Origin of the sequence: Alicyclobacillus sp. SP_1, from assembly GCF_024706985.1 — a bacterium.
Lineage (GTDB): Bacteria > Bacillota > Bacilli > Alicyclobacillales > Alicyclobacillaceae > Alicyclobacillus_I.
The window spans coordinates 1-43,133 of sequence record NZ_JAMCCX010000024.1 but is presented as its reverse complement, the minus strand read 5'-3'; the positions used below and the strand labels follow the sequence as shown (position 1 = coordinate 43,133).

General features: G+C 54.0%; 42 protein-coding genes, 1 tRNA gene and 2 riboswitches. Of the genes, 9 read left to right on the top strand and 34 right to left on the bottom strand.

What is annotated here, in order from left to right; genetic code table 11:
* The first annotated feature begins 277 nt into the window (after positions 1-277).
* Entirely contained in the window at positions 278-616 is a 339-nt protein-coding gene (locus tag M4I36_RS07785) for a winged helix-turn-helix domain-containing protein (RefSeq protein ID WP_258111167.1), read from the top strand.
* 202 nt (positions 617-818) lie between these two features.
* Here the strand turns inward: M4I36_RS07785 and purD are convergent, their stop codons facing one another.
* The 21 genes from purD to M4I36_RS07680 all read right to left on the bottom strand — a co-directional run bounded on the left by purD (position 819) and on the right by M4I36_RS07680 (position 25,082).
* Entirely contained in the window at positions 819-2,132 is a 1,314-nt protein-coding gene (purD, locus tag M4I36_RS07780; protein ID WP_258111166.1) for a phosphoribosylamine--glycine ligase, read from the bottom strand.
* A gap of 10 nt (positions 2,133-2,142) precedes the next feature.
* On the bottom strand, positions 2,143-3,687 hold the full coding sequence (gene purH, locus M4I36_RS07775; protein ID WP_258111165.1) for a bifunctional phosphoribosylaminoimidazolecarboxamide formyltransferase/IMP cyclohydrolase: 1,545 nt from the start codon (positions 3,685-3,687) through the stop codon (positions 2,143-2,145).
* Between the two features lie 24 nt (positions 3,688-3,711).
* Positions 3,712-4,764, bottom strand: coding sequence for a phosphoribosylformylglycinamidine cyclo-ligase (purM, locus tag M4I36_RS07770; protein ID WP_258111172.1), 1,053 nt, complete (start codon positions 4,762-4,764; stop codon positions 3,712-3,714).
* A 152-nt stretch (positions 4,765-4,916) separates the two neighbouring features.
* Positions 4,917-6,419 (bottom strand): amidophosphoribosyltransferase, encoded by a 1,503-nt coding sequence (purF, locus tag M4I36_RS07765; RefSeq protein ID WP_374985754.1) that lies wholly within the window; start codon positions 6,417-6,419, stop codon positions 4,917-4,919.
* Between the two features lie 47 nt (positions 6,420-6,466).
* Complete coding sequence (gene purL, locus M4I36_RS07760; protein ID WP_258111164.1) at positions 6,467-8,692, bottom strand: phosphoribosylformylglycinamidine synthase subunit PurL; 2,226 nt, start codon at positions 8,690-8,692, stop codon at positions 6,467-6,469.
* Complete coding sequence (gene purQ / locus M4I36_RS07755; RefSeq protein ID WP_258111163.1) at positions 8,682-9,368, bottom strand: phosphoribosylformylglycinamidine synthase subunit PurQ; 687 nt, start codon at positions 9,366-9,368, stop codon at positions 8,682-8,684. Before purQ ends, purL begins: the two co-directional genes overlap by 11 nt.
* Positions 9,365-9,628, bottom strand: a complete 264-nt coding sequence (gene purS, locus M4I36_RS07750; protein WP_258111162.1) for a phosphoribosylformylglycinamidine synthase subunit PurS — start codon at positions 9,626-9,628, stop codon at positions 9,365-9,367. Before purS ends, purQ begins: the two co-directional genes overlap by 4 nt.
* The gene (gene purC, locus M4I36_RS07745; protein ID WP_258111170.1) at positions 9,625-10,344 is read right to left on the bottom strand and encodes a phosphoribosylaminoimidazolesuccinocarboxamide synthase; all 720 of its coding nucleotides are present in this window, start codon (positions 10,342-10,344) and stop codon (positions 9,625-9,627) included. Before purC ends, purS begins: the two co-directional genes overlap by 4 nt.
* A 35-nt stretch (positions 10,345-10,379) precedes the next feature.
* Positions 10,380-11,672, bottom strand: coding sequence for an adenylosuccinate lyase (gene purB / locus M4I36_RS07740; RefSeq protein ID WP_258111161.1), 1,293 nt, complete (start codon positions 11,670-11,672; stop codon positions 10,380-10,382).
* 308 nt (positions 11,673-11,980) lie between these two features.
* Positions 11,981-13,519 carry a glutamine-hydrolyzing GMP synthase gene (guaA, locus tag M4I36_RS07735; protein WP_258111160.1) on the bottom strand — a complete coding sequence of 513 codons (1,539 nt, stop codon included), beginning with the start codon at positions 13,517-13,519 and terminating at the stop codon, positions 11,981-11,983.
* A 72-nt stretch (positions 13,520-13,591) separates the two neighbouring features.
* On the bottom strand, positions 13,592-15,856 hold the full coding sequence (locus M4I36_RS07730) for a transglutaminase-like domain-containing protein (RefSeq protein WP_258111159.1): 2,265 nt from the start codon (positions 15,854-15,856) through the stop codon (positions 13,592-13,594).
* Positions 15,840-17,066: a DUF58 domain-containing protein gene (locus M4I36_RS07725; protein WP_258111158.1), complete on the bottom strand. Its 1,227-nt coding sequence runs from the start codon at positions 17,064-17,066 to the stop codon at positions 15,840-15,842. The genes M4I36_RS07730 and M4I36_RS07725 overlap by 17 nt, the downstream gene beginning before the upstream one ends.
* The gene (locus tag M4I36_RS07720; RefSeq protein ID WP_258111169.1) at positions 17,066-18,040 is read right to left on the bottom strand and encodes an AAA family ATPase; all 975 of its coding nucleotides are present in this window, start codon (positions 18,038-18,040) and stop codon (positions 17,066-17,068) included. Before M4I36_RS07720 ends, M4I36_RS07725 begins: the two co-directional genes overlap by 1 nt.
* A 612-nt stretch (positions 18,041-18,652) precedes the next feature.
* Positions 18,653-18,736, bottom strand: a riboswitch (cyclic di-GMP riboswitch).
* A 12-nt stretch (positions 18,737-18,748) separates the two neighbouring features.
* Entirely contained in the window at positions 18,749-18,931 is a 183-nt protein-coding gene (locus tag M4I36_RS07715) for a hypothetical protein (RefSeq protein ID WP_258111157.1), read from the bottom strand.
* A gap of 268 nt (positions 18,932-19,199) precedes the next feature.
* Entirely contained in the window at positions 19,200-20,828 is a 1,629-nt protein-coding gene (gene groL / locus M4I36_RS07710) for a chaperonin GroEL (protein ID WP_258111156.1), read from the bottom strand.
* Positions 20,829-20,855: 27 nt separating this feature from the next.
* On the bottom strand, positions 20,856-21,140 hold the full coding sequence (gene groES / locus M4I36_RS07705; protein ID WP_258111155.1) for a co-chaperone GroES: 285 nt from the start codon (positions 21,138-21,140) through the stop codon (positions 20,856-20,858).
* Between the two features lie 141 nt (positions 21,141-21,281).
* A complete protein-coding gene (locus M4I36_RS07700) occupies positions 21,282-21,920 on the bottom strand; it encodes a molybdopterin-guanine dinucleotide biosynthesis protein B (RefSeq protein WP_258111154.1) in 639 nt (212 codons plus the stop codon).
* Positions 21,913-22,908, bottom strand: a complete 996-nt coding sequence (locus tag M4I36_RS07695; protein ID WP_258111153.1) for a molybdopterin-binding protein — start codon at positions 22,906-22,908, stop codon at positions 21,913-21,915. Before M4I36_RS07695 ends, M4I36_RS07700 begins: the two co-directional genes overlap by 8 nt.
* A complete protein-coding gene (locus M4I36_RS07690) occupies positions 22,905-23,561 on the bottom strand; it encodes a molybdenum cofactor guanylyltransferase (RefSeq protein ID WP_258111152.1) in 657 nt (218 codons plus the stop codon). Before M4I36_RS07690 ends, M4I36_RS07695 begins: the two co-directional genes overlap by 4 nt.
* Positions 23,543-24,178, bottom strand: a complete 636-nt coding sequence (locus M4I36_RS07685; protein WP_258111151.1) for a 5-formyltetrahydrofolate cyclo-ligase — start codon at positions 24,176-24,178, stop codon at positions 23,543-23,545. The genes M4I36_RS07690 and M4I36_RS07685 overlap by 19 nt, the downstream gene beginning before the upstream one ends.
* A complete protein-coding gene (locus M4I36_RS07680; protein ID WP_258111150.1) occupies positions 24,165-25,082 on the bottom strand; it encodes a phosphatase PAP2 family protein in 918 nt (305 codons plus the stop codon). Before M4I36_RS07680 ends, M4I36_RS07685 begins: the two co-directional genes overlap by 14 nt.
* A 150-nt stretch (positions 25,083-25,232) precedes the next feature.
* Between M4I36_RS07680 and M4I36_RS07675 the strand changes: the two genes are divergently transcribed.
* Complete coding sequence (locus M4I36_RS07675) at positions 25,233-27,224, top strand: ABC-F family ATP-binding cassette domain-containing protein (RefSeq protein ID WP_258111149.1); 1,992 nt, start codon at positions 25,233-25,235, stop codon at positions 27,222-27,224.
* Positions 27,225-27,361: 137 nt separating this feature from the next.
* On the opposite strand, the gene tsaD is transcribed toward M4I36_RS07675, so the two are convergent.
* From tsaD to thiL, 5 genes are read right to left on the bottom strand one after another with little or no spacing between them, the layout of a single operon-like run.
* Entirely contained in the window at positions 27,362-28,399 is a 1,038-nt protein-coding gene (gene tsaD, locus M4I36_RS07670; protein ID WP_258111148.1) for a tRNA (adenosine(37)-N6)-threonylcarbamoyltransferase complex transferase subunit TsaD, read from the bottom strand.
* A complete protein-coding gene (gene rimI, locus M4I36_RS07665; RefSeq protein ID WP_258111147.1) occupies positions 28,396-28,890 on the bottom strand; it encodes a ribosomal protein S18-alanine N-acetyltransferase in 495 nt (164 codons plus the stop codon). Before rimI ends, tsaD begins: the two co-directional genes overlap by 4 nt.
* Positions 28,880-29,626 (bottom strand): tRNA (adenosine(37)-N6)-threonylcarbamoyltransferase complex dimerization subunit type 1 TsaB, encoded by a 747-nt coding sequence (tsaB, locus tag M4I36_RS07660; protein WP_258111146.1) that lies wholly within the window; start codon positions 29,624-29,626, stop codon positions 28,880-28,882. The genes rimI and tsaB overlap by 11 nt, the downstream gene beginning before the upstream one ends.
* Positions 29,611-30,126: a tRNA (adenosine(37)-N6)-threonylcarbamoyltransferase complex ATPase subunit type 1 TsaE gene (gene tsaE / locus M4I36_RS07655; RefSeq protein ID WP_258111145.1), complete on the bottom strand. Its 516-nt coding sequence runs from the start codon at positions 30,124-30,126 to the stop codon at positions 29,611-29,613. Before tsaE ends, tsaB begins: the two co-directional genes overlap by 16 nt.
* Positions 30,123-31,151 carry a thiamine-phosphate kinase gene (thiL, locus tag M4I36_RS07650; protein WP_258111144.1) on the bottom strand — a complete coding sequence of 343 codons (1,029 nt, stop codon included), beginning with the start codon at positions 31,149-31,151 and terminating at the stop codon, positions 30,123-30,125. The genes tsaE and thiL overlap by 4 nt, the downstream gene beginning before the upstream one ends.
* Before the next feature lie 186 nt (positions 31,152-31,337).
* Between thiL and M4I36_RS07645 the strand changes: the two genes are divergently transcribed.
* Both M4I36_RS07645 and M4I36_RS16845 read left to right on the top strand, forming a co-directional pair.
* A complete protein-coding gene (locus M4I36_RS07645; RefSeq protein ID WP_258111143.1) occupies positions 31,338-31,961 on the top strand; it encodes a DedA family protein in 624 nt (207 codons plus the stop codon).
* Positions 31,962-31,981: 20 nt separating this feature from the next.
* Complete coding sequence (locus tag M4I36_RS16845) at positions 31,982-32,263, top strand: DUF1450 domain-containing protein (protein ID WP_374985742.1); 282 nt, start codon at positions 31,982-31,984, stop codon at positions 32,261-32,263.
* A 117-nt stretch (positions 32,264-32,380) separates the two neighbouring features.
* Here the strand turns inward: M4I36_RS16845 and M4I36_RS07640 are convergent, their stop codons facing one another.
* Together M4I36_RS07640 and M4I36_RS07635 are read right to left on the bottom strand one after the other, a co-directional pair.
* Complete coding sequence (locus tag M4I36_RS07640; RefSeq protein WP_258111142.1) at positions 32,381-32,599, bottom strand: DUF2922 domain-containing protein; 219 nt, start codon at positions 32,597-32,599, stop codon at positions 32,381-32,383.
* Positions 32,600-32,669: 70 nt separating this feature from the next.
* On the bottom strand, positions 32,670-32,978 hold the full coding sequence (locus tag M4I36_RS07635; RefSeq protein ID WP_258111141.1) for a DUF1659 domain-containing protein: 309 nt from the start codon (positions 32,976-32,978) through the stop codon (positions 32,670-32,672).
* 100 nt (positions 32,979-33,078) lie between these two features.
* Positions 33,079-33,181: riboswitch (purine riboswitch) on the top strand.
* Positions 33,182-33,241: 60 nt separating this feature from the next.
* Here M4I36_RS07635 and M4I36_RS07630 point away from each other — a divergent pair.
* The 4 genes from M4I36_RS07630 (at position 33,242) to M4I36_RS07615 (ending at position 37,192) form a co-directional block, all read left to right on the top strand.
* Positions 33,242-34,729, top strand: coding sequence for a purine-cytosine permease family protein (locus M4I36_RS07630; protein WP_258111140.1), 1,488 nt, complete (start codon positions 33,242-33,244; stop codon positions 34,727-34,729).
* A gap of 71 nt (positions 34,730-34,800) precedes the next feature.
* Positions 34,801-35,562 (top strand): M48 family metallopeptidase, encoded by a 762-nt coding sequence (locus M4I36_RS07625; protein ID WP_258111139.1) that lies wholly within the window; start codon positions 34,801-34,803, stop codon positions 35,560-35,562.
* Between the two features lie 90 nt (positions 35,563-35,652).
* A complete protein-coding gene (gene trmB / locus M4I36_RS07620) occupies positions 35,653-36,300 on the top strand; it encodes a tRNA (guanosine(46)-N7)-methyltransferase TrmB (RefSeq protein ID WP_258111138.1) in 648 nt (215 codons plus the stop codon).
* A gap of 52 nt (positions 36,301-36,352) precedes the next feature.
* Entirely contained in the window at positions 36,353-37,192 is an 840-nt protein-coding gene (locus M4I36_RS07615; RefSeq protein WP_258111137.1) for a Crp/Fnr family transcriptional regulator, read from the top strand.
* A gap of 146 nt (positions 37,193-37,338) precedes the next feature.
* Here the strand turns inward: M4I36_RS07615 and M4I36_RS07610 are convergent, their stop codons facing one another.
* The 6 genes from M4I36_RS07610 to M4I36_RS07585 all read right to left on the bottom strand — a co-directional run bounded on the left by M4I36_RS07610 (position 37,339) and on the right by M4I36_RS07585 (position 42,448).
* Positions 37,339-37,764, bottom strand: a complete 426-nt coding sequence (locus M4I36_RS07610; protein ID WP_258111136.1) for a hypothetical protein — start codon at positions 37,762-37,764, stop codon at positions 37,339-37,341.
* Between the two features lie 150 nt (positions 37,765-37,914).
* Positions 37,915-40,011 carry a S53 family peptidase gene (locus M4I36_RS07605; RefSeq protein ID WP_258111135.1) on the bottom strand — a complete coding sequence of 699 codons (2,097 nt, stop codon included), beginning with the start codon at positions 40,009-40,011 and terminating at the stop codon, positions 37,915-37,917.
* Between the two features lie 306 nt (positions 40,012-40,317).
* A complete protein-coding gene (locus M4I36_RS07600) occupies positions 40,318-41,259 on the bottom strand; it encodes a manganese-dependent inorganic pyrophosphatase (RefSeq protein ID WP_258111168.1) in 942 nt (313 codons plus the stop codon).
* 138 nt (positions 41,260-41,397) lie between these two features.
* Positions 41,398-41,471, bottom strand: a tRNA-Gly gene (locus tag M4I36_RS07595).
* Positions 41,472-41,746: 275 nt separating this feature from the next.
* Positions 41,747-41,926, bottom strand: coding sequence for a cold-shock protein (locus M4I36_RS07590; protein WP_258111134.1), 180 nt, complete (start codon positions 41,924-41,926; stop codon positions 41,747-41,749).
* 327 nt (positions 41,927-42,253) lie between these two features.
* Positions 42,254-42,448: a cold-shock protein gene (locus M4I36_RS07585; RefSeq protein ID WP_258111133.1), complete on the bottom strand. Its 195-nt coding sequence runs from the start codon at positions 42,446-42,448 to the stop codon at positions 42,254-42,256.
* A gap of 395 nt (positions 42,449-42,843) precedes the next feature.
* Between M4I36_RS07585 and M4I36_RS07580 the strand changes: the two genes are divergently transcribed.
* Entirely contained in the window at positions 42,844-43,032 is a 189-nt protein-coding gene (locus tag M4I36_RS07580; protein WP_258111132.1) for a hypothetical protein, read from the top strand.
* The last annotated feature ends 101 nt before the right edge of the window (positions 43,033-43,133 follow it).

Here is a 43,133-nt window from a genome sequence, read left to right as displayed (position 1 = left end):
GGTGAAGCGACAGCGACTATCTTACCTCGCCCTCGCTCCTTTTGCAAGTCTTTCTCCCGACTTTTCTTCGCTTTTTTTCAAACCAATTTATGCCACAGGTCCAAAAACGGACCAGACTGCTTTCCGACACAAAGGCGGATACTATGTTTACACAAGCTCTACCGAGAACCACCCTTCATCTGTTATTATCGGATAGAGAACAGATAGACACTGAGGACATAGAGCAAGAGGAGCGGGATGACATACCTCCCACGACCCATGGAAGGAGCACTTCAGGTTGAACGGTTCAGATTCGCAGATCCACCTAGGACCTGGTCTCTATATCGATGTCAAGCTGGAGGCGGTCGTACGGGATGGCATGGTGTACAGTTTGTCGAGACTACAATTTCGACTCCTACACTACCTAGCAAAGCACCTGAATATTCCGGTCTCCACCGACGATTTAATTCACGAGGTCTGGGGTCATCACCTGGTGAGTCGCGACGAACTTTACGTCTATGTGAGTCGTGTTAAGCGTATCGTTGAGAAAAACCCCGCCACACCAGATTATCTTTTGACCGTACGAGGTTATGGGTATATTTTACGCGCGGATATGCAATCGAGCGAGAATATGTAACAGGAAATTTGAAGGGTATAACCTTAACAACTTGTAAGGTCCATAAAGCGTTTGAGTGTGCTAGTCTTGTAGCATCCTGTTGAGGATCCTGTATCCCAGTATCACCCCTATTGGCGCCTATAATAGGCGCCAACTTTTTGTCCAATCGAATGAGCGGATCGACAGGCGGGGACAGAAAACAGCTACTTGTTCGGATACGCGGTTACTCATGCAAGTCGTGAAGCAGGTCCCTGCGCATGTATTTGCCAGCAAAGTCGCATTCATCGGCGAGTCGATAGGCTTTCTCGGCAGCCTCATCCGGCGTTCGACCAACCCCAACCGCAGCCAACACTCGACCTCCCGCGACCACCAAATTCCCCTTGGCATCCAGCGCGGTGCCGGCGTGGTAAAGATGTTCGCCTTGACCGCAGGTGCAAAGTTTAATTCTTGCACCCGTTCGTGGCTCTACCGGATACCCTTCGGATGCGAGAATCACGCACACAGAGGACTCATCGCGCCATACAACGTCAAGTCCGGACAGCGTGTCGGTGGCGACGGCAAAGCAAATATCGAGTAAATCAGAGGCAAGCATAGGCAATACAGCTTCCGTCTCCGGATCGCCAAAACGCGCGTTAAACTCCACGACCTTCGGTCCATCGTCTGTCATCATCAACCCAACATACAAGACACCGCGATAAATCACCCCACGATGACGTAGCGCAGCAAGCGTCGGCCGCACAATCGTGTCTGTCACGCGTTGCACCATTGCTGGAGACAACGATGGAACTGGCGCAAAAACGCCCATGCCACCTGTGTTTGGCCCAGTATCCCCTTCTCCGATCCGTTTGTGGTCGCGCGCACCGGGCATCGGTATGACGGTCTGGCTGTCCACAAAGTACATCAAAGACACCTCGTGTCCTTGCAAACAATCTTCAATGACCACGTGTGGGCCGCCCTTCAACTCACCGTCTGCTTGACTCGGCCACAGAGCAGACAGTGCAGCTTTCGCCTCCTCGCGCGTAGGCGCAACGACAACGCCCTTGCCCGCGGCCAATCCGTCGGCTTTAATGACCACCGGGATGTCACAATTCTGCACATAATCCAGTGCATCTTGATACTCTGAAAAAGACGCGAATGCCGCTGTCGGAACTTCAGCTTCTCGCATCAGGTCTTTTGCAAACGCCTTGGACCATTCCAACTGCGCCGCTTCACGGGTAGGACCAAACGCCAAAATGCCTCGTTCCTCGAGAACATTCACCAGACCCAGTGCAAGCGGAGCTTCTGGACCGACGATCACTAAGTGGATTCTGGATTCTAATACAAAGTCCAATAATTCTTTCACCTGAACGACGCCAATGTTGACGACAGTTGCCATTTCCTGAATCCCTGGGTTTCCCGGGGCCGCATAGATTCGCGGCTGTCGTGGACTAGCCGCCAACGCACGTACCAGAGCATGTTCACGCGCTCCCGATCCGACCACTAAAATACGCAACTCTGCTTCTTCCGAGATAGCCTCTAAGATTGACTTCCTATTCATGCCATCCTCCTCAATGCAGAAAATGTCGTTGTCCGGTGAAGACCATAGCAATTCCATGTTCGTTCGCGGCCGCAATACTCTCCGCATCTTTAATGGAACCTCCCGGCTGCACAATGGCGGCGATGCCCGCTTCTGCCGCTGCATCTACCGTGTCACGCATAGGGAAAAACGCGTCAGAAGCCAGCACGGCTCCCCGTGCTGACGCGCCGGCAGCGGCAAGCGCAATCCTAGCTGCACCTACGCGGTTGGTTTGACCAGGGCCAATCCCGATGGTCTGCATGTCGCGCGCGATGACAATCGCGTTGGACTTGACGTACTTGACCGCTCGCCAAGCAAATTGAAGTGCTCGGCTCTCTTCTTCAGAAGGTTGACGCATGGTTACAACCGTCCACTCCGATTGCACTGCATCGTCTACGGCTTGCACCAAGAGGCCGCCCGTCACGCGTCGAAATTGCTTCTGTAATGGGTTCCAAAGAGGAGCCTTCATATCCACTTCGAGAAGCCGAACATTTTTCTTTTTCGAAAAAATTTCGCGCGCTTGCGAATTAAAATGAGGACTGATGACAATTTCCAAAAACAATTGGCAGAGTAATGTAGCCAACTCTCCGTCTACTTCCCGATTGACGGCCACTATTCCACCAAAAATAGAAATTTCGTCGGCTTCATAAGCCCTCTGGTAAGCTTCCAGAAGGGTGTCCCCGAGTCCAATACCGCACGGATTCATGTGTTTAACAGCGACCGCAGTTGGTGTCTCAAAATCATCAAAGCCGCGCAAAATTTGCAAGGCAGCGTCTGCGTCCTGGATGTTATTGTACGAGAGTTCTTTCCCCTGAAGTTGCTTCGCGCCGGCGATCGTTGCCGCGGAAGCGTCTGCATCTGCGTAAAAGTGAGCAACTTGATGTGGATTTTCACCATAGCGAAGTGGTTGGCGACTCACGCCGTAATATTGAAAAGAGGCGGGGAACTCCATGTCATCCGCGGGTCCTTGCAGGTAATTGGCAATAGCCGCATCATACGCGGCGGTCTCTGCAAAGACTTTGGCAGCCAGCTTTTTGCGGTGCTCCATCGACAAACCGTCCGCGCGAAGCGCTGTGATAACTTCAGCGTAGTCAGCGGGATCGACCAACGGAATGACAAAACGATGATTTTTTGCGGCAGAGCGCAACATTGATGGTCCACCAATATCAATCATCTCCACGCATTCTTCATACGTTGCCTCAGGCCTTGCAACCGTCGCAGAAAACGGATAGAGATTGACGACGACCATCTCCAAGGACTCGATACCATGCTTGTCCATGCTTTCCACGTGGGAAGGGTTATCCCGCAAGGCCAACAGTCCACCGTGAATTCTTGGATGCAAGGTTTTGACCCGCCCATCCATCATCTCCGGAAATTCCGTGTACGACTCGACATCCGTGACAGGTAACCCCGCCTCGCGCAAGTGCCGCGCCGTACCTCCCGTAGACAGCAGAGAATACCCCAAATCCGACAAATCCCGGCACAATTCAACGACGCCAGTTTTGTCGAAGACACTGACCAATGCCCACTTTTTCAAATCCTCTACTTCCTTTCCGTGCCACTAGTTTGCCTCGGATGTCTCGAAACTTCCAGTCCACTGTATGCTCTCACCAGAAACCACCTGACCGATACAGTAAGCCGTCTCCCCAAGTTCCTGCAAGCGCTGCAAGATGTCTTGCTCGGCTCCTTTGCGAACGACTAAGACAAAGCCGATACCTAAATTCCAGATGCGCGCGCCTGCTTCGAACGACAACCCAGCCGCATTCAGCAACCATTGAAAGACCGGCTGAAGTGTCCATGTACCCAATTGGATTTGTGCGGTGAGCCCAGGCGGCAAAGAACGCGGAACATTTTCCACCAAACCGCCACCCGTGATGTGCGCCATTCCTCGAACCGGAAGTCCCTCATCACAAATTTTCAATACGGAAGTTACATAAATGCGCGTAGGTCTCAGCAACTCGTCATAGACCGTACCACGCCAGCCAGGAATGTAAGTTGACCCGTCCACGCCATGATCGGACAACAACTTGCGGACTAAGGAATATCCGTTCGAGTGAACGCCGTTACTTTCCAACCCAATCAATACGTCGCCTGCTTCAATGGCGCTCCCGTCGACGATGTGCGACTTGGTGGCCACCCCAACGGCGAAACCCGCAATGTCGTATTCTCCGGCAGCGTACATCCCTGGCATTTCCGCGGTTTCACCACCGACCAGTGCACAACCAGCTTGCCGACAACCTTCGGCCACTCCGGCCACCACTTGTTCCGCAACATCCACATTCAACTGTCCCGTGGCCAAATAATCCAAAAAGAACAACGGTTTGGCTCCAGAGGTTAAAATGTCATTGACGCACATCGCAACGCAGTCGATGCCAATCGTGTCATGACGATTGGAAAGAAAGGCCAATTTCAATTTGGTACCGACGCCATCCGTGCCCGAAAAGAGAACGGGTTCCGGATATTTTTCTAAGTCGAGAGCAAATCCACCGGCAAACCCTCCGATTCTTCCAAGCAACCCCGGTACAGCCGTGTTTTCCGCCAGCTTGGCATAACGCTTTGCAGCTTCATTGCCAGCGTCAATGTGAACGCCCGCAGCTTCGTACGCATCAACCATCACCCTATTCCCCCTTTTCCAAACCTTACTGGGTGGTCCATTCCATCTGTTCTCAGAAGGATGTTCGGATGGCACCCTTCGCATTGGCACGCCCCCGACTGCAGACGAAGAACTACAATCCGTCTCCTGTCGCCACTACGGACGCGAAACGATCACAAGGATACAAACGTGCCAGTCTCGCCTGTCCCGGCGCGGTCTGCTTCAGCATCTGGCAACAGCGTGGGATAATCGCCCGTGAAGCAGGCATTACAAAACGGAACCGCATCAAGTTCGGGGCCATCGTATCCAAAGCCTTGCATCAGTTCCTCAACGGTGAGGAATTCGAGTGAATCCGCCTCGACCTCCCGACAAATTTCATCAATCGTGTGAGTGCCCGCAATCAATTGTTTCTTCGAGGCGGTGTCAATGCCATAGTGACATGGATTGCGATAAGGTGGCGACGAAATGCGCAGGTGAACTTCTGTCGCGCCAGCATCGCGCAATAGTTGCACAATGCGCCGGCTCGTCGTTCCGCGCACGATTGAGTCGTCGATGAGTACCACGCGTCGACCGTCCACTACGCTTCGCACGGCGTTCAGCTTCATGCGCACGCCAGAGTCGCGCAGTTCCTGGGAAGGTTGAATGAACGTGCGCGCAATGTACTTATTCTTCACCAACCCCATCTCAAATGGTACACCGCTCCTTTCGGCATACCCCGACGCAGCGGAGATACTCGAATCCGGCACACCAATGACGATGTCGCCAAGAGCGGGATGGTTTTCTGCGAGGAGAGCACCTAGTCGCTTGCGCAGCGAATGCACGTTCCACCCATCAATATCGCTGTCTGGCCGAGCAAAGTAGATGTGTTCAAAGGTACACATACGCTTTCGTTGCACATTGGCATAGGCATAGCTGGCTAAACCATCCCGGTCGATGCTGAGCATTTCCCCCGGTCGAACATCCCGCACAAACTGAGCTCCCACCGTCTCAAACGCACAAGTCTCCGAGGCAACACAATAACTCTCACCAACGCGACCCACGACGAGTGGGCGGAGGCCAAGCGGATCGCGCACCGCAATCAGGCGGTCATCGGTCAAGATAACCAAGGCAAATCCTCCTTGGATGCGCGTCACTGCGTCGCGAACTGCGTCGAGAATGTCTTGCTCAGCCGACTTAGCAATGAGATGGGCTATCACCTCGGTGTCACTGGTCGATTGAAAGAGACTGCCTCGCTCCTCGAGCATAATGCGCAAGCGCCGCGCATTGACAAGGTTGCCATTGTGGGCGATGGCTAAGTGCCGGCGATGCGTAGAGACCGTGATGGGCTGAGCATTCTGTACCGTGTTCTCGCCTGCTGTGGAGTAGCGAACGTGCCCCGCCGCCGCCGACCCCATCAACTCTTCCACACGGCCGCGCGAGAACACGTCCGCCACGAGGCCCAGTGCTTTGTGACTGTGCATACCAGTCTCCGAAATGCTAGCAATGCCAGCCGCCTCTTGACCTCGGTGCTGCAGTGCGATGAGCGCATAGTACGTCAACTCAGCAGCTCTCAGATGCCCGAAAATGCCGAATACCCCGCACTCTTCCTTCGGCCGATCCGCTTCCCACTCACTGGCTTCGCCCTCGGCGACGCCTCTCGCACACACTTGCTCCATGCTATCCAGCCTCGATTCCATCGCCTGTATCCTCATCTCCATCTCATTCCCATACCCCATGTCCGGCTTCACGGCGCAATCGGTTCGTTCATCCGCTCAGGCAACGTGGCGTTATAAACGCTCGCCAAGCGCGCGACGGCGACATTCATCGCATCGGTTGAGCCGACGGTCATCGAGACCATCGCTCCGCCAGTGCGCCCGATGCGCTGGCAAGGGACTTCTTTCGCGGCCGCCAATGCCTGCAATGTCTCCAACTGGCCATCCGCGACTTCGAGCAGAATGCGCCCCTGCGCTTCGCCGAAGAATGCACCTGCGGGCGATCCCGCTATTAGCTGCGCCTGCACTCCAACCCCGCGACCCACGGCCATCTCGGCGAGCGCGACCGCCAAGCCTCCTTCACTCACGTCGTGAGCCGCGAGCACATATCCAGCAGCAATTGCGGCTTGAACGAGCTTCTGCACCCGAACTTCTTCTTCAATCCGAAAATACGGCGCATCTCCTGCCGGCTTGCCGGCTTGAAGCTGCCAATAGAGGCTTCCATCCAACCCCCGCTCATCCACACCAACCAAGACGACTTCGTGCCCATCTCCTTGAAACGAAGACGGCGTAGCTCGATTGAGAGCGTCCAAGACACCCACGACACCCACCACAGGAGTGGGGAAAATATCCGTCCCACCCGTCTCGTTATAAAACGAAACATTGCCCGATACGACGGGCACATCCAACGCGCGGCTGGCCTCTCCCATACCCTCGACAGCATCCGCAAACTGGCGCATGATGGCCGGTTTCTCTGGGTTCCCGAAATTCAAGCAATTCGTCAAAGCGAGCGGCCGCGCTCCCGAGCAAACCACATTGCGCGCCGCTTCCGCGACCGCAATGGCACCCCCGACGCGCGGATTCAAGTAGACATACCGACCGTTCCCGTCCGTCGCCATGGCCACCGCCTTCTGTGTTCCCGGAACGAGCACCAGCGCCGCATCCGAACCGGGGCCAACCAACGTGGACGCTCGAACACTCGTATCGTATTGCTGATAAATCCAACGTTTGTCGGCAATCGTGGGATGCGCGAGCAATTCCAACCAAGCAGCTTCCCAATTCGACGATGGAACAGGCAAGGAGACATCCAATCCGGGCTGATGGTAGCGGTCGACCACGCAGCGCTGATAGACTGGCGCTTCGTCCACTAATAACGACACCGGCACGTCCGCTACGACGTCCCCATGAAACAAAAGACGCAACCGACCATCGTCCGTAACTTTTCCGATTTCCTCGACCTGCAAGTCCCACTTGTGCAAAATGTCGAACGCCAAGCTCTCTTGGCCCTTTTCCATCACCACGAGCATACGCTCCTGGGACTCGGAAAGCATCATTTCATACGGACTCATCCCAGACTCCCGACAAGGCACCAAGTCCAAATACAGTTCCACGCCACCACCTGCGCGGCTCGCCATCTCTGCCGAAGACGAGGTGAGGCCCGCCGCACCCATGTCCTGAATGCCAACGACCGCACCCGTCGAAATCAATTCCAGACAAGCTTCCATAAGGAGCTTGCCAAGAAACGGATCGCCCACTTGAACGGCCGACCGCTCTTTCTCCTTCGGGTTGTCTGTGGAAGCAAAGGTCGCCCCGTGAATGCCGTCCCGCCCGGTTCTGCTTCCGACCACGAAGACGGGATTGCCCACTCCTTTGGCCGCACCCGTGGCAATCGCGTCCGCCGGGAGCATACCGACGCACATGGCGTTGACCAGTGGATTGTGCGTATAGGCGGGATCAAACACAGCCTCACCGCCGACCGTAGGGATACCGACACAATTTCCATAACCGCCAATACCCGCCACCACATTCGCGAACAAGTAGCGTGTATGCCCGTCCTCAAGTGGACCAAATCGAAGGGAATTGAGGAATGCAATCGGCCGTGCGCCCATGGTGAAGACGTCACGCAGAATCCCACCCACGCCGGTGGCAGCGCCTTGATACGGTTCGACCGCGGAAGGATGATTGTGACTCTCCATTTTGAAGGCGATACCGATTCCATCTCCAATATCGACCACGCCCGCATTCTCTCCTGGACCTTGCAAGACCTGAGGCCCTGAGGTGGGGAATTTCTTCAGATACGCTCGTGAACTTTTGTACGAGCAATGTTCCGACCACAACACGCCGAACAGCCCCGTCTCCACATAGTTGGGACGGCGTCCGAGGCGTTCGACGACCCTTCGATATTCGTCGTCTGTCAGTCCCATCGCTCGATACAGCGAATTCTCTTCAATGGCCTCTGGCGTCGGTTCAGTGCGCATGAGAAACCTCCTTCGCCAACACGTAGTCGTGCACCGACTGAAATAAGCGAGCGCCATCTTCCGACTGCATGAACTCTGCCACGGCCCGCTCCGGATGCGGCATCATACCGAGCACATTGCCGCGCTCGTTGACAATTCCGGCAATCCCCATGGCCGAACCGTTTGGATTCTCGACATACTGAAACGCCACGGCGTCTCCTTCTTTGAGCCCGGTCAGCGTCTCTTCATCTGCGTGGTAGCGCCCTTCTCCATGTGCGATGGGAACTCGGATAATTTCCCCCAGTTGATAAGCCGAAGTAAACGGCGTGCGATTATTCAACACTTCCAACTCCACCATCTTGCAATGAAAGTGTAGATCCGCGTTGCGAAGCAGTCCGCCCGGCAACAGCCCCGCCTCGGTCAGAACTTGAAATCCATTACAGATGCCGAGAATCGGAACGCCGCGCTGCGCCTGCTCGTGCACCGCTGTCATAATAGGAGCGAAGCGAGCGATTGCGCCGCTGCGCAGGTAGTCTCCATACGAAAAACCACCCGGCAAGACGATGGCGTCATATCCCTCTAAGGAAGTCTGTTGATGCCAAACCAACACCGCAGAATCGCCTGTAACTCGCACAATGGCGTTCGCCGCGTCTTCGTCGCAGTTAGAACCAGGAAAGACAATCACGGCCCACTTCATTCGCCATCCCTCGCCGTGAGCACGTATCGATAAGTTTCCATCACAGGATTGCAAAGAACCCGGTCGCACACGGTCTCCACCATCTTGGAAGCCGCTTCCTTGCTGTCTGCTTCGACGGTGAATTCCATCGACTTGCCAACGCGCATACCGCGAATCCCCGTATGTCCAAGTCCCGCAACCGCCTTTTCGACAGCATTGCCCTGCGGGTCAAAAACGCTCGGCTTGAGCCACACGTGGACCTCTGCCCGATATTCTTTCACTGTGCGAGTCCCCCTTCTGTCAGTCGGCGCAACATTTCTGCATACGCCTCTTCTACTCCACCCAAATCTCTGCGAAAGCGATCTTTGTCGAGTTTTTCGAGTGTCTCCATATCCCACAGCCGACACGTGTCCGGCGAAATTTCGTCAGCCAACAAGAGTTCGCCATCGCGGTCTCTGCCAAACTCCAATTTGAAATCCACGAGCAGAACTCCCACTTCTGCGAACTTCTCCTGAAGCAGCGCATTGACGGCAAGCGCCATCGCCCGCATGGCCGTAACATCTCCTTCGGTCGCCACACGGAGAATGCGAATGTGGTCTTCCGTCACCAGCGGGTCTCCCAGCGCATCGTCTTTGTAGTAAAATTCAACAATTGGTTGTTCCAAAGAAGTTCCTTCAACCAGACCCAGGCGTTTGGCCATACTTCCCGCTACGACATTTCGCACCACAACTTCTAACGGCACAATTTCTACCGCGTGAACGATGGTTTCGCGGTCGGATACCTGTTCCACGAAATGCGTGGAAATTCCATTATTCTCTAAATGGCGGAAGAGCATATTGCTCATGCGGTTGTTGACACTACCTTTCCCCGCAATAGTCCCCCGCTTCTCTCCGTTAAATGCCGTCGCATCGTCTTTGTACTCGACCCAATACAGTCGGTCCGAGTCCGTGCGAAAGACTTTCTTCGCTTTGCCTTCATAAAATTGATCCGCTTTGATGGTCACGGCTCATCTCTCCTCACGCTACTCGCGATTTATATCCCCAGACGCTGCAGAATCAAATCCACGTGTTTCGTATGCCAGTCTGGATTGAAGCACTCGTCGAGTTCTTGTTGTGTCAGACGCTCTTGAACTTCTTCGACACTCCCAATCAAGTCTCGAAACGACCGCCCTTCCTCCCACGCCTGCATCGCTCGTGGCTGCACTGTGTCATAGGCCTCTTCACGAGACATCCCCTTGTCAATGAGGGCGGTCAGCACGCGCTGTGAGAACGGCAAACCAAAGGTGCGCTCCATGTTGCGGCGCATATTTTCTGGATAAATGTGCAAATCCGTCAGAATTCTGTTCATGCGGTGAAGCATGTAATCGAGCAGTATTGTCGCATCTGGAAAGACGATGCGCTCCACCGACGAATGGCTGATGTCGCGCTCATGCCAAAGTGGCACATCTTCCAAACCCGGCACGACAAACCCGCGCAATACGCGCGCCAAGCCGGATACTTGTTCACAAGAAACTGGGTTGCGCTTATGCGGCATGGCAGACGAACCTTTCTGACCTTTATAGAAAGGCTCCTCCACTTCGCGAATTTCTGATTTTTGTAAGCCTCGAATTTCCGTGGCAATTTTGTCCAATGTGGTTCCAATCAGCGCCAGTACGAAGATAAATTCCGCGTGTCGATCCCGCTGCAGGGTCTGTGTGGAAATGGGGGCTGGTTTGAGTCCGAGCCTGGCGCAAACATGTTCCTCTACGAAGGGATCGACATTGGCATACGTCCCCACGGCACCAGAAATCTTGCCATAGCGCATGCGCTCACTCGCACCGTCGAAACGCTCCAAGTTGCGCACCATTTCGGCGTACCAGAGTGCCACTTTAAGCCCAAAAGTCGTGGGTTCCGCATGAACGCCATGGGTTCGACCCATCATCACTGTGTAGCGATGTGCATTCGCCAATTGGCGCAATGTCTCAAGAAATTGCTGAATATCTTCTCGCAGCACTTCGATGACGCCCTGCAATTGAGCGGATAAAGCGGTATCCACCACATCGGTCGACGTCAATCCGTAGTGCACCCACTTCCGCTCCGGTCCGAGAGACTCAGAGACGGCACGCGTGAAGGCCACGACATCGTGACGTGTCTCTTGCTCAATTTCGAGCACTCGCTCCACATCAAACCGAGCATTGTGGCGAATGCTCTCTGCGTCTTCCGGCGGGACTACGCCGAGCTTGGACCATGCTTCAGTCGCAAGAATCTCCACTTGGAGCCACCAGTGCATTCGCGCTTCGAGCGTCCAGAGATTCGCCATTTCTGCCCGGGAATATCGTTCTATCAATATAGCTTCCTCCTCTTTCGGAGAACACAGACGTCCTCTTCCCATCCGAATCTACATCCATGTTACCACGTTCCGAGCCAAGCACGAACATTAAATCTAAAATGATATATATTGTTCGTTTTTGAAGAAAATCGACCTTTTATTCCGACATTTCAATTTTGTCGACACGAGCATCGCAACAAGAGCAGGGCCGCCGAAGGGATATGCCCTCTGACGACCCACAACCTCTGACGACCCACAACCTCTGTCGACCCGCTTCACTCCCATGGACCGGGCCAAAGTTTGCGCCGATCTCCGTCACAAGGGAGTTACTCCCACTCAATAGTGGCCGGTGGTTTCGAGGTAATGTCGTATACCACGCGATTCACGTCGTCGACTTCATTGACGATGCGAGTAGAGACTCGCTCGAGGACGTCAAACGGAATACGCGCCCAATCTGCCGTCATGCCGTCTTGCGAGACCACGCCACGCAAAGCCACCGTATACGCGTAAGTCCGCTCATCACCCATCACCCCGACCGATTTATTGCCAGTTAGGACGGTGAAATACTGCCACACTTCTCGGTCCAATCCAGCTTTCGCAATCTCCTCGCGAAAGATGGCATCCGTCTCACGAACCAAAACCAGTTTTTCTTCCGTAATCTCACCGACGATGCGTATGGCCAGTCCCGGCCCAGGAAACGGTTGACGGTGAACCAAAGCCTCGGGCAAACCGAGCTTCTCTCCGACCGCGCGAACTTCGTCTTTGAAGAGTTGATTGAGCGGCTCAATCAATTCAAATTGCAAATCCTCCGGAAGACCGCCCACATTGTGGTGCGACTTAATGGTCGCAGCAGTCGCCGTGCCCGACTCCACGATATCCGTATAGAGCGTGCCCTGCACAAGAAATTGAAACGGACCGAGACATGCAGATTCGTGTTCAAACACACGAATGAATTCCGCACCAATCCGCTTTCGTTTCTCTTCCGGGTCAGCCACGCCCGCCAGTCGGTCCAAAAATCGTGTGCGCGCATCCACGCGCTCCACGTGAATGCCGAGGTCTCCCGCCAGCGTACCCATCACCGCATCCGACTCACCTTTGCGAAGAAGACCGTGATCGACAAAAACGGCGGTCAATTGCGATCCGATGGCACGATGAACCAATGCAGCCGCGACCGCCGAGTCGACTCCTCCGGAAATCGCACAGAGGGCTCTGCCGCTGCCCACTCTGGAGCGAATCGCGGCAATGCTGTCGTCGATCAGCGTGTCCATCGTCCAGTCCCCGCGACAGTCACAGATTCCATAGAGAAAATTGTGCAACAACTTCTGCCCGTACTCGCTATGCCGCACCTCAGGATGGTACTGAACGGCATAGAGCTGAGCTTCGCGGTGACTCATAGCGGCAATCGTGCCGGACTCCGTCAGCGCGTCTTGAACGAATCCTGCGGGCACGTCCAGCACTGCGTCGGTATGGCTCATCCACACCTGTTGTTGGGCTGGTTGATTGGCGTACAGAGGGCTGTCGGCAGCCGCAACATGCAACATGGCCCGTCCGTATTCTCTTGTTTGCCCGCGTTCCACTCGGGCCTGAAAATGTTTTGCCATCAACTGCATGCCGTAGCAAATCCCTAAAATGGGGACACCTAATTCAAAAATGGAGCGGTCGACCTGTGGTGCACCTTCAGCAAAGACACTGTTGGGCCCACCACTGAAGACAATGCCTTTGACGTTTCGGCCGGCCAATTCCGAAGCGGTCACCGTGTGTGGAAGCAGTTCCGAAAACACATTCAAATCGCGAATTCGACGGGCAATCAACTGATTGTATTGACCGCCGAAATCGAGGACGACGACGACCTCATGCTGGGACACGCAAAAACCCTCTCCTGTTGCGGCATGATTGCCCAAAGTTAGACCCCATTCTACAGACGCCGACTCGCGAGGTCAACGGTCCAAGCCGGATTCCTTGCGCTCACGGCGGGACCGACGAGGTTTCCCGATACCTGCCAAAAACACCAACCACGTGTTCACTAAAAAGTTCCTATCCGCCGAAGTTACTTCACGCCCGCCATACCAATGGGCTTCCAAAATGGTCACCATTTTTCGGACGGAAGACAAAGACACCCGTGTGCGCTCCGCCGGTCGCACCAAATCACGCAAACTCACAACCCCATCTGGCACCCAACCAACGGCTTGCAGCCGGGAGATAAGGTACAGGAGTGGGCGCGCTGACAGTTTCCGCCCGCGTGCCCGCCGCGGCGTCCGTTCCCACTCGCGCACCCGAGCTGCGGGCCGCAAGCGGCGCTTGTAGAGAAGCATGGCACCACCCGTGGCGGCTGCCACCGCCAAACCTAGCCACACCCACCAAGCTAAGGTAAATCCCGAGGACGTGCCAACCTCTCCGGCACTACCCTCATTTTTCGGCGGTTGAACGACGTGATGCTTCACGGGCGTGACGGGCGGCGTCTTGTCCGGTGCAACGGGCGGGGTTGGCTTGGCCGCAGCCGCAGATTTCGCACTCGCCGTGCCTGGCGCAAAAGGCATGCTGTAGGTGGGCGTTGGGTCAAACGGAACCCAGCCATCACCCGGGAAGTATACCTCTACCCACGAATGGGCATCCGCTTCAGTAATGGTATACTCCTGACCTGGTCCAGCATAATTGGTATTTTCCGTTCCCGCAGCAAACCCTGTCGCCCAGCGGGTGGGAACGCCGATAGTCCGAAGCAGGACCGCCATCGAAGAAGAAAAATTGTTACAGTAACCCCGCTTCGATTGAAATAGAAACTGCGCGACGTAGTCCTGATTCTTCGAAGGGACTGGAACGCCTTGACTATGGTACGTATAGTGTGACTTCAAATAAGATTCAATCCGCACGGCTGCCCCGTATTCGGTCTTCGCATGAGCCGTGATTTTTTTCGCCAGTTGGCGCACGTCCTCCGGCAAACTGGTGGGCAGTTGCAAGTCGTACCGGACGACCATCCGTGGCAATTGCGCCCGCAAACCAGCTAAAGCAGGCGATGACTGAGCCAGATATCGATACGGTTCCACGAGCTGCGTACTCGTCAATACATAAGTCGAGCCTTTTGAGAGTTGAGGGCCGATGAGATTGCCTTGGATGTCGTCGTAGACCAGATTATTGCCGAGAACATCCGGAAGCGAGTCGACCTCGTTGACCGCATAGGCTCCGAGCAGTATGTGCGTATCCACTCGATTGGTCAAAACAGTGATGGTCTGTTTCAAGGGTTTAGTCGGCAAATGATGAATGGCATCATCCGTCGTCGCAAGAAACGGTTTGCCAATAGGAACATTTTGAACGGACGATCCCGTCAGACCTGCAGAAACCCACCCTTTCCCAGTATAGGTGCTTAGCGTTTGACCGCCAATGTACGTGGGGCGGCTCTCAATAACGGAGAGGACCGGGGCATTGTCTTCAATAAACGGACCGCCCAAATGGCTGTCATTCAACTGATAGCCGACATAATGATCTCCTGCACCAGACCGCGGGGGTCCACTGCCCGTCCCAAGATGGTCGAAAGGGTCGGGCCAACTCGCCGCGGGCTTCGGCAGTGCGAAGGCAACCCCTGAAGACAGGCAGAGGAGGAGAGCCAGCGGAAACGTGAACCGGGCCCACAGCGTACGCCGCTGAAACGGCGTGGTGGCCAACCGACTGAATTCCGTCGCGCCAAGAACGGCGATGGCCAAAAAGACCATGGTCACCAATTCCACGTTCGGGTGGACTTTGGTATTGCCATCCATGATGCCGAGCACGAGAAGTCCGATACCATTATAGAAAATCCAGAGGCGGCGACGGTGCACCGCATACGTCACCAACCAAAAAAGGAAGCAGAGAAAGAAGAGAAACAGCTGAGTCTGTAGCGGATCGACCAACTGATGTTGCCGAAGAAGGAGACTCATTTCCGTCCATTCCCGATGGACGAGCGCTTTGCTAGAGGGAAGATACGGTAAAGCAAGTCGATAATAGTGAAATATATAACCAAAAGACGCTCCCACTCCGACCACCAGCCGAACAATTTTCCAAGGAAACGCCTGTGCCACAGCCAATGGGACCAACAGCCAGAGCATCGTGACCGGCTGGTGGAGCAAGCCGAGAGCACCAATCGGCGGCATGAACAGGTAGAGCCAGAGAGCGGCGGCAAACCCGAGCAGCAGGCGCAGAGCCAGAGAAGACGGATTAGGCGCGTTGGACAACGTTCATCCCTTCCTTTCGCAGCGTGCCGAGCTGCGCCACGTCCCCGATGAGATGGACGCGGACGCCCATCTCCTGAAGGCGCTGCACCACGACCCGCGATTCAGTCGTCAGCCCTGCTGGAGCAACGGGTGCAAACCATTCCATCGGATGCTGTCGGCGCAGAGCCCAAACCGACTGCAGCATGGCGGCGTCGAAACGGGGTGAGACCAGCACCAACGACGATCCTCTTGGCGCATCGGCAGCCAGCCTGGCAACCGTGTCCGCAAAAGGCATCGATTCGCTCGGTGTGAGCTCGGCCAAGATATCCATCGCGCGCACAAAGAGCGCCTCCTGACTACCTGGCGGCAACATGTGGACATGCCCCCGGTAGACCATCAGAGTGAAGCGGCGGCGAAGTTGCTGGGCGTGCCGCATCAGACTGGCTGTCATCACCATCGAGCGTTCAAATTCTTCCGGCGTAAACGGCGCATACGAAGTTGCCGAAGCATCGACTAAAAACGCTACGTCCGCCGATATTTGGCGCTCAAATTCTTTCGCCTGAAGCATGCCGCGCCGCGCCGTGGCTGGCCAATGAACCCGACTGAGGCGATCTCCTTCAACATAGTCCCGCACACCGACCACGCTCGAGGACTCCTCGGAACGCTGGCGCACACTCTGCCGAAGACCGCCCTCTTCCGTCGATTTCAACAGCCATCCGCGTACTTCGACCGTAGCTGGCACGACGGTAATGTGATGCGAACTTTCATGTTGGCCGTGAGAGTGCACGATACCCAGCCAATCTCCCGTTTCTAAAGAGGTCGACCCAATATGAAACACTCCCCGCGGCAAACGATCCAACTGATAGGCATACTGAAATTTTTTCGAGAATAAGGGAATGAGCATGACACTCTGCGGAACCGCCTGCAGTCCAATGCGCTCTGGAACGTCTTCCGCCAGACGCAACCAAGACAGTGGCCACCAACCGGATCGCTCAAAGTCTAGCATGATGCGCAACGACTGACCGGCTGTCAACCGCTCCGCCGACACTTGCTTGTCAACGGCCAACCCGCTTAAGCCCGTCCAGGCCGTACCCCATTCGTAAACGCTCAAACACAGCGTGAAATAAAAGAGAAACCATGAAAAGAAGCCGCCATTGACGCGACCGAAGATGTACAGCCCAACAAGGAGAGCCATTTGAAGGACAAAAAACAACAGTCGTCTGGCGGTCATCAGTAACTAACTCCGTGCAAACTCGGAATGCGCGTCTTCGACAAAATGTCGCCAATCGTGCCCTCCATTGAATGGCCGGACAACCTCGCCTCTGCCGACAGCATCATGCGATGGACGAGGACGTACGGAGTCAAGTGGCGAACGTCGTCCGGAACTACGTAGTTCCGCCCTGCGGTAAACGCAAATGCTTGGGCACTTCGGTACAGTGCCAGTGAGGCCCGCGGTGACGCACCCAAAACAAGGTTAGCGTGCTTTCTGGTGGCCTGGACGATGTGCACAATATAACGAGCAATCTCGTCTTCCACGTGAACTTCACGGGTCACTTTGCGCCATCGGACGACGTCAGCGGGACTCGCGACAGCCGTCATCGACTCCAGCGGCGTTTTGGTCCCGTGATGGCGAAGAATTTCGAGTTCATCGTCTACGGACGGGTATCCCATCCCGAATTTGAGCAAAAATCGGTCCAACTGTGCCTCTGGCAAAGGAAACGTTCCCTCGAATTCAATCGGGTTTTCCGTCGCAAGAACGAAAAAGGGTGAGGGCAAAAGGTAGGTGTGTCCGTCTGCTGTGACAGACTGCTCTTCGAGAGCTTCCAACAAGGCCGCTTGCGTCTTCGGCGAAGTTCGGTTGATTTCGTCCGCCAGCACTATTTGTCCAAAAATCGGACCGGGACGAAATTCAAACTCTTGGCTTTTCTGATTGTAGATGGATAACCCAGTGACATCTGAGGGTAATAAATCCGGAGTGAATTGAATTCTCTTAAATTCGCAACCGAGCGACTTGGCTATAGCTTTGACCAACAACGTCTTTCCAACTCCAGGAACGTCTTCAATGAGGCAATGGCCGTTTGCCAAAAGGGCCGTCAAGACCAGACGAACAACTTCTTCTTTCCCCACGACCACATTGCGAAGGTTGGAACGGATGGATTCCAATTCCGAATTCCACTCGTCCAGCGGGACAGATTTGACGCGCATCTCCACTCTTCATATCTCCTTCGCCCCGAGTTTTTCAGGATGTTCTCTATTTAGTGTCTTAATGTCGATAAACAAAGATTTCGAGCCACAAACAAACTTCTTGCAGAACCTCTATTTTCGGAGAGTAAAATGCCCATGCGATGGCGTGAGTCCATTATACAACAAGGCAGGAGTAAGAATTAGGATATGTATGACTATTTCATATTCCAAATTTTCCTGAATTAAAATAAAACAGCTGTCTCATCGTACATACCATCTTTAATAACTGTCGTTTCCTTGGTCTTCGAGTGCATTTCTGAAGCTTCTGCAAGCCTCCAACCATGCGAAACAGTAGTTTCGTCTCAGCAGAATCTGAGATCTCCCCTCAGTGTGCAATTGAACCGGGAAAAGTGTACGCTGGAATGAGTGGCTGTACCGTGTCGAAGGGGAGGCGGAATCACTGGGAATGCCTATTGTCTTACTTGTCGCGTTTTTGCTCGCAGTCCTTGCTATCCTCATCACCGTGCGCAATCGTCCGAAGTGACGGGTCGTGACTGCCAAGCAATGATTACCGCACATATTCCGTCAAGCGGTCACCGTTACTATGCCGAAAAGAAAAGCCAGGCCGCAGGACTCTGCAACCTGGCAACCATTGCATTACGCATTAGGCCCATGGCTTTGCGTCCCCGGCTTTCGCCGAGTTTGCCAACTTTCCAAATGAAAACACCGTTACGCGTACGCATCGACAATTTGACCGGCAGCAGAGGTGCCAGTCGTCCCCGCAATGTGCGTGACACCAGCAACTTTCGGCTGTGCACTGAGTCTCTGAACGGTTTGTTGCTCAGTTTGTAGTTTTTGGTGCAATAAGTCAATTTGCACTGCAGTATGCAATGCGCCCAATCCTTGAACCATTCTCCCCACCTCCTTACGGAAATTCCCGAGCCTCGCCGTCTGTTCTAAAGTAGGACTGGCTGCAGGAGCGCTGATGTTGTCGAAATCAGCTTATAGTTACCTTCGCCAACGACTCTGATAATCCTTCCCAGCAGACCTTCGAGATGCCGGAAGAGCGAGATTTAGAACTCACAAAATGGCTTTCACGAAAAAAGAGGGACCCTACCGGGGTCCCTCACGTTCTGCTCCACACTCGTAACCATATTCATGGCCACAGGGGTGAAGAAAATTACATCATGTCCATACCGCCCATGCCGCCGCCAGGCATACCAGCAGGAGCTTTGTCCTTCTCTGGTTTGTCCGCGACCACCGACTCTGTGGTCAAGAATAGAGCTGCGACCGAAGCAGCATTCTGAACTGCTGAACGCGTTACTTTCGCTGGGTCCACAATACCAGCCTTAATCATGTCAACCCACTCGCCAGTCGCTGCATTGTACCCAAAACCGACAGCCTCACGCTTCAGACGTTCCACGATAATGGAACCTTCTACTCCAGCATTGTCAGCAATCTGGCGCACAGGAGCTTCCAAAGCCTTGCGTACCAAATTCAAACCGGTGGCTTCGTCACCCGTAGCTTCAACTTTCTCAATCGCGGCAATGGCGTTCACAAGAGCAGTACCGCCACCCGCTACAATACCTTCTTCGACCGCAGCACGAGTTGCGTTCAACGCATCTTCAATGCGCAATTTCTTCTCTTTCAACTCGGTCTCCGTAGCGGCGCCGACTTTGATGACGGCGACACCACCCGCCAATTTGGCCAAACGCTCTTGCAGTTTTTCACGGTCAAAATCAGAAGTCGTCTCATCAATTTGCGTCTTAATCTGCTTGATGCGAGCTTCGATTTCCGTCTTGTCTCCGTTGCCATCGACAATGATGGTGTTCTCCTTGGAGACACGAATTTGACGCGCGCGACCGAGCATGTCAATCGATGTGTTTTTCAACTCCAAACCAAGTTCTTCGGAGATGACTTGGCCACCCGTCAAAATTCCGATGTCCTGAAGCATCGCTTTGCGGCGGTCGCCAAAACCAGGAGCTTTGACCGCGACCGCTGTGAAAGTACCGCGCAGTTTGTTGACCACCAAGGTCGCCAACGCTTCGCCTTCCACATCTTCAGCAATCAACAACAGCGGACGACCAGACTGAACCACCCGCTCTAGGACTGGCAAAATCTCTTGGATGTTGCCGATTTTCTTGTCCGTGACTAGAATGTATGGTTCATCCAAAACCGCTTCCATCTTATCGGTATCGGTGACCATGTACGGCGAGATGTAACCGCGGTCAAACTGCATGCCTTCCACGACTTCAAGCTCCGTGGTGAAACCTTTCGACTCTTCGACCGTGATAACGCCGTCCTTGCCAACCTTCTCCATAGCATCGGCAATCAACACGCCGACTTCGTCAGAGCCAGCTGAAATGGCAGCGACTTGCGCAATATTTTCACGGCCTTCGACTTGCTTGGAAATGCGTTGGATTTCCGAAACAGCCGCATTCACAGCTTTCTCAATGCCTTTACGCAGAACCATTGGATTGGCTCCAGCAGCCACATTCTTGAGGCCTTCGCGAATCATCGCTTGCGCCAACACGGTAGCTGTGGTTGTTCCATCACCAGCAACGTCGTTGGTCTTCGTAGCGACTTCTTTCACTAACTGCGCACCCATGTTTTCGAACGTGTCTTCCAGTTCAATTTCCTTTGCGATGGTCACACCATCATTCGTGATGAGCGGAGAACCGAATTTCTTCTCCAACACGACGTTGCGGCCCTTCGGACCGAGTGTGACTTTCACCGCGTCCGCAAGTGCGTCTACGCCGCGCAACATTGCGCGCCGAGCGTCTTCACCAAACTTAATCTCTTTCGCCATGGGTCAAACCTCCCTGTCCTATGTAGATTACTTCTCAACAATTGCGAGAATGTCGCTCTCGCGCAGAATCAGCACTTCTTCATTGTCCACTTTGATTTCCGTACCAGCGTACTTAGAGTAAATGACGCGGTCGCCGACTTTGACATCGAGTGCAATTCTTTTGCCATCTTCATAACGACCAGCACCAACAGCCATAATTTCGCCTTCTTGCGGTTTTTCTTTCGCATTGTCCGGCAGGAAAATCCCGCTCGCGGTCTTCTCCTCACGTTCTACCGGTCGGACCACAACGCGGTCTGCGAGTGGCTTCAGCATAGGAACACCCTCCTCGTCATCATAAAACCCGACTTTGTTAGCACTCATCTCGTTTGAGTGCTAACACCAGCCCTAATGATACTCACTTAGTCTTCGCTTTGCAAGCATGTTGAAGAACTTTTTTTTTGAGATTTGGGATGTCTAACGACAGTTGCCCGAGGATGACGGTCCGAAGTCTAAGCACGTCTGTTGGTCTAAGAAGTCCACAAATTGCTCCCATCGATCCGATGCGAACACTCTGACCCCACGCACGTCGCTGGCGCCGTCGAGACGATCTCCGGTCCAAACCAATCCAGCGACGACCGTACCCGATGCTAACTGGGAGAGCAACTCCTCGAGCTTTGCAACCGTCGCTGCCACCGCGATTTTTGGAAACGCCCCATGTTTAAAGCCCTCCATGACAATCACGTCGACCGCCGGAGCCCACTCCCGCACGGATTCCAACGCCCAGTCGGGTGGGTTGACCGTCTCCGGATGAGGCGCCGACCATAGTACTCGGCCACCTCCTATGACCATGGTAGCCAGGGCACCTGCTCTTTCAAACCTGTCCGTATCGCTGTCGGGTTTTTGCCACGTTGAACGGGTCGGCAACTCCTTGTTCCGCAAAGTCTCCCGCAGAGTCTCATGGGTCGCGAGCACGGATGTGTCGGCGTGTCCGTCGTGCTTCACGATGGCCACAGATTTCCCTTTGCTCTGAAAGTGGCGAATCAACTTCAGAACCACCGTTGTCTTTCCAGCGCCAGAGTATCCAACCACGCCGACCACACACGGCTCAGACATTCAGCCATCCCCCCACGCCGAGCGGAGCAATGTCCTGTTTCGTCACGGCGATTCCCGCCAAAACTCGTGGCAACAGCAGGTCAAATGACGTTCGTTCGTCATAAATCACAGCACCCGGAAGACCAAAGATGGTCATGTCGCGCAAATAGGCCAACATCAACATAGAGCCTGGTAGGATGGGCGTGCCGTAAGTCACCACATGGGTGGCCGCGTTGCGAATAGCGAGTGGCGATTTGTCATCGGGATCGACCGACATACCGCCTGTGACGCAAACTAACGTGGCGCCGTCGGCGTGGGCCGTCTTGAGCGCCTGCTCAATGCGCGAAACATCATCTCCGACGAATTCTTGACGCAATACTTCCAGCCCATAGCGAGCAAATTTGCCTCGCAGCACTGGTCCGGCCTTGTCGACAATGCGACCTGACTCAATTTCACTCCCAGTGGTCACCAAGACGACCCGCTGTGGCTTGTACGGAAGCACATCGATCATCGCCTTGCCTCCGACGGCTTCTTCGGCGATGAGCTCCACGGCCCGCACCTTCTCTTCGTCGATGACCAGTGGAATAGGACGGACGCCCGCGATGGATGTTCCTTCATCCACATGCAGATAAGGGGTGCGCGTAGCGATGGAAACATCATCGATGAGATTCATCGCCGTCACGCGGCGCACGTCGACCCACAGCATGCCCGCCGAAGCAGCCTTCAAGACCACTTTCCCCTCATGTACGTCGGACAGTTTCACATGAGGGCCAGCCAGGGCGTTCGCCATGCGGATAGCCGCATCGTTTTCATGAACTTCCCCCGCTTCCAACTCGAGCACATAGATATGGCGTTTGCCCATGTCGTAAAGCCTCGGAACATCTTCTTCTTGAATCACGTGCCCTTTGTGAAAAGCTGTACCTTTGAATTCGCCGGGCACAATTTGCGTCATATCGTGTGCCAACGTCAAACCAATAGCGTCTTCCACAGGAATTTCTTTATATTTCATCGCCCTGCCTCCCTTCTCTCCAACCAGGCGCGATAATCCTCCGGCGTGTGAATCGGCCGCAATTCCCACTCGTTGGATGCGAACTCAGGCCTATCCAACATTTTACAAGGTACCTCCCGCAGCGCGTTCTGTATACGATGCTCGCCCTGCCTGGCCAGCTTTTGAAAAATTTGCCCGACTCGCCAGCGATACGCAGCCACTAAGGGCTGTGGTCGTCCTTGATAGACGCAAAGTACCCCGTCTGCCTCCATACTCTCCATCAACGCCTCGGCGCACGCCCCCAACGTACTTCCGGAAAGTCCTGGTATGTCGCCAGCGGCTACGAGAACACAGTCCCACGCATCCGGCTCCTCAGGCCAAGCTCCCGCCAATGCCTGAAGCGGACCTTGGTGCGCGCTTGCATCGTAAACCGTCTCAATCTTTGCGGTTTTTCCTGTCCGATCCGCCCCTAACCCATACCTTCCAGCTACAAGCGGGACGTCCTCGATGAGCGGCGGACGAATCACGCGAACAACCTCGGCCTGTTGAGACACCGCCGCCACGACCGCCATCACAACGGTTTGCCGTTCGTTCGGAGACACCGGCAACGCCAGTTTATCCTGGCCCATTCTGCGGCTCTGCCCACCCGCCAACACTAGACCGAGCGCTCGCACCGATGGACGCCTCCTTCCGACAGCAGAAAGTCCATGGGCCTGTCGTGCGCACCCGCAGGGATGGACGGACGACACTGAAACTGGTACAACACACCCACCGCATGACCATGAAAGAGTGGGTAGTTCAAAGCGCGATCGTAAAAACCTGCGCCGTATCCCAGCCGGTTGCCGTCCTTTGCAAACGCCAGACCAGGTACGAACACGACATCCAGGTCTGCAACCGAAACCAGGCTGTCCGCAGAGGCAAGCGGTTCAGGAATGTGGAATCGGCCCGTTTCAAAGCCATCGTCCGCCGTCACGCGGTAAAAATTCATGAACGGTCCATCCGCCTCCGTGCGCGGATAGACCGTGTGATGCGCGAGCACGCGCAGTTGTTCGCCGAGCGGGTGCAGATTGACCTCGCCGCGGATGCTTCGGTACAAAGCAATGGTTAACGGCCGTTTTGCAAACGTCGCCGTCACCCAGTTGAGAGCATGCGCGCGAATCCGGGCGTCTAATCTGCTTCGCTCTTCCTCCGACTGACTGCTCCGTCGCGCCAAGAGTTCTCGACGCAAGGCACCCTTCTCGGCCAACAGCGCGGCCTCTGCTGGGCCGACTACTCTCTCATTTTCCGGCATGGTGAGGATGGCTTCCCTCCCGACGATAAAGTCCACACTTCAGGAACAGCCACGGTGCAACCACAGTGGCAAACAACCCAATAGCTGCATCGCGGACAAGAAGCACCTCCTCTGTGCTTCCCCATCGCTTCATTCCCCATTGTATCGCAATCAAGCCAGCGATGCCGATCACGCTGGAAAAAATTCGCCGCCACCAGCCGTCTTCGATTTCCGTATGAAGGAAGTGTTCCTCAAAGAGCGCACCCAAGCCTAGACTCAGGAGAAACACCGCGTACTCCTTCCCGGTCGGTGTCGTGTGCAGGGCGAGCATGAGGAGCGGCAGTACCACGGCAAGGTACGCGCGGGATGAAAAGGAGAATTGGCGATACGTCCACCATCCCCCCAGAGCCCACCCCAAACTCGCAACAAGGAGACCAATACCCCAGCCCACCATGACGTCGAGTGGCCAGTGCAGACCGAGTACGATACGAGACCAGCCCACGAGCAAGACCAGAATCATCCCAATCCAGAGGGCGATGCGACGCTTCAAAAGAGAAGAGAGTAGCATCCAAAACGTCATGGTTCCCTGAGCGTGTCCGCTCGGCATGGAATACCCTGTCGCCGATGCAACCTTCGCGGACTGAATGCCTGGTATGCCAATGGGACGGACAATGCCTATCAGCACTTTGAGCCACGAATTCAGCCACATGCCGAACAGGAAGATATACCCGAGGCGGAGCCCGAGCTTGCGGTGAACCGACCAGAATACAATGGGAATGGCAAGCAGATAAAACTGCTCGTTGCCGAGCAAGGACAGTCCCTTTGCTATGGAATCCAACCACGGGTTGGAGTGTGCTTGAAGCCACTGAATCCACTCATACTGCCAGAGGAATCCTTTCGGTAGCGGAAAGTCCGGGCGTGTCATGGCAATCCCCTTTCAGTGCTCCGTGTTCCGCGCTTTCCCCACCCGTCGCGAGCGAGTAAACTGGAAAGGGGAATTGACGGCAGAAATGTACAGGCTCGAGCCTGTACCAACCTGAATTTTCTAGAGTGTATGCAGCTTGGGGGACTGAAAATGATTGTTTTGCAGGCAAGTCACCTGACAAAATCGTTTGATGGCAAAGACGTGCTGAAAGACGCTTCGCTGGTGATGCAAGAGCGGGATCGAATTGCCGTGATTGGGACAAACGGAGCAGGCAAAACGACCCTCCTCCGCCTCTTGACCGGGGAGTTGCAACCAGATGGCGGCGAAGTTTCTATAACAAAAGGCTTGACAATCGGGTATGTCTCCCAATATGCGGCGAGTGGCGAAGAGAATTTGACGGTTTATGATTTCGTGGGCCAAGCGTTTTCTGGGGTGCACGCCGTGGAGAGCGAACTTCGTGCTACAGAAGAAGAGATGGGTAGACCAGACGTCTATACCAATGATGCCCTGTATGAAGCGGTCGTTGAGCGGTATGCGCTTTTGCAGAAAACTTTTGAGGATATGGACGGTTATAGTGTGGACGCCAACATTCGGCGCGTATTGGACGGCCTTGACTTCTCCCCAGCACTGCACTCACTACCCACGGGTCAATTGAGTGGTGGGCAGAAGACACGCTTGTCGCTGGCTCGCCTCTTGGCGTCTCGCCCCAACATCCTTCTGCTCGATGAACCGAGTAACTATTTGGACACAGATACTCTCTCTTGGCTGGAATCGTATTTGGTGAGCTACGCTGGTGCCATGGTCGTCGTATCTCACGACCGCTACTTTCTCGACAAAGTGGCAACCACCATTGTCGAAGTGAATGCTGGAAAGACTCTGGTCTATCCTGGCAACTATACGGATTATGTCGAATCTAAAGCAGCCTCCTTGGCCAGTCAAACGCGGGAATTTGAGGCCCAGCAAAAAGAAATTGCTCGAATGGAACAATTTATACAAAAAAATATCGTCCGTGCCTCTACCACCAAACGAGCACAGAGTCGGCGCCGCATGCTCGAAAAACTCGTTCCTCTCGAGCGCCCACAAGGGGCTTCTGCAAAACTCAGTCTGTCTTTCCAGGAAGCTCGCCCTTCTGGCCGCGACGTTCTCCTGGTAGACCATGCATCCATCGGCTATGGCACGACAGTCCTTGCAACGGATATTCAACTCAACGTTCAAAGAGGGCAGCGGATTGCCATCATCGGTCCGAATGGAGTTGGCAAAACAACTTTTCTACGCACGCTGATTGGACAGTTGCCCGCCCTATCCGGTCACGTACAGTGGGGAGCACATGTGGAACTCGGGTATTCCGACCAAGAACAGGCCTCCCTAGACTTCTCCAAAACCGTGTTGGAACAGCTTTGGGACGACTATCCGACGCTCGACCGAACGACCATCCGCACCGCTCTCGGACGCTTTCTCTTTCGTGGGGAGGATGTGGAGACACCCGTCTCGGGACTGTCTGGAGGAGAGAAAAGCCGTCTCAATCTGTGTCGCTTAATGCTGCAACAGAGCAACACGTTGGTGCTTGACGAACCCACGAACCATTTGGATTTGACGAGTAAAGAAGTCCTTGAAGACGCTCTTGAAGACTTTACGGGAACGCTCCTCTTTGTGTCTCACGACCGCTACTTCATCGATGCCATCGCCACGCATGTGGCTGTTTTGAGTCCATCCGGAATCTCTCTCTATCCGGGAAATTATAGTGACTATCAACACAAACTCGAAGAACTCGCGAAATACGCAACCCATTCATCTGCAACAGAAGTGGTGCTGAAAAAATCCGCACATGCCTTTGCAACGATGGACAGCGCAGCGCTGTCTCGGAGCTCTGTACCGCGCATCCGGTCCTCAGATATGAAAAAATTGCGAGACCGCGTGGCGACACTGGAGCAATCGATTGCCGAGAGCGAACACAAACAGTCCGAATTGGCCTTCGCACTGACCGAGGCGGCGACGAACCAAGACATGGTAGCATCCCAGTCCCTCCAAAAGGAACTGCATCGCGAAGAGCAACGCACAGAGGAATTGTGGAAAGAATGGGAAATTGCGTCCCTCGATTTAGAAAAATTAACGGCCGTCGCAGAGTTATCCACAGAAGAATAGCTTTGTGCACAAGTTTATCCACAAGGCGTTTGCTTGCGTGTATTAGGATTCGACGGTTTGTCCCCAATTTCGACAATGCGTCTTATCCACAGCCGCAAACCACCGCATACGAGATACACGGCTCGACAGGCTGGACGTCAAAGTGTCTGCCAGTGGTCTTGCCAGTCTTCCAGAGACAAACTGGCATGCGCGTTCAACTGCTGAGTAGCAGTTCGACCCGTCTGCCAGATGCGTGCGGCGGCAGCCGCAATCATGGCACCATTGTCTCCGCAGAGGGCTAGGTCTGGAAATTGGACGGTAAAACCATGTTCCACTCCCGCCTCAGCCAACTGTCGGCGCAGTCCAAGATTGGCCGCTACCCCTCCCGCTACGACCACATGTCGAAGCCCCGTCGCACGGACAGCCGCAACCGTCTTACGGCAGAGTACATCGAGTACAGCCGCCTGAAAACTGGCACAAACATCTTCCGTTTGAACAGTCTCCCCATGTTGGTTCGCTTTGGCCCATCGATTGGCCACAGCCGACTTTAACCCAGAGAAAGAGAAATCATAGCCCTCCTCTTCAAGGAGCGGTCGTGGAAACGGAAACTTCGCTCGATTACCAAGTTCTGCCAGGCGGTCGACTTCAGGACCACCAGGGTACGGCAATCCACATAAGCGGCCAACTTTATCGTAGGCCTCTCCGACTGCGTCGTCCAAGGTGCCCCCGAGTCGTTGAAATCGAAACTCGGCATCCACCAGCAACAACTCCGTATGACCACCGGACACCACTAGGCAGACGAAGGGCGGTCTCCATTCGCCGCAAAGACCCACGGCCGCAACGTGACCCGCAATATGATGAATAGGATACAGAGGCAAGCCCGTCGCAAGCGCATATCCTTTGGCGGCAGAAACGCCGACGAGCAGTGCGCCGAGCAACCCGGGGCCACAGGTGACGGCAATCCCATCCAAGTCCCAAAGATTCATCTTCGCGTCCCTCAACGCCTCCGAAACCACCTCCGTGATGACCCGCACATGCTGTCTCGACGCGATTTCCGGGACAACTCCGCCGAACTTCGCATGTGTGTCGACCTGGGAGACCGTTCGCTGCGACACAATGACGGATCCACCTTCGACGATGGCGGCAGACGTCTCGTCGCAACTGGATTCCAATCCGAGGACTCTGACCGCACTCATTCCGCAAAAGCCTCCTGATTCAATTCCGGCAAGTCGACCCACATGATGTAAGCATCTTCTTGATTGTCTGTGTAGTACCCTTTGCGCACTCCCACCGTCTCAAACCCCAATTTTTCATAGAGTCTCTGTGCGACAACATTCGTGACACGCACTTCGAGCGTCATTTTGCGGGCTCCTTGCAAAGTGCACAGCGACATCAGTGCCCGCATCATCTGCTCACCAAGTTGTTTGCCGCGAAAATCGGGATCGACCGCGACGTTTGTCACGTGCCCCTCATCGATAATGAGCCAAACGCCGCCATAACCAATGACCCGTCCGCTGTATTCGAGAACGAGGTACCGCGCAAACTGATTATCCGCCAACTCAGTCACGAACGCTTGCCGAGACCAAGGAGCCGTAAACGAGCGGCGCTCGACTTTCATCACATCATCGACATCGGCGAGAACCATATGTCGAATTTTCAACTCCTCGGGATTCCAGTTACTCTGCATCGGGCATACTTCCTTTCTGCCGCAACCGCGTTTCTGCCTCGACCTCCAAAAGATACGCGGGTACCAAGGAATGAATTTCGGCACCACAGACTGGCGTCACTTCGCGCGCAGCATTCCAGAGGCCAAGTGGCAATTGCCCCATCAGTTGTCCCAAAGGCAACCACTGCAACCTCGTCCCCGCACTGGAAAATGGTTGCATAGGTTCGTCGTAGACCACCAGATGGCGCGCCGTCGGATACTTTTCAACGTCCTCCAAGACCACTGTCTGCCACTCAGAATACGACCGAACAGCCCCAAGAGACAAGGTTCGCAAGGACGGCTGCCGATGAGCGCCCTGATAGCGTGCCCCGTATGCGCGCGACCGTCGCGCCGCGAGCAGGCACGTGAGATGCACATCCTCCCCGGTTGCGGGCGCCAATGCCGCCATCGCAGCCGCCGCGAGAGCACTGAGCGTCGAGACGGGCCGCAGCGGGATGTCCAGTGCTGTCGCCATCGCCTTGGCGGTACTGACCGCAATGCGAACTCCTGTGTACGATCCCGGTCCAACCCCCACGACCAATTGCTCAATCTGTTTCCTGTTCGCACCGCTGACGGCGAGCGCCGAATCCAACATAGGTGCCAAAAACCGCGAGTGCAAGCGCGCAACGCGAGACGTGCAACTGGACACCAGTCGGTCCTCGACGACCACGCCAGCTGCGATGACTTCCGTTGCAGTGTCCATCACAAGCGTGACCACAGTTTCCTCCATTCCCCAAGTAAAGACGCACTGCGAAATCCTCGGGACTCCATTCTCCACAGCCTCGCATCTCCGTCCGTCCCATAACTGCCTTGTATCCACAGACAGTCCTCCAGGTACTCCGAGACGCCTTCCGGCCATTCTATCAATGCCGCCGCTTGACCATCCAGATAATCAAAGAAACCGAGGCCGTCCAAGGTTTCCTCGGACGGACCATCGACGGCAAAATGACTCTCGTATAATCGATATAAGTCCATGTGGACCAGCGGGATTCGCCCATAATAAGTCATGACATACGTGTAGGTCGGCGATGTCATCTGCACCGCGACCTCGAGTCCTTGGCCAATACCGCCAGCCATACGCGTCTTACCCACGCCGAGTGGGCCGCACAGTAGAAGCGTGTCCCCGGGCTCCAGCAACTCCCCGACCACCCGTCCGAGTTGCCGCGTCTCCTCCGGAGAGTACGTCATAACTTCCCAAATGGCATTCCCTGAGGTCATACTCCCCGCTCCTCTGCTGCGAAGTGATTAAAGCCGCGTGGCTTGACCACATCGAGATGTCCATCCGGCCACACCCCGACAACCCCATCCCCCGCTTCCACACGCCCGATGGCCGTCACTTTGCAGGTCATTGCATCCGCCACCGCAAGAGCGTTCGCAAAGACATGCGGGGGCGCCGTTCCAACCAATTCATAATCCTCGCCACCATACAGAGCAAAGTCCAATTCATCGATGCCTGCCAGGCGAGCAATGCGGCGTGTCGATGGATGGAGCGGAACCTGGGACAAATGGACGCGCAGACGCACCTTACTTGCATGCGCAATCTCGTTCAGTTCCGACGCAAGCCCGTCGGACACGTCATTGCAGGTGCGCACGCCGAGGCCGGAGAGCCACTGCCCCATGTCCACACGCGCCGTCGGTCGCTGGTGCTTGGCTTGAGCATAGCCGAGTTCCTCGGGACGGAATAGAGGAGAGGGATGAAGAAGCGTGTGGAGACCCGCAGCGGATCGGCCAAGGTCGCCCGTGACAAAGACGATGTCTCCAACCGTCGCCGCGCTCCGGAGCATCGCCAACCCGACCGAAACGCGGCCGATGACCGTGCTGGTGAGTACGAGCGGGCCAGTCGTCGAAACAACGTCTCCGCCGACCACGGAGACGGTATATTCTCGCGCCGCCTCAGCCACTCCATCGTACAGTTGCTCAAGTTTGCCGAGCGCCGTCTTCGCTGGTATCGCAAGAGACAGGGTGGCAACCGTCGGCCGTCCTCCCATCGCAGCTATGTCACTGACCGAGGCGGCGAGGCATTTGTAGCCTACATCCGAAAAGTGCATCGTCTCCGTGCGAAAATGAACGCCTTCAACCATGGTGTCCGTCGTCACCAACGCGTCTTCGCCAGCATGGGCAATCAGTACCGCGGCATCGTCACCAATGCCTACGCGGACATCCGCGCCCGCCTCTGGCAACCGCTCGGTCAGGGCGGAAATCAAGGAAAATTCATCGTACGGACGCTCGTCACGCACCACCACCGCCACTCCTCCCGAAGGCTCTATTTCGATCCCGCTCAGCCGCGCATCTTTTTCTCCTACATCATATCAGAACCTGTCCGAAGTCACCTCCCGCACGCGCGACCTGGCAAAAAACAGACATGCTTCCTGCGATGCAGCCATACGCTGTAACAACACGTCCAATTCCCATGAGAAGGCGGGTCCATCGTGCATTTTTGTCTGACTTGCTTTGCCACCCATGCGTCCCAGTTCCTGATGGGCATTGGCTATGCCGGACTATGGCTCGCCCTGTTCATTGAGGGTCTTGGCATACCCTTTCCGGGCGATGCTTTTCTATTGTTTTATGGATTTTCTGCATCCACGGGCAACATGAGTCTCGTCGGAGTACTCCTCTGTGCCGCTACAGGTTATGTCACGGGCACATCCATCGCGTTTGTCGCAGCCACTACCTTCGAATCTCGGTTCTTTGGGTCACTGTCGCAGTGGCGCATCGTCCCAGCCAACAAATTGGAGCGCGTCACAAAACTCGTCCGTTCCCACGGCGCTCTCATCCTCATTCCGGGCAAATTCTTGCCCGGAGTGCGTTCCCTGTCACCTTACGCCGCCGGCCTATCGAGAATGGCTTTTCGAAGGTTTGTCGTATACACTATCGTCGGATCCATCTTGTGGTGCACACTATTCACGCTCGCTGGCTACTTTTTCGGCGAAAGCGTACATGAACTGTTGCATGCGGCAAGGAGACCGATGCTTGCCGTTGGCGCAATCGCTCTGACCATTGGACTCGCGCTCTACGTGATTCGAAAACTCGTCCAGCGGCGCGAGAAAGTCTAGCCACAGGGGGCCTTGAACCCATGCGCCACCGTGCTGAATTCTGTCAAAAAAACCTAAAACGCGGCTCCGCTCTGGCTTTGCAAAAACTCGAGGAATCCGAACGTGGAGTTCGCATTGACAAATACTCCTGCATCGACCATTGTCAATTATGCGCACGCCGTCCATTTGTTCTGATGGATGGGAAGCATCTTGTGGAGGGCGAAGACGGGGAAAGCCTCTGTCAAGCCGTCGATCACTATCTTCAACACCCGCTATCGAAACACCCTTTCTGGAAACGTGGCGGATCGACACACTCTCCGTAACTTCCTGTAGGTATAGGCATACGCCAGCCGCCAAACGTTCCCATTGATATCAGTTCTCACAGAAAAACCTCCCGGGCCCATGGCCCGAGAGGCGTCGACGATGATGGGACCTGCCAATTACCCGACCGATCCGCTCGTGGTCTCGACCTGCTCTGCTCCAATCTTCTTGACAATCATCCCTTGCGCAAAGGCGAACAACTGCTTTTCGACGATGAGGTCCATCGCTTTGTCCACAGCCGTATTGTCCACGGGTTGCACAGGGGTGGGAACAGAGATGCGCACTTTTTTGTTGGCGTCTGTGAGAAACTGCAACTGCAAAACGACTTTGGTTGCCATATTCAACACCTCCTCTATTCCATTGCCACCATCCGCATGAGAGTTGTTGCCTTTCAGAGACGTGTCTGGGTCAGGCCCCTGCAGTGCTTGAGCTCGTTCCAGTGTTACTCCCGTTGCTGGAATTGGTCGATCCCGCTGTCCCAGTGCTTCCCGAACTGCTACTTGCCGTCACCAGTGTCTGGTCTACTCGTGCTACTTGGTGCAAGGTGTCGGCAAAGAGAGCCGCGATAGCCTCCCCCGCTGCCAACAGGTCGTCATCCGAAACGGCCGGATTCACGTGTGGGAAATTGTGATTCTTGACTTTTGGCAGCCCTTTGCTGGTCGTGCCGACCTGGAACTGAAGTTGCAGGATGCGGCTCAGGTCTGTCGTTTGTGCCATGAGAACTTCCCCCTCTCTCGCGCTCTCGGCGCTGCTCAGAAAATGCGATGTGGACCAAACATGGGGGACAGTACATATTGACCGCACCCACAAAGACTTGTACAATGCGTTTGCAAAACCTCGTATAATGTCGGAAATATGGACCGACAGTTTCTACCAGGCGACCGGAAATCGCTTTGACTACGAGGTCCTATTTCCTCGTGGACTTTGTCATTTCCGAACGACTGCATGAATCTTGGTTCTGCGGAAGGGAGGAAGCACGTGTGGCTCAACCCGTAAGACAAAGCCAGCAAACCGCGCAGGTCGATGCAGCATTTCACATCGAAACAGAGGGTACTGGCATCATTTCGAAAGAGCGGCGCCACGGACAGCCAAGAGAGCTATTCTTTGTCTGGTTTGCCGCTGTGCTCACCTACACAGGAGTGGTCATCGGCCAACTGTTCACCAGTCTTGGTCTCAATGTCTGGGAAAGTATGCTGGCCTCTCTAGTATGTGCCGTATCTTTCGCCGTTCTCGGCTATGCCTCGAGCACTGGCCCGAAAGGTGGCACCGTCACGCTGACCATCTCCAAAGCCGCGTTTGGTGTTCGCGGGAACAAGTTGCCAGCCTTTTTTAGTTGGCTGTCCGCAGTTGGCTGGGAAGCTGTGACCATGGTCTTGACCATTTTCGCTTTGCTCAGTCTAGCTCACTATGTTGGTCTACCCTCCACTGGAGTTGGTCCGACCGTCATCGCCTTAATCGTGACTCTGCTCTTGACGTATATCGTCCCCATCTTGGGTCATGCCACGTTGCTCACCATGCAGCGAATTCTCAGCTTTCTCTTAGCCGCTTTTACGATTGTTTTGGTCATTGCTATCCTGCCGCATGTCCACTGGGCGTTCTCCACACCCGTCAAAGACATGGCCGCAGACGGGGCTTTCCCCACCTTCCTTATGGCAACTTCTATCGGACTCATCAGCTCTCTTTATGGTTGGGTAAATTTCGCTGCGGATTACTCTCGCTATTTACCCGAAACCTCCAGCACGGGAAAGATTGTTTGGGTGACGTTTCTCGGCGGTGGCATTGCGTCCTTCGTGATGATGGGCGTGGGCATTCTGCTCGGAACATTCGTCAATGCCCAGGCATTTTCCACAAATCCGGTTTCCGCCATTGCCCGCGCGGTACCTGCTTGGGCTGCGATTCCCTTTCTGCTCGTTGTGGTGATTGGCGACATTACAGCCAATTATTTGAACGCTTACAGTTCTGGGATGAGCTTTTTGTCGATGGGCATCCGTATCAAACGGTATGCAGCCGTCATGATCGACGGCGCACTTTGTACGCTCGTCGCTCTGTACGCTCTATTCATCTCCAATCAATTCCTCAATTTCTTTCAACAATTTCTCTCTCTAAACATCTTGGTCATTGGACCGTGGTCGACCATCTTTTTGATTCACCATCGACTGATTAAAGGACGCTATGACACGGATGGTTTGATGTCTACGGAGGCAGGAAGTCCCTACTGGTACCAAAACGGGATTCACTGGCGAGCCATTTTCGCTTTTGTCGTTGGCCTTATTGCCACGTTTTTCACCGTCAACAGCCAAGGTCTGTGGGTGAGCCCGCTGTCTCCAAAGTGGTTTGGGAATGCGGATTTGAGCGCTTTTACGGCGCCCATCGTAACAGGTATCGTCTATTATCTTTTAGTCGCTGGGCCGCTTCGAAAGTCGGAGTTGGCCAGTCACAGACTCTCCAACTCTTCTTCTCAATCTTGATAAGCTGTGAGACAATGTCAGGGTCGGACCTACTGTCCGGCCCTCATTTTTGCGAGAAAGGAGCGCCGCTCGTGACTTCTGAGTCTGTCCTCAAGATACACGGGACTCTCATTCCGTACCATGTCGTCATACGCTCCAACGCAAAAAATGTCACATTGCGAATGAACGCAGACCTCACGCTTCGCGTGACGGTGCCTCCATACATTCGATACGAAGAGTTGGATACCATTTTGCGCGAAAAAACAGACTGGATATGGAAGGCCCGAGAAGAGACGAGGCTGCGACTGGAAGCACTGCCTAGGCACTCTTTTGCAGAGAATGACTGTATTCCCGTCCTCGGCGAGCCACAGACGCTCCACATTCACGCATCGAACAAGCAAAGCGTGACCATCACGTGGCATCGGACAGACCAATCCTTTGAGGTCACCGTTCCTCCGGAATGGGTCGATGCATCCTATTCGCAAACTCTCTACGAGGCGTTCACCGAGTGGTTCAAACAGTTCGGGAAGCGGCACGCCACGGAGCGCCTTCAGGAATACGGTACACGCATGGGAAGGTTGCCAAAAAAACTCGTCCTGCGTAGCCAGACGAGTCGATGGGGAAGTTGTTCATCCGATGGGACCATCGCACTGAATTGGAGGTTATTTTTGGGCCCTCGGGAGATAGTCGACTACGTCATCGTGCACGAACTAGCGCACTTATTCCACATGAATCACTCCGACGCATTTTGGGCCACGGTGGAGGACATTCTCCCGGACTACAAGGTGCGCCGTCAGTGGCTCCGAGAGCATGGACAACTCTTGGATTTACATCGAGATCGACCAAGCCCTTAATAATATCCACCCTATACAGAGAGGTGTTACACTACGCGCATCCGCCGACTATATCGACTTCCAGACATCGAAGCAAAAGCTGCACCCTATTTGCTGAATGACTTGCAGGGTCTAGACACAACATTGCTGTGGCAATCGAGCACCCAAAAAGTATTGGAAATTGGCTGTGGCCGCGGTGCCTTTCTCACCAGCCTAGCCCGGGCGAATCCATCCGCATTCTGTCTCGGCGTGGACCGCGAGGCATACCTCGTAGCATTCACAGCGGTCCGCGCACTACAAGAAAATCTATTGAATCTTCGCACCTGGAAGAGTGATGCCATTCATTTGTCCGAACATCTGCCGCACAACAGTATCGATAGTATCTATCTGAATTTTTCCGATCCATGGCCACACCACCGACATGAACGTCGACGTCTGACACACCCTACTTATTTACAGCAATACGAGCGTTTATTGCGGAGTTCTGGAACACTGGAATTAAAGACCGACAACGAGGCTCTTTTTGATTGGTCCATCAAACAACTGCTTGCGACACGCTGGACCGTCCAAGAAGTCATTCGCGACGTGCCTGCAGAACAGCCTACGACCGAAGAGCCTAGTGGCAAAAATCGTGTGTTTCCTATTTCGGGAATTCATGTGCAAAGTGATTTTGAACGCCGCTTTCGCCAAGAAGGCGTCTCGATTCACTATCTCTCTGCCACTCCTCCGCACGCCACGGCACTTGCGTCTAGACTTTAAAGGAGTATGCTCCAAGTAGACATCATGTCATTCTTGCTTCGGAGTGAACTTTATGGAAACGGATTTTATGAACGCCTTTCTATTTTCGGATATCCCCAATTTGCAACGGGCGACCGTCCGTAAAAAGTTGACGTCAAAACGCTTGCTGCGCGGACAAATCCTCTTTCACCAAGGTAGCGTGGGCGATGCTGTGTATGTGATACAAGCGGGATCGCTCGAAATTTTCGTGGAAAACTCGGAGCGTAAGTTTGTGCTCGGTCACCAGTTTGCCGGAGAAGTGGTTGGCGAGTTGGAGATGATTCATTCTGACGCTCGCAGAACGGCTTCCGTAGGGGCCATGGAGAACACTCTACTTTGGCAACTTAAGCGAGAAGATTTAGAAACGCTCATGACAGAGTACCCGCTCATCCTTCGTCGGATTGCCGCAACACTCGCCGAGCGCTTGCAACAGGCTGACCGAAAACTGTCTTATTTCGCTTTCATGGACGCACGCCTACGCGTCGTCAATCTATTGGTCGATCTCGCTGCAAACTTTGGCGTTTCCTCGCCCTCAGGAACGGTTGTGGATTGGCTGGTCACAAAACAACATCTAGCGGATATGGTTGGCCTCAACCGAGAGTCCATGTCCCGAGCACTATCGGACCTTCAACGCGAGGGTCTTTTAACATGGCAAAACAGACACCTCTGTCTGCCCGACCTCCGGCGACTGGAGGTGCTCGCCGAGACGGCTACGCAAGTGTCAAAAGGAAGACTCTGGCATACGCCCTCTGTGTTAGACCGTAGCGAAGACGCTACGGGTGACGGGACACACGTTCCGTTGCCGCAGGAGATACCTGGTCTTTTTCTCTCCCGTCGCTGTCGTCCGGACGAGGACGCACAAAGAAATAAGTAAACGTCCCAACGGCTATCGCCATCACATAAATAGCCCCTTTACTGGGACGAATCTCGGGAATGGACCATCTCCGCATCTGCAGCCCCCCTGTCCAGACTCGCTCCACTGTCCAAAAGCGCTCAAGGTTCCGTGCGACGGCGACGCCATCAACGGCGTTGGTGTCCGCGGGCTTTTTGTTCTGCCATAGTTCGGAAATCAGAAAAGAACTCGCGCGCTTGTGGCGCATAGGTCGCCAGCGACTGACTTCCAAACGGGGGTCCGCTGACCACAATGGTAAAGCGGCCACCCGTGATAAAGGTGCCCACAATACTTATCTCGTTGAGGATGAGTAGTAAGGCAACAATGACGTCCAAGCCATCGAGAACCGCGTTCGCAGATGGAGTAACGCCCTCTACCGCATAGCCGGTAAACGGTCCCGACAGAGACAGTGAAAACGCTCCTGGTGAGAGGAAAACCCCCGCAATCGAGAGTTGTCCGGTCAACAGCAGGACGGCCGCAGCAATGCCCAACCCGCGATAGACTGCAGAGAGGAACCCTACATCTTCTGTCTCGCCCGAACGCCCCTGCCGCACCTGTCACCACCTCAGTACTCGCATCTCCAGTCCATCTTATGCCCGCTGTCACAGGCGCGGGCACGACATCTGTTCGTCCCAGTCTCCACCTGTTTGGTGCAAAAGAGGTTGCGGCGTCTGGCGCCGCAACCTCTTAGAAAGCGAGGACAATCAATTTTTCGATGCAGCCATCGGTCCAGGACCTGCTGGTGTTCCAGGACCTGCTGGTGTTCCAGGACCTGCTGGTGTTCCAGGACCTGCTGGTGTTCCAGGACCTGCTGGTGCTCCGGGACCTGCCGGTGCTCCGGGACCTGCCGGTGCTCCCGTTGCCATGAAGTCTTTCGCCAACTCTGTGACGTTTGGATACCCAAGTCCCGTGGACGGATTCCAAATGGTATGCGCACGTCCAGTATAGTAGAGGTTAGTGTTGCTTCCGCCACTGGTATCCATCGTTGTAAATGGCGAATTGGGCTGCGCCGCAAAATGGTACACTTGCGGATTCCAGAATCCAACGCGGCCTCCCACCATCTCATCAATCAAGGAAGCGATACCGTTCAACTGCGGAGCAACGAAGCTCGTGCCACCCCAACCCGTGGACCAAGGGTCTTTTCCAAACGTCGCACTGTAAATGTTGTAACCTGTAAACGGATCCGCATCCAACACCACATCCGGCATCGCCCTGCCGCCATTGGACGTACCGCTAATCACACTCGGATTGGGATTGAACGACCACGAGGTGTTGTTGTCAATCGGTGTCAAATAGGGAACTGCGTCAAAATGACGGATGCCAGACACGCCATTCTGATACCATGGTTGCTTGAACAGTACGCTGTAGCCACCGCCACCGCCAGCAATCAACGTCGGTGCAAAACTAGCTTCACTCGTTGCGCCGAAATTTGCAAAATACGGCCACAGATAATTCCAGCCCCATGCACGCTGCTTCGTCACGACCGAATTCGGAATGCCCAGGCCTACGTTGCCAAAGTTGCCAGGCAAATCGCTCCATGGCAAGGTGGTGCCGCCCGCTGCAGTCGTGTAGGGACTATCTGACGGATTGTCCACGCTGAGGTTCGTAGTCCCAATATCGCCACTCGCATCATAGGCACCTTGGTCGCCAGCTGCCACAAACGTACTGATACCTTGAGCGGCAGCTTCCATAAATGCTTCATTGAACACCTGGGCATAACCTGGAGACTCTTGTCCAGCCTCGATAGAAGCTGTGATGGCTGTCTCACTCTCCCCCCAGCTCGCGGACAGAGTGTCAACTTTATTTTGAGTGATAGCATCAAAATATGCATCCGCAAAACCGTAGTCTGTGTTAGGAGCCTGGTATACACGGATGTTGGCGTGTGGTGCTACCGAACCAGACTGCTCTACGTCAAGAGCTGTCTCGCCCGATCCCGCTGAATTCGACGGAGCACCCGGACCTCCATCGACGTTGATAATTTTGACCCGATGGTCATTATTGATTGGAACGTGATATCCATCCCAGTAACCATAAGGGTCTGTCGGATCAAGAGCTGCCAGCGTGACAATACCAATCGTCTCGCCCTGTCCATAATCGCCCGCTTTGTAAAGAGAGTCAATATGGTAGAGAGACTCGAAATGCTGAGGCGTCATGACGCCAGTAGGAATCGCGTTTGCAGACGACTGCCCATCGTTCGGTAACTTAGCCAACACCGATTTTGGAACGCGTACAGCATTGCTCGCAAATGGGCTATAGTTGTCCAAGCCAAGAATCGCGAGAATGGGCGAACCAATGGACGTGGGGACGCGAGGAGCAATTTTGGTTCCATGGAAAGTCTGTCCACCGAAAGCCATATCCATCAAACTGATGGTCAGGGCCGCATTGAACTGTGCCGCCGTGCCAGTCAATGTGATATCCAAATTGTCCGGATAGACGTGAGACGTAATTCCATAGGATTGAAAGTAATTGACGATAGATTGAACCACAGGCATGGGCTGACCAAACTGTTGCGCAAACTGTTGGGTAGTCAAAAATTTACGGAACATAGGGTTTCCCGGAGTCGTGGTAGCTTCAATATACTGTTTCAATTGTTGCGTGTTAGTGGTGCGGAGAATAACACTGACAGTGAGTTCCGTATTTGATGGCGTGGCGCTGACGACCGTCGCCTCTTTCGTGATAGCTGCCCCGATACCTCGCGGAACCACCATTTGAGCGGAACTTGATGACGCCATTCCCTGGATAGAGAACGCCGATGCAGCCATTGCAGCCACCAAAAGGCCTGCGTACTTCTTGGAACGCATCCAATTTCCCCCTGTCGAGTAGTATATGATAGAACAATTCCAATACTATCGAATATTAGACAATAATTCAATGAAATTTCATGTCGAATTGTCAAGAATCTTGTCTATTTCGTCAATTAAATTTTTAGTATAATTATTGAATAAAAATGCAAATATGCTCATGGAATCTCGTGTTCAGAGAATAGTGAAGCGGACTGCTCACAGGAGACGGGAGCCGACTACAACAAAGAAAAGCCCATTGCACAAAATGCAACAGGCGTAGAAAAATACTCATATCTTTTCAAAATCCATAGGTCTGCAAAACGTCTAGTTTTTATGCCGTTGGTTCAATACATCGGTCAGCACAGGCACGACTTGTTGCTTCCGTGAGACAACGCCCTTTAACAAGGCACGGTTGGATTCTAGTGAAATTCCATAGGCAACTTCTACAGCCTCAGCCTGTTCACCCAGGGCCACGCCAATCGAATCATTCTGCAGAATGTCGGTTACGATATACAAGAACAAATCCAATTGCTTGTCCGCAATACGTTCCTTCATCCGCTCCTCAAGCTCTGCCTGACGACCAAGAACGTCTTGTGTATCAACCGTATTGACCTGAGCAATTTCCACCTTATAGGGACCCATCTGAAATTCTTTCGAATCCAGCGAGATAAGCTCTGAGATAGGCTTACCGCTCAGATCCGCGCCAGCTTTTAGCATATTCAGTCCATACTCTTCCAAATCAATTTTAGCAATCTCGGTTAACTCTTTGAGCGCAGCGACATCTTCTTCTGTGCACGTCGGCGACTTCATCAGCAACGTGTCCGAAACAATCGCCGAAATCATAAGTCCAGCCTCTGTTGCATCTGGAGAAAGGCCATGCTCCTTAAATAGCTTGTTCAAAATAGTGGCTGTACAACCGACTGGCTCGGCTCGATAATACAGCGGTCCAGCCGTTTCAAAGTTGGCTATGCGGTGATGGTCCACCACCTCAACCACTGTCACTGACTGAATGTCGTCTGCGCTCTGTTGGCGTTCATTGTGATCCACCAATATCACTTTGTGCGCCTCATCACTCACACTTTGAACGAGGCGGGGAGCATTCACATGAAAGTACTCAAGCGCAAATTGCGTTTCGCCGTTGATGACACCGAGTCGAACAGGCTCTGCTTCAACACCTAATTTTGTCTTGAGTGACGCATACACTATCGCAGAACAGATGGAATCTGTATCCGGGTTTTTATGTCCAACTACCAAAATCTTCTCCACATTCATCCCTGCTCTCATCATTTTCTAAATTTACCCAAAGCACCTTTTGTCCTTCCCATACCCAACAGAATCATACACCACAGAAAGCACCATCACCTATGAAAAAGGGCCATCCAACATCTGATGGCCCTTGCGATATGGAGCGGGTGACCGGAATCGAACCGGCGCCATCAGCTTGGAAGGCTGAGGTTCTACCATTGAACTACACCCGCAAGACACTTGGCTATTATACAGTGGCGAGCATCAACAATCAAGTCAAACCACAAAATTCCGCCGAAAATGGAGGCAGCTCAATTTACACTCATTCTGTCTTCCTGTTTGAACTACCCCCACCTGATTCGATTTGAACTACCCCCCACCTGATTCGATGCCTGGTCCGAATCGAGTACCTCGCGCAGCGCATTTTCTCTTCAGCCCGGTTCGTCAAAACTTAAATTAAGCGCACAAACCTGTTACCTAGTGCGAGAGAAAAAGCAACCGGTACACGCTAGTCCACCCGAACATTTTTCAATTCCTGAACCATCTTAGCATGGCAAAGCGGGCACTCTGGCTCTCCCACTAAAATAAATTCCATCCGAGACCAACACTGACACTCAGAGCATTGCCAAACCATGGTGTCCTCATATACATGCTGACTGACCGGTTTTCTGCTATTGTTGTACGCCATGTCAATCCCCCATTTCTCATGATAACTACGGTGGCATCCCCGAATTCAAACTCTGTGGATTCAGACTCTATCAACGGGAGTGCGTGCCATTTCAACACAAAACGAACGAAAATCACATTCATTGAGAATACCTTCGAAAAGATGCCCAGCTTTACTCGCGTAGTATAAAATCACCCGCCTCAGCGACGGGTGTTTTCCTTGGTATTTAAATTTGGGCAGTTCATCGCACTAATCTGCGCTGAACTCCAAGTGCGATATCCACTGAAGCCACAGAGGCACTTTTGCAAGTCGTCCTCCACAACGTTCAGCGGATAAACGCCGCTCAAATCAACCTACGTTGGCTGCCTGCGGACCTTTCGGACCTTGAACTACGTCAAACGTCACGCGTTGTCCCTCTTCCAAAGAACGATAACCATTTCCTTGGATGGCGCTGAAGTGTACAAACACGTCATCTCCATTTTCGCGAGAGATGAAGCCAAAACCCTTGTCTGCATTAAACCACTTGACGATACCTTGTTCCACAATCGTTTCCTCCTCGTACCCTGCGGGTACAAACCAATTTGTTCGCATGCACATTCACGTAGACAAGTACGAAAGCCGCCACGTTCTGCGTCCCCAATGAGGCGCAAACGTAAACGGCTCATAAATTCATACATGGGTACCGATGCTTCTTGAACGGTCTTAGGATAACACGGTTTCGATGAAAAGTAAAGTAAAATCCACACAACGTTTTTCATACGCAGATGATTTTTGTAACCTCAATTGAAATGACGAATGAAATGACGAATGAAATGACGAAACTGCGTCCTTCGCCAAAATTCGCCCCTGAAGGTGAATATGGACGCGACTCTGCGACAACCGTCCACGCCAAGCATCTCGCATAAGCGTACTTTACAGTGTGCGAAGGAGGTGTAACCATGACGGATGACTTGCGCCGCGCTCTCACCCTCGGGGACCGAATTGATGTCTATGATGGAGCAACTCAGATTGACGGCACTGGCAGCTTCATCGCACTTCAAGACCACATTCTCATCTGGGCTGATTCGACTGGATATGTGCGATTCCAGCACATCGGAGATGCTGTCAATATCGTGAAAGTCAGCTGAGAACCGCCTTATCCGAGGACAGTCCCCAATGCTGTCAACTTAAGCGATCCGAATTCAATTTGGGACAAAAAGGAAGATTGATGAGCATTGTCCGTCTGCCT

Excerpts from the sequence above, each read along its gene's own strand:
- M4I36_RS07605 (WP_258111135.1), bottom strand. The coding sequence starts at position 40,011 with ATGCGTTCCAAGAAGTACGCAGGCCTTTTGGTGGCTGCAATGGCTGCA.
- M4I36_RS07695 (WP_258111153.1), bottom strand. The coding sequence starts at position 22,908 with ATGAAATATAAAGAAATTCCTGTGGAAGACGCTATTGGTTTGACGTTG.
- purD (WP_258111166.1), bottom strand. The coding sequence starts at position 2,132 with ATGAATAGGAAGTCAATCTTAGAGGCTATCTCGGAAGAAGCAGAGTTG.
- M4I36_RS07715 (WP_258111157.1), bottom strand. The coding sequence starts at position 18,931 with ATGGTTCAAGGATTGGGCGCATTGCATACTGCAGTGCAAATTGACTTA.
- M4I36_RS07590 (WP_258111134.1), bottom strand. The coding sequence starts at position 41,926 with ATGGCGTACAACAATAGCAGAAAACCGGTCAGTCAGCATGTATATGAG.
- M4I36_RS07640 (WP_258111142.1), bottom strand. The coding sequence starts at position 32,599 with ATGGCAACCAAAGTCGTTTTGCAGTTGCAGTTTCTCACAGACGCCAAC.
- groL (WP_258111156.1), bottom strand. The coding sequence starts at position 20,828 with ATGGCGAAAGAGATTAAGTTTGGTGAAGACGCTCGGCGCGCAATGTTG.
- purL (WP_258111164.1), bottom strand. The coding sequence starts at position 8,692 with ATGCGCACTGAACCGACGCCAGAGGCCATTGAAGAGAATTCGCTGTAT.
- purQ (WP_258111163.1), bottom strand. The coding sequence starts at position 9,368 with ATGAAGTGGGCCGTGATTGTCTTTCCTGGTTCTAACTGCGACGAAGAC.
- M4I36_RS07615 (WP_258111137.1), top strand. The coding sequence starts at position 36,353 with ATGGAAACGGATTTTATGAACGCCTTTCTATTTTCGGATATCCCCAAT.
- M4I36_RS07685 (WP_258111151.1), bottom strand. The coding sequence starts at position 24,178 with ATGCCGGAAAATGAGAGAGTAGTCGGCCCAGCAGAGGCCGCGCTGTTG.
- M4I36_RS07680 (WP_258111150.1), bottom strand. The coding sequence starts at position 25,082 with ATGACACGCCCGGACTTTCCGCTACCGAAAGGATTCCTCTGGCAGTAT.
- rimI (WP_258111147.1), bottom strand. The coding sequence starts at position 28,890 with ATGCAGAGTAACTGGAATCCCGAGGAGTTGAAAATTCGACATATGGTT.
- tsaD (WP_258111148.1), bottom strand. The coding sequence starts at position 28,399 with ATGAGTGCGGTCAGAGTCCTCGGATTGGAATCCAGTTGCGACGAGACG.
- M4I36_RS07675 (WP_258111149.1), top strand. The coding sequence starts at position 25,233 with ATGATTGTTTTGCAGGCAAGTCACCTGACAAAATCGTTTGATGGCAAA.
- purM (WP_258111172.1), bottom strand. The coding sequence starts at position 4,764 with ATGGTTGATGCGTACGAAGCTGCGGGCGTTCACATTGACGCTGGCAAT.
- M4I36_RS07725 (WP_258111158.1), bottom strand. The coding sequence starts at position 17,066 with ATGACCGCCAGACGACTGTTGTTTTTTGTCCTTCAAATGGCTCTCCTT.
- tsaE (WP_258111145.1), bottom strand. The coding sequence starts at position 30,126 with ATGACCTCAGGGAATGCCATTTGGGAAGTTATGACGTACTCTCCGGAG.
- M4I36_RS07700 (WP_258111154.1), bottom strand. The coding sequence starts at position 21,920 with ATGTCTGAGCCGTGTGTGGTCGGCGTGGTTGGATACTCTGGCGCTGGA.
- purF (WP_374985754.1), bottom strand. The coding sequence starts at position 6,419 with ATGGAATCGAGGCTGGATAGCATGGAGCAAGTGTGTGCGAGAGGCGTC.
- M4I36_RS16845 (WP_374985742.1), top strand. The coding sequence starts at position 31,982 with ATGCGCCACCGTGCTGAATTCTGTCAAAAAAACCTAAAACGCGGCTCC.
- groES (WP_258111155.1), bottom strand. The coding sequence starts at position 21,140 with ATGCTGAAGCCACTCGCAGACCGCGTTGTGGTCCGACCGGTAGAACGT.
- M4I36_RS07635 (WP_258111141.1), bottom strand. The coding sequence starts at position 32,978 with ATGGCACAAACGACAGACCTGAGCCGCATCCTGCAACTTCAGTTCCAG.
- M4I36_RS07720 (WP_258111169.1), bottom strand. The coding sequence starts at position 18,040 with ATGCGCGTCAAATCTGTCCCGCTGGACGAGTGGAATTCGGAATTGGAA.
- M4I36_RS07580 (WP_258111132.1), top strand. The coding sequence starts at position 42,844 with ATGACGGATGACTTGCGCCGCGCTCTCACCCTCGGGGACCGAATTGAT.